Here is a 43,716-nt window from a genome sequence, read left to right as displayed (position 1 = left end):
TGCGGAGAAATACACGATGAGCCAGGACAAGAAACCTGATACAGGTCGCCGCGGCTTTCTGAAGAAACTGGGCATGGCAGGTACTGCCGCCGGTGCTGTTGCTGTAGCAGGCACAGTACAGGCAAAAGTAACCACTGCAGAGTCCGGTGAGAAACAGGAAGGTTCCGGTTACAAAGAAACCGAGCATGTGCGTAGTTACTACGACACGGCACGTAACTGATAACGGCGAGAGGTGAGGAAATGAGACTAACGAAAAAATCCGATCAGCCCGCAGCACCTTCGCAGTCATCAGGACTTGGCTTGAGCCGCCGTCGCTTCCTGAAGAACTCTGGTGTAGCAGCAGGTGGTGTTGCCACTGTTGGCATGATGGCTCCAGGCATGATGCAACAAGCTGAAGCAGCAGGCGCAACAGCCGGCGCTCCAACAGAAGTGAAACGTACTATCTGTTCTCACTGTTCTGTAGGTTGTGGTGTATATGCAGAGGTACAGAACGGTATCTGGACCGGTCAGGAACCTGCTTTTGACCACCCATTCAACGCAGGTGCGCACTGTGCTAAAGGTGCTGCTCTTCGTGAACACGGTCACGGTGACCGTCGTCTGAAATACCCAATGAAGCTTGTTGATGGCAAATGGAAAAAACTTTCCTGGGATGAAGCAATCAACGAAGTTGGCGACAAGATGCTGCAGGTTCGTAAAGAATCTGGTCCAGACTCTGTTTACTGGCTTGGCTCCGCAAAATTCAGCAACGAGCAGGCTTACCTGTTCCGTAAATACGCAGCTATGTGGGGTACGAACAACGTAGACCACCAGGCACGTATCTGTCACTCAACAACGGTAGCTGGTGTAGCAAACACTTGGGGCTACGGCGCAATGACTAACTCGTTCAACGATATTCATTTCGCTAAATCGATCATCCTGATCGGCTCTAACCCTGCTGAAGCGCACCCGGTTTCTCTGCAGCACATCTTCCGTGCTAAAGAACGTAACAAAGCGCATATCATCTGTGTTGACCCACGTTTCACTCGTACCGCAGCTCATGCCAACGAGTATATCCGTATTCGTCCAGGCTCAGACGTAGCATTTATCTGGGGTCTGTTGTGGCACATCTTCGAAAACGGTTGGGAAGATAAGCAGTTCATCCAGCAGCGTGTATACGGCATGGATGAAGTACGCGAAGAAGTTAAAAAATGGACGCCAGCAGAAGTTGAAGATGTAACTGGTGTTAAAGAATCCCAGATGCGTCGCGCAGCTAAAGAGCTGGCAGAAAACCGTCCGGGTACTGTTATCTGGTGTATGGGTGGTACTCAGCACACCACAGGTAACAACAACACTCGTGCATACTGCATCCTGATGCTGGCACTGGGTAACATGGGTACTTCTGGTGGTGGTACTAACATCTTCCGTGGACACGATAACGTACAGGGCGCAACTGACCTGGGTATTCTGTCTCACACCCTGCCAGGTTACTACGGTCTGTCTGATGGTGCCTGGAAGCACTGGTCAAAAGTTTGGGATCTGGATCACGACTGGGTTTCCAGCCGCTTTGATCAGGAGGTGTACCGCAAACTTAAGCCGATGAATAACAAAGGTATTCCGGTTTCACGCTGGATCGATGGTGTTCTTGAAGATAAAGAACAGATGGATCAGAAAGATAATCTGCGTGTAATGGTTTGCTGGGGTCACGCGGTTAACTCTCAGACCCGTGGACCTGAGATGAAGAAAGCGATCGAGAAGCTGGATACGCTAGTGATCGTTGATCCATATCCAACTCACGCTGCAGTTATGTCTGATCGTAAAGACGGTGTTTACCTGATCCCTGCGTGTACTCAGTTCGAGACATACGGTTCCGTTACAGCATCTAACCGCTCGATCCAGTGGCGTGACCAGATTATCGAACCTCTATTCGAGTCCAAGCCTGACCACGAAATTATGTACCTGTTCTCTAAAAAGCTTGGTTTCGACCAGCAGCTGTTTAAGAACATTGAGATCAAGAACGGTCAGCCTGTTGTTGAAGATATCACGCGTGAGATCAACAAAGGTATGTGGACCATCGGTTATACCGGTCAAAGCCCAGAGCGTCTGAAGCTGCACCAGAAAAACTGGCACACCTTCAATTACGATACGCTTAAAGGCGAAGGTGGACCTGCAAGCGGTGACTACTACGGCATGCCATGGCCTTGCTGGGGTACTGCGGAACAAGGTCACCCAGGTACTCCGATTCTTTACGATACAAGCAAACCAGTTGCTGAAGGGGGTCTGACCTTCCGTGCCCGTTTCGGTGTTGAACGTGACGGCGTAAATCTGCTGGCTGAAGGTTCATTCTCTAAAGGTTCTGATATCAAGAACGGCTACCCAGAATTCAGCGAGAAGCTGCTGAAGAAACTGGGTTGGTGGGATGACCTTACGGCTGAAGAGAAGAAGATGGCTGAAGGCAAAAACTGGAAAACTGACCTTTCCGGTGGTATCCAGCGTGTCGCTATCAAACACGGTTGTGCTCCATTCGGTAATGCGAAAGCACGTGCAGTGGTATGGACCTTCCCGGATAAAGTACCTCTTCACCGTGAACCTCTGTATACGAACCGTCGTGATCTGGTTAGCAAGTACCCGACTTGGAACGATTCTGAGTCTATGTACCGTCTGCCTACCATGTATAAGTCTATTCAGGACAAAGACCTGTCTAAAGAATACCCAATCATTCTCACATCTGGTCGTCTGGTTGAGTATGAAGGGGGTGGTGAAGAGACACGTTCTAACCCTTGGCTGGCAGAACTTCAGCAGGAGATGTTTGTTGAAGTTAACCCGGTTGATGCAAATAACCAGGGCTTCAAAGATGGTGATGACGTATGGGTAGAAGGTGCTGAGGGCGGTAAAGTCCTGGTTAAAGCACTGGTTACCAATCGCGTTGAAGAAGGCGTTGTCTTCATGCCATTCCACTTCGGTGGTAAGTTCCAGGGTAAAGACCTGACCGATAAGTATCCTACTGGTGCAGCACCTTATGTTGTAGGTGAAGCAGCTAACACAGCAACCACTTACGGTTATGACCCGGTCACACAGATGCAGGAATCGAAAGTGACTCTGTGTCGTATCAACAAAGCTTCAGCTTAAGGGGTAACAGACAATGGCTAGTATGAAATTTCTCTGTGACTCCAAGCGTTGCATCGAATGTAACGGCTGTGTCACGGCATGTAAGAACGAAAATGAAGTGGAATGGGGCATCAATCGTCGCCGCGTTGTAACAATCAACGATGGTGAGCCGGGTGAAACCTCTATCTCCGTAGCATGTATGCACTGTTCAGACGCACCATGTATGGCTGTATGCCCTACTGACTGTTTCTATCAAACAGACGATGGCATTGTGCTGCATAACAAAGATCTATGTATCGGTTGTGGCTATTGCCTATATGCTTGCCCATTTGGTGCACCACAGTTCCCAAGCACAGCTGCTTTCGGTGAACGCGGCAAAATGGATAAGTGTACTTTCTGTGCAGGTGGTCCAGAAGAGGACAACAGCGCAGCAGAGCGTGCTAAATACGGTGCAAACCGTATTGCTGAAGGTAAGCTGCCGTTGTGCGCAGAGATGTGTTCAACCAAAGCACTTCTGGCGGGTGATGCCAACGAAGTATCAGATATCTTCCGTGAGCGTGTGATCTACCGTGGTCACTCTGATGGCGCATGGTCTATGTCTGAAGATGATCTGGCATACGATGCAACTCAGCAGAAAGCCTGATATAGCCAATCGTTACCGGGGGCATACGCCTCCGGTAACCCGGATTTGAGGGTATTTTATGCTTCGAATTAAATTGCCATCTCACCTTCTGCTACTTTTTGCACTGATGTTCTCCGGCTTTGCCGCTGCGACACCATCTGATGCAAAAATTGCTGGCTTTGCTGGAGCAGATTACTGGGAAGTTGTGCAGAAAGGTAATCAGGGTACAACCCAATCGCAGGGCGCTGAACACGGCCAACTCATCAATATGAAGGGGGATGAGTGGCGTCATTGGCGTAACCAGTGGATTACGCCAGCCGGTGCTTACGCGATTGGTGGAACCCTGGCTCTACTATTGATTTTCTACCTCATTGTTGGGCAGAAAAAACTGGACCACCCACGTAGTGGCCAATTGATAGAGCGCTGGAAACGTCTTGACCGTGCCAACCATTGGACAGTTGCGATTCTGTTTATCATTCTCACAATTTCAGGCTTGAGCATTCTTTACGGAAAGTTCTTCCTCAAAGATGCTTTGGGCGATTCATTGTGGGCCGGATATATTTCGCTATGCAAATTAGCGCATAACTATCTGGGACCACTGTTTGTCCTCGGCCTGCTGTTCATGATTGTGCGTTGGATCAAACATAACTTTTTCAATGCCACAGATATTGTCTGGTTCCTGAAAGGGGGCGGCATCATAGGCAATGCTCATCCGAGTGCTGGCTATATGAATGGTGGTGAAAAAGTCTGGTTCTGGCTTCTGACGATTGTCGGTATTCTGGTTTCAGTTACAGGATTGATACTGGATTTTCCTAACTTCGGTCAGTTCCGCGAAGATATGCAGCTCGCCAGCCTACTTCATGCAGCAGGCTCACTGATTCTTATTGCTGGTTCTTTGGGGCACATCTATATCGGTACTATCGGTACAGAGGGAGCCCTGGAAGGCATGAAGACAGGTTATGTTGATGAAACATGGGCTAAGCAGCACCACGATCTCTGGTATGAGGAAGTAAGGAACAGAGATAAAGAGTAAACCTTGTAAGGCAAGTTCCGGGGCTCTCATCCCCCGGAGCTTATCCGCATTCGGGATCAACAGATCGGTCTCACGCTTGCTAACCAAGCTTGGATATAGAGCCTGTTCTAGGATTCCTCAGTTCTTCACCATAACGTTTGTACAGCAAACGTGCTTTTTCTGCCGGCTATTAGCCGGCTTTTTTTATTCAACTCAGAATTTCCGCCTATACTTCAAAGAGTTGTTTCAATTGTTTAGGGTAGCTAAGTGCTTCGTTGTTTTAATACTCTCTGTGCCGCAACGCTGCTAATCGCGTCTCTAGTTAGCCATGCAGATGAGCGCATTGAGCTGATCGTACCCAGTTTTAAACCTTATACCTACTTTGAAGATGGGGAGTTCAAAGGGATCGGTGTTGAAAAAATTGAGCAGGTCTTTGCCGAACTTGAAGTGGAATACACACTGACACTCGCTCCCAATTATGGCCGAGCTGTTGATGAATTAAAAAAAGGACGTGTTGATGGCTTATTTCTCGCCTCTGAGAATGAGGAAAGAAATGCTGTCGCAGAATTCTCATCACCGATCATGATAAATCGCTGGTCCTGGTTCCTGGCACAGGGCAGCGATCTCCACCCTTCACAGGAAAACTTTAAGCAAGAGGCTCAGATAGCAACACACTTAAACACCAATACCCATAAGTGGCTAAGCCGCAACGGCTATAACGTTGGTTACGCACCCAGTGACACTCTCGCTCTGCCCCGCACCTTGCACAAAAAAAGGATCAGCGCAGTTTTTCTTGCGGAATTAGTTTTTATTGAAAGCAGTAAAGAGTTAGGGCTAAGCGAAGATGACTTTATCCAGGTGGTAGAAATTGCCAAACCTTTTGGGATCTATATCAGCAAGGCTTATCTGGAACATCACCCTGGTTTTATGCAACGTCTAAACACAGCAATAGAAGTAATCCAAACAGAACAGGCAGAAGATCCCTAAGGCAAACTTAGAGCTGTTCCTCACGCTCCCAGCGCTTCTGCATCTTATCAAGTACCCTCGCTACAGCGGCAAAGCCAAAGCTTGCAGTCACACAAGTTGATGCTCCAAAGCCTCCGGCGCAATCCAGGCGGGTATTACCATCAGTAATACTCTTTTGTGCGCATACAGAGCCGTCTGGTTGCGGATACACTAACTGCTCAGTTGAATAGACACAATCCACAGCGAAACGACGACCGCTTTTACTAAAGCGGTAATGACGGCGCAGGAAGGAGCGTACTTTGGCCGCTAAAGGGTCGTGATTGGTTTTCGCCAGGTCGCAGATATCAATTTTAGTTGGGTCTGTCTGCCCCCCTGCTCCACCTACTGTAATAACAGGAATCTTCCGATAACAGCAGTGAGAAATGAGGGCTGCTTTTTCCTTAACACTATCAATGGCATCGATAACGTAATCAAACTCATCTGTGATCAACTCAGGGATATTCTCACGTGTGATAAAGTCCTCGACCTCTATCACTTCACATTCTGGGTTGATCAGTTTGACACGCTCGGCCATCGCTTCGGTTTTAGAGCGTCCAACATTGCCATCAACAGCGTGAATCTGACGATTTGTGTTGGTGATGCAGATATCATCTAAATCAATCAGGGTAATTTTACCGATGGCTGTTCTTGCTAGCGCCTCAGCTACCCAGGAGCCCACTCCACCTATACCAATGACACAGATATGCGAATTACGAAAACGATCAACTACATCACTGCCATATAAGCGACGAGTACCACCAAAGCGGTTTTCAAAATCGGCTGACAACTGCTTGCTCCAGAAAAATTAAAATTCGTCGTCGGTTAGTTCAGTCAGGATAATGCTGCCACATTTTTTGCATTTCCCTTCGATGAAGATGATCTCATTAAGCTCATACTCAACCGGCTCAACCATACCCAGATTTACTTCCTGACACTGATCACACCAGGTTTCTTCTAGGAATGCTTTTTTCTCATCTTCATCACGTGCGTTAAAGTCACGTTCAATTCTTTCGTTATCACTCATATCATTTAACTACTTTTACTTTAGGCCAGCTCATTGTTTCAGGCTGGGCAAACTTATCATTGATTAGGCGCAAACACTCTTCATCAAACTGTTCCCCCTGCTCAGGCATACTCTTAAAACGGTACTGTTCGCCGTTAATTGTAAAAGCTAAAGCATAAGCGTGCAGGTAGGTGCGATCTGATGAGCTTTCACTATAGAGGGAATCGCCTAGTATTGCCGCCCCCTCACTCTTTAGAGCCACCCGTAACTGATGGGTTTTTCCAGTTGCTGGTTTTAGCAGAAACAAACGTAACCCTGGCTTCAGGGAAGAACTAAAAAACTGTGTAATTGCCGGGTTGTTTTTACTCTGCAGAAGTTTCCAGCTACCTCGGCGGGATTTTTCCATATCACCAATAATGAGCCCCTGCTTACGGCGCGGCTTGCGATCCGAGATTGCCAGATAATATTTCTCAATGTCCCGGCTACGGAACTGCTCTGATAGTTGTGCAGCTGCTTCAGAATGGGTAGCAAAGACCATCAGACCTGAAGTCACTTTATCCAGGCGATGAACAGGAAAAATATCAGCCCCTAGCTCTTCACTCAGCAACATAGCCAAACCGGACTCATCCTGATCTTTATGCACACTGATGCCTGGTGACTTATCTATCACCACAAAATCACCAGTTTTATGTAACAGTTGAAACACGAAGAGCAGCCCGCAAAGAAAGCGGCATGATGAGGTAGAAAAGAGAAGAATTCAAGGGAGGTGGAGTTAAACCTCCCCGTAAAATTGACTTAAAATTTAGTCCTGCAGCTTCTCTTGTAGCTTCTTAACTTTTTTATAAATCTTATTCACTTTATCGCTGTAGATATGGAATACCAGACTGCGTTTGCTATCTGGCTCTTTGTTATATTTAACCTCTAAGCAGGCCACATTATCTTCAACAAATTTTGCCGCTGAAAAACGATCATCGCTAGATTTAATATTCAGGAATTTTACACCGTCAGCAACCAGCGTCAGTCTACGATCAGTCACAGCAACAAAACCCTTATGCCAATCACGCCCTAGCAACTTTCCTTTATTATTAAGGTGGGACACGGTAAAGCGGATGCCGTTTTCCTTAACGAGAATTCCTTCCTTCTCTAATTTATTCAGAAACTTTTCGGAAACGTGCTTAGACATATGCCCTCCAGAAAACAACAGACTTTGCTTTAGGAGTATTTTGCATTACGCAGCTGCAAAATATTATGACAGTTCAATGAAGTTTAGCGGATATTCGGATAACCGGTTACAAACCAGTTACTTCCTTAATGAAAGGAATCGTAACCTTACGTTTAGCGCTTAATGATGCCTGATCTAATGTATCTAAAAGTGTCGCCAGATCATTCATATCACGGCTGGCATGATGCAGAAGGTAGCGTGCCACATCATCCGAAAAGTCCATGCCTCGTGCGCTGGCACGCATCCTTATCGCTTTAAGTTTAGTCTCATCATCCAGAGACTGAACCTGAAATACGATCCCCCAACTCAGACGTGAAGCTAGATCCGGAAGTACCACACCCAGATTTCGCGGCGATTCAGAAGCGGCAATGATCAGTGTATTACCCTGTTCTCGAATGCGATTAAAGAAATGAAACAGAGCCTCTTCCCATTGTCGATCACCGACAACAGATCCGACATTATCAAGGCAGACCAGATCAAGAAACTCGATCCCTTCAAGAATACCTCCGCCCAGATGTTTCAGTTCATCCAGTGGAAGGTAAGCAGCACTACGACCGTAGGGCTCAGCAGCATGACAACTTGCCTGTAACAGATGGGTACAACCAACCCCTAGCTGCCCCCAGAGAAAAATAAACTGTTCGCCAGTACCCTGCGACGCAGAGCTAAGACTAGCGCACACAAGTTCATTACCCTGTGAGTAATAATTTTCAAATCGGGCATCATCACGCAGACTGATAGAAAGCGGGATTTGGAATGGTTGATCAGTGGTTGTCATTAACTACAGTTTCGGATTCTTCATCAAGCTTGGGGTGTTTAGATGCATAGAGAGAACTACTCTTGTACCCTTCATGCAGATGGCGCAGTAACACCATAATTACAGCAGCAACAGGTAAGGCCAGCAGAACACCTACAAAACCAAACAGCTGGCCGCCGGCCATAATAGCAAAAATTACCGCAACTGGGTGCAAACCGATGCGATCACCAACAAGTAACGGCGTCAGCAGCATCCCTTCCAGCAGCTGTCCAACAATAAATACAGCCCCCACATAACCCAAAACCATTGGATCCTGGAACTGCATAAATGCGGCAACACCAGCTACTACAATGCCAATAATGAAACCCATATAAGGTACAATGCTGGCAAGGCCCGCGATCATACCAACCAACAGCGCGAGATCAAGCCCTACGATCCACAAACCGATTGCATAAACAGTCCCCAGCGCCATCATCACCAACAACTGGCCTTTCATAAATGCACCTAAGACTTCATCGCATTCGGAAGCCCAAAGCGATACTTTTGGCTCGATATTACGTGGTAACAGGTGCTTAACCTTGTCGATCATCACATCCCAGTCTCTTAACAGGTAGAAGGTTACGACGGGAATCAACACTAAATTTGCGACCCAGGCAGCTATTGCCATGCCTGAGCGGGTAATGCCACCTAATAGCTGCGCCATAATATCGCTGGTCTTCTGAAGATCACCAACAATCAGCTTTTTTAGATGGGCAAAATCAAAGAGGGATGGATCAAGACTGAAAGTGGTGAGAATCCATGGAAAGACCTTTTCTTCAAACAGCTGAATCGCTTGAGGTATTCTTTCAACCAGCATCTGGATCTGATAACCCATTTTCGGGATAAACAGTAAAAACAGCAGTACAACCATAGCGGTCATACCGACAAATACGATAATAACTGAAGCCGTTCTGGACAGACCTGATGCTTCTAAGCGATCAGCGATAGGGTCTGCCAAATAGGCTAGCAGTGCCCCGACTAGAAATGGCGACAGTATTGGTGCCAGCAGGTATACCAGCCCGCCAACAACCAAAGCTACAATAAGGAAAAACCAGCGCTGTGATTCAGTCATAACATAGACCTTTCAGTTCCAGAGGACCTTTATTCCTGCCAGTAGTAACGCAGTACTTGTGAGCCATCTGGCTGCCGCATAATATCCATCGCCTGTAAGCGAGGCTCAAGGGCAAGAGCCTGACTCAATTGTTCATTACTTCCATCAAGCTCCAGACGAACGGTGATATCGTTGCCAATAACACGCTCCGGCTTAACTTTGCTAACAACCGGCAAAGATTTCAGATAATCCGTTGCCTGAATGTAATCTGCCATGGTTCTGATGTTGCTGATATGTACAGCTACACCTGACTGAAAAAAACTGAGGTCATGACTAACAACCGGTTGAAACAACTGGTTTGCTGTCACATTAACTAACTCTTCAGCAACCGCCCACAACTCCCCAGCCGTTGAAAAACGCTGCTGGTTATTCTCCGTAACTAATAACCAATCTACCTGATTAAAGCCAGACGGTGATTGTTGAATGCGAGCGGCTAGAACAGCATCAGGACGATAACGGGTGGAAGCTTGTTCTATGGACTCATTAAATAATCCCCATAGATCACTAACAGGAAGCGAGGTCTGATCTTCCAGATCAAATAAAGGCATCTGTAACGGCAACCCACGTTTTTCAGCCTGTTGTTGCAACTCAGTTACTGCTTCGGTATCTGTATTAAGAAACTCCTGGGTACCTGAAGAGTCGGATGCAATCCAGAACAATACCGTTGGGCGTTGTGGCCCTAAAGGTTTAATCCCAGTATGCAGAATAAGGTTATCTACTGAAGCTTGATTAAAATCTATGAGCAAACGCTGCGCTGGAGCTTTGCTCTCATCAATAGTTTCTACAGGCAGATAACTAAATTGCTGCAGGAAGCTATCTGCAGCGGGTAACTGCTGTTGAACATTTGGGTTACCTAAGATATCCGATCTGCCGGATACTTTAACAAGTACTTGCTGCAAACCACTGACCAGCTCCGCTTGAGAAGGAGTCTCCTGTTGAGCAGTGGTTGTCAGTTCAGCACGGTATAGGTTATCTACTGTGCCGGCAGTAACCAACTGAGTAAAAACAACCAACAGAGTTGCAATGAAGGTCCGCATTAAGTCCATTAAGCCGCCTTAGGGTTCCAAACCAAAAATGAGATGTAACTTTACCATCCCATATAAATATTTCATATTCGTTGACCAGATGAGTGTATTCATACGAGAGAAACGGTAGAATACGCGCATTATTTTTCTTCCTCACTTTCCTTGCACACGAAAGGTTAACTGATCCATGTCTACTGGTTCTGATAACAGCTCTCTGAGCTACAAAGACGCTGGCGTTGATATCGACGCTGGTAATGCCCTGGTTGATCGTATTAAAGGCGTTGCGAAAAGCACTTCACGCCCTGAAGTAATGGGTGGCCTGGGCGGCTTCGGCGCTCTATGCCGTATCCCTGAAGGTTACCGTAAGCCTGTACTGGTTGCCGGTACTGATGGTGTGGGCACAAAACTACGCCTGGCCATGGATCTGGGCAAACACGATACAATTGGTATCGATCTGGTTGCAATGTGTGTAAATGACCTGGTAGTTGCAGGTGCTGAACCTCTGTTCTTCCTGGACTACTACGCAACGGGCAAACTGAATGTTGATACTGCAGCTGACGTTGTCAAAGGTATCGGTAAAGGTTGTGAACTTTCAGGTGCAGCACTGGTAGGTGGTGAAACTGCCGAGATGCCAGGTATGTACGAAGGCGAAGATTATGACCTTGCTGGCTTCTGTACAGGTGTTGTTGAAGAAGACGAAATCATCGATGGCAGCAACGTAAAAGTTGGCGACACACTGATCGGTTTAGCCTCTTCCGGTCCTCACTCTAACGGCTACTCCCTGATCCGTAAGATCTTGGAAGTACGCGGCACTGAGCTGACTGAAGAACTAGACGGCAAGCCACTGGCTGACGCGCTGATGGCCCCAACCCGCATCTACGTGAAATCCCTGCTTAAACTGATCAAAGAATCTCAGGTTAACGCACTATCCCACATCACAGGTGGTGGTCTGCTTGAGAATATCCCACGCGTACTGCCAGACAGCGCTAAAGCTGTTATTGACACTCAGTCCTGGCAGATGCCAGCAGTATTCAACTGGCTGCAACAGCAAGGCAATGTTGAAGCAACTGAGATGTACCGTACATTCAACTGTGGTGTAGGTATGGTAATCGCAGTACCTGCAGAGAAGCAGGAAGAAGCGCTGAAGATCCTGTCTGATGCAGGTGAAGATGCCTGGGTTATCGGCTCAATCGCAGCTGCGACTGAAGGCGAAGAACAGGTTGAACTCGCTGGCCTGGAGGCGTAATTAGCTACATGAGTAAACGAATCGTTGTCCTGATTTCAGGAAGTGGTTCCAATCTCCAGGCGATTATGGATGCTATCGATGCTGGTCAAATAGATGGCCGCATCGAGGCAGTCCTCAGCAACAAAGCTGAGGCGTATGGTCTGGAAAGAGCACGCCTGGCTGGTATCCCTGCCCTCACACTGAAACACACTGATTTTGATAGCCGTGAAAGCTTTGATCAGGCAATGATCAAGGAGATCGATCAGTATCAACCTGATCTTATTGTTCTGGCTGGTTTCATGCGTATTCTGTCAGCGGGTTTTGTACGCCACTATCATGGGCGCATGTTCAATATCCACCCATCCCTTTTGCCAAAGTACAAAGGCCTGAATACACACCAGCGTGCTATTGATGCGGGTGATGCAGAACATGGCTGCACTGTACATTTTGTAACTGAAGAGCTGGATGGTGGCCCATTGGCTGTTCAGGGTAAAGTCAGCATCAATCCGGATGATAGTGCTGAAGACCTGCAGCAAAAAGTACATAAGGTCGAACACGTTATCTATCCACTTGCGGTAGAGTGGTTCTGTACAGATAAACTGCAGTGGACACCTGAAGGAGTTTTGCTCGATAGCAAAATGCTTCCTGTTGAAGGCTATCAACTACCGGCTAACTGACCTGAGGTAAGCTATATGCCCAGCTTCAAAAAACAGCTACAGCGACTAGTTTTGCTGACTGCGTTTACATGCTGGGCAATACCCTCTTCAGCGGATGACACTACCCACTCCCCTTCCTTAGCACCATTTTCTGCTACCTATGAGATTGATTGGGATGGTGGCCTATCCCTAAGCGGCAGCACTACACGGGAATTAAAGCAGGATGCTAAGCAGCAGAACTGGCTATTTCATTCGAAGGCTTCAGCGATGTTCGCCAGCATCGAGGAATCCAGCCGTTTCATCTGGCAGGACCAACAACTGCATCCGCTACGCTACAAATTCAAACGCAGTGTACTTGGAAAGAAACGTACAGCTGATGTGAGTTTTGACTGGGATAAAAAACAGGTCACAAACACCGTTGAAGATAAACCCTGGAAGATGGATATATCAGATGGTGTGCAGGATAAGATTAGCTATCAATTGCTCCTTCAGAGGGAAGTTGCCCAGGGCAAAACCGAATTTAATTACTCAGTCGCTGATGGTGGAAAGTTAAAACATTATAGATTCAGCGTTGACGGCAAAGAAGTGATCAAAGCACCTATCGGCGAATACGATGCAATTCGCGTCAAACGTATCCGCGAAGAGAAAAACCCTCGACAGACCTTAATCTGGTTTGCCCCGGAGCTGGATTACCAGATCATAAAACTGCAACAGATTGAGAAGAAGGACAAGTCCTATACCCTTCTCCTCAAAACGCTGAATCAGTAGTCGATTTACCTTTTATTCAATCTCTGGAATCCAGCTAGCAGGCATACCACCAAAGCCAGAGAACAGATCTTGCTCCTGCTGTTCATCTAAAAGATCTGCTAAGAGTATTCTCTTATCATCGATAAACAACACAGCTGTCTGCGCACGCTGACCACTATGGATATCCTGATAGGGCTCAGAAAAAACCATTCTGTTACGGGTATCAGATGAGCCTAACAGCTCAAAGAAATAAGGGCGCCAACTCCAGTTGTATCCTTTATGCCTCTCATCCTTAATCCAACCCTTTTCACTATTCTCATAGTTGGGAGATATCTGGTTTCCTTGGCGATCACAGATATAGAAACGCAGGAGATGGTTAGCAGCAACAAAATGCTGAAGGTCATCATCGTCGGTCGCTGCACGCAGAACCTCTCTCAACGACAGTAGTTCTGACTTGACCTTTTCAGCTCGCCAGTGATTTCTGGACGTAGCATCAATAGCACGGTCACGATAATGACTCAGTAGATCTTTGACCTTCTTGTTGGTTGATTCAGGTGGCTGAAGTTGCTCTGTGGCCTGTGAAAAGAGGAAGCCCTGTACATAAACAGCATTACAGCTCAACGCTAAATAATACTCCTCCTCTGTTTCTACTCCTTCACAAAGTACCTTACTCCCCAGCTTTGAGGCCATCTCACCCAGCATCTGAACCATAGAGGAACCTCGCTGATTCAAAGCTCCACTCCTCAACAGACTCATATCTAGTTTGATAATATCGGGCTTAAGCAGCGCTATACGGTCTAACTGAGAGAAACCGGTGCCGAAATCATCAATCGCTACTTTAAAACCCTGTTCTCTGTAACGCTCAGCCAATCGCTCTATTATCTCAAGCTCACCATCAAGTTCGGTGATCTCAATAACTATACGGGAAGGGTCGCCCGCCACCCGCTTCATCATCTCCAGAGTCGGCAGATTATCAAGTGATTCCAAATACTGCAGCCACTCGGGAGATATATTAATACTCAGATAAGTATTCTCCGGCAGTTCTGATAATTTCTGCAGTGCCTGCAGACGAACATCTCGATCAATCTCGATTCGCTCTTTCACCGGAATATTCTGATCGGCAAAAATTCGCCCCGCCGATACAATATTTCCCTGCTCATCTTCCATGCGCGCTAATGCTTCATAACCCGCTATACATCCAGTGGCAGTCTCTACTATTGGCTGGAAATAAGGGAAAATTTTCAAACTCATAATTAAAACTCAAACACCTTTCAAAATAGAAGCAGGTTAAGTCAAAACCACCTGCCCATAAAATTATTCTTATACTGTCTAATTACGCAGCTAACCTGTTTTAACAGGCTTTACTGCGTACATGCGTTTATCCGCCAACTCAATCAGCTCACCCGCACTTTCGGCATCACTTGGGTATTGTGCTTGCCCAATACTACAACTTAATTGAATTTGATGCCCTTCACACAGAAACGGTTCATCGAAAATCCGATCAAGTGAGGCACGACATTTGGCAATCTCACGCTCCTGATTTAGGCCAGTAACAATAACGACAAATTCATCTCCACCATATCGCGCAACGGTATCTGTTTCGCGCAAAGTGAGGGAAAGCCTGACACCTAATTGGCGTAAAATCTGATCGCCTGTACCGTGCCCTAGGTTATCGTTTACCGGCTTAAAGTCATTCAGATCTAGAAAGAAAATACCTAATAAACTACCCGCTCTTCTGGCATGTAAAATTTCAAGATCAAGACGATCAAACAAGGCTCGACGGTTCACTAATCCAGTTAGTGCATCATGGTTAGCCAAATACGCTAAGTGCTCCTGAGCATCAGTGTAAGGGCTAATATCATTTACCGTTAAAATAATAAATTCACTCTCGTGAATCGTAAAACGACGCTCCACAATTTCAGCCCTAAAGCTTGATCCATCGCGACTCACAGCGAAGTACTCATCCCCAGCTTTTTTAAACAAGTCTGATTCATGCAGGCGACTAAATACCTTACGCTCATAGCCGAAAAGTTCCTGACTCATACGGTTTGCCAGAATTATGTTACGTTGCGCATCCATAACAATCAGTGACGCAGCCGCGCTATCAACAAGGTTGAGGAAATTATCAACCTGCATTTCAGCCTGCTTGGAGCGTTTCTGATACATACTGATGATGATCATGAAATTGATGATCGCAAATATAAAAGCAATAGTCTGAATCCAGCGCAAAGAAGCTGTTTTCTTTTGTGACAGCTGCTCCATTCGATAGGTCAACTTATTCATCAAAGCAAGGATATTAAGGTTATTCTGTTTAGCAACAACCAAAGCCTGCTTCAGCCTATTTTCAGAAAAATTCCCTAGGATTAATTTTCTGACCGGTATAGCTATAGGATCAAAATACTGCCGAGCCTCACGTATATATTTGGTGACATAGGCATCATCAACAGCATCAAATTTATACTCTTTACTATCCCCACCCATCACTATTCCACCCCGCTCAAAAGCACTAAGAGTGGAACTGAATAAATTATATACGTGCTCCAGTTCAGTAAGGTTTACCGCTCGGTTTGCACCATCTTGCTCCAATAGCAGCAAAACCTTAGTTAGTCGCTGAGATAACATCCTCTGGCGGCCTGAGATATTTATGGCCTGAGCATCTTTCTCAACTTGTACTGTTATGTAGTAGTTAATACCCAAAATAGAGCAATCGAGCACCAGAAAGAGGCATATCGCGATGACAAGCCCCATATGGTTTTTCGACTTACTGGGAATAATGTACTTATCCATCAGCTCTGGCTCAATTTCTACACATAAGATGTTTTATAAACTTATACTTACTGCAAAAATTGAACCAATCAAAAGCAATTCTGGAAATGTAACTTGATCTATTCAGACTACAAATATGGCAGATTAGAAACGGATATATTTCTCAAGCTCAGGATCTACTGGCACTTCCCAGCGCTCTAGCAAACGTCGAGCATCTTCAAATTTTTTCTCCGCATCAGGACGCAGATGCCCTAATGACCCTGTCATACTCGCCCGAACTCGCAGCATCTGATATTTAAAGAGAGGAATAAGTTTTCGCTCAATATAGGTTCCGCAGATCTTATCCTGCTGCATCACAACAGAAGGGTCTGATGTCTCAAAGTTCTCTGCTTCAAACTTGATAAGCTCCTGGATATCCTGACAGTTTTCCAGCTGCTCCTGGGTTGAAGCAGCCGCAAGCACGTAGGTACCTGACAACGGCATGAAAGATGCCGAAGCTGTAGCGACTTTACGTTCGGCACGAGCCTCAGCATTGGCAATCGCTTTCTTACGGAAAATGGCGAACTGTTTTTCGATATCAGCCATCCTCTTAGTCACTTCTTTATTCTGTTTCTTAAGGTCAAAATTCTCCTGACTGAACTGGCGCATCTCTTTTAAGCTACCTACCGCCTTGAACTCAGCCAGTTCTGTATACATCTTGTAACCAAAGAAGCCCCCAACTCCTAATAGCAAGAGAACCACTACACCTGCCACAATACCGATAATAAGCTTCTTATTCATAACCACACCTTGATAATAGATCGTCCGTAAGCCAGAAACGCTACTGGTCTTATTCTCTGGCCCCAAAGCACTCAACTCTTTGGAAAACTTAGGTTTTTGCTGAGAACAGCTTAATCCTTCAGCTGCCTATTGTCCAAATACACAGCAATACAGTGCCGCTTTCAATATACCCAGATTAAAAACATATCACCAAATTACAGGCATTAAAAAAGGCAGCCGAAGCTGCCTTTTTTAGACTCTTAGAAATATCTGACTTATGACCAGCCAGTTACTTCTTTCAGTGCATCACCGATCTGCGCCAGGGAACGTACAGTCTTAACGCCTGCATCTTCCAGAGCCGCAAATTTCTCATCAGCAGTGCCTTTACCGCCAGAGATGATCGCACCCGCGTGACCCATACGCTTACCAGCTGGAGCTGTTACACCAGCGATGTAAGAAACAACAGGCTTAGTCACGTTAGCTTTGATGAATTCAGCAGCTTCTTCTTCTGCAGAACCACCGATCTCACCGATCATTACGATCGCTTCAGTCTGTGGATCATTCTCGAACATTTCAAGAATGTCGATGAAGTTAGAACCTGGGATCGGGTCACCACCGATACCAACACAAGTAGACTGACCGAAACCAGTATCTGTAGTCTGCTTAACAGCTTCGTAAGTCAGAGTACCAGAACGGGAAACGATACCTACTTTACCTGGCAGGTGGATGTGACCTGGCATGATACCGATCTTACATTCGCCCGGAGTGATAACACCTGGGCAGTTTGGACCGATCAGGCGAACGCCCATTTCGTCACAACGAACTTTACACTCAAGCATATCCATAACTGGAATGTGCTCAGTGATACAAACGATCAGCTTGATACCACCGTTAGCCGCTTCCAGAATAGAATCCTTACAGAAAGGAGCTGGAACGTAGATAACAGATGCTTCAGCACCCGTTTCAGCAACTGCTTCAGCAACAGTGTTGAATACAGGCAGACCCAGGTGAGTAGTACCACCTTTACCTGGAGTTACACCGCCAACCATTTTAGTTCCGTAAGCAATCGCTTGCTCAGAGTGGAAGGTACCCTGACCACCAGTGAAACCCTGGCAGATTACTTTGGTGTCTTTATTAATCAATACGGACATTATTTACCCTCCGCTGCTTTAACTGCCTGTACAGCAGCATCAGTCAGGCTAGTAGCCGCGATGATGTCCAGACCAGAATCAGACAGAAGCTGAGAACCCAGCTCTGCGTTGTTACCTTCAAGACGTACAACTACAGGTACTTCTACGCCTACCTCTTTAACTGCACCGATAATACCTTCAGCAATCAGGTCGCAACGTACGATACCACCGAAGATGTTAACCAGTACTGCTTTAACTTTGTCATCTTCAAGGATGATCTTGAACGCTTCAGTAACACGCTCTTTAGTCGCGCCGCCACCAACGTCCAGGAAGTTTGCAGGGAAACCACCGTGCAGAGATACGATATCCATCGTACCCATCGCAAGACCCGCACCGTTAACCATACAACCGATGCTGCCATCCAGAGCAACGTAGTTCAGATCCCACTCAGCTGCACGTGCTTCACGCTCGTCTTCCTGAGATGGATCTTCCATTGCCTGAAGATCTTTGTGACGGTATACAGCATTGCCGTCGATCGCTACTTTAGCGTCCAGGCAGTGCAGGTTACCTTCTTCAGTGATAACCAGTGGGTTGATCTCTAGCAGAGCCAGATCTTTTTCCTGGAACATCTGTGCCAGACCCAGGAAGATTTTAACGAACTGCTTGATCTGATCGCCTTCCAGACCCAGTTTGAACGCTAGCTCGCGACCCTGGTATGGCTGTGCGCCAGTCAGTGGGTCAACAGTAGCTTTCAGGATTTTTTCTGGAGTTTCTTCTGCTACTTTCTCGATTTCCACACCACCTTCAGTAGATGCCATGAAAACGATACGACGAGAAGAACGGTCTACAACCGCACCCAGATACAGCTCGTTAGCGATATCTGTGCAGTCTTCAACCAGAATTTTAGAAACAGGCTGACCGTTAGCGTCAGTCTGATAGGTAACAAGGTTTTTACCCAGCCAGTTAGCTGCGAACTCTTGTGCTTCTGCAGGAGAGTCAACCAGCTTTACGCCGCCTGCTTTACCACGTCCACCTGCGTGCACCTGAGTCTTAACAACCCACTTGTCACCGCCAATTTTCTCAGCAGCTTCTGCTGCTGCTTCCGGAGTATCTACAGCGTATCCTTTGGATACCGGCAGACCATATTCGGCAAACAGCTGTTTACCCTGGTACTCATGAAGGTTCATGCTCTAATCCGTTGTGTTGTCACTAATGATTTTTCTGTATCGGGAGTCTAGTGTCGCTCCCGTAACAGCCCTGTTGGATCAACAACAAGTCTTACTATACGGCAGGCTGCGGATAGCAACCTGCCGAATCTTGTTTACGCTAATAAATTAGCGCTTTTTACGGTTCGCCATGTGAATAGCGTGACCGTCAGCTGCCAGAGCAGCTTCGTGAATTGCTTCACTCACTGTTGGGTGAGCGAATACAGTCATCTGTAGGTCTTCTGCACTAGAGCAGAATTCCATTGCAATACCCGCCTGGCCGATCAATTCACCCGCCAAACCATGAACAATGTGTACACCCAATACGCGATCAGTTTCTTCGCAAGCGATAAGCTTAACGAAACCGTCAGTATCATTTGCAGCCATTGCTCGGCCGTTAGCAGCAAATGGGAATTTACCCACTTTGTATTTAACGCCTTCAGCTTTTAATTCCTGCTCAGTCTTACCTACCCACGCCAGTTCTGGGTGAGTGTAAATGATGCTTGGAATTACATCGTAGTTCATCTGTGCATGATGGCCAGCAATGATATCTGCAACCATAATGCCTTCTTCTGATGCTTTGTGTGCCAGCATTGGGCCACGAACGGAATCACCGATTGCGTAAACGCCTGGTACACCTGTCTGGCACTGTTCGTTAACAAAGATGAAACCGCGCTCATCCAGAGATACGCCAGAATCGTCTGCCAGTAGGCCTTGTGTCTGAGGCTTACGACCTACAGCAACAATCAGCTTGTCTACAACGATCTCTTTGTCACCTTCGGAATCAGTGAAGTTAACTTTAACTTCTTTGCCGTCAATGATCTCAGTACCTGTACAACGCGCACCTACTTTGATATCCAGACCCTGCTTCTTAAGTAGCTTAGCTGCTTCTTTTGCAAGATCCTTATCTGCTGCTGCAAGGAAATCATCCATTGCTTCCAGTACGGTTACTTCAGTGCCTAAGCGAGCCCAGATAGAGCCCATTTCAAGACCGATAACACCCGCACCGATAACACCAAGACGCTTAGGTGCTTCTCTAATTTCAAGCGCACCCGCATTATCAAGGATCAGACCTTCTGTTAGAGGCGCTGGCGGGATCTCAACTGGTACAGAACCAGAAGCCAGAATTACATTTTCAGCATCGTAAGTTGTGGAAGTACCATCAGCAGCAGTAACTTCAACTTTCTTACCACCGTGCAGTTTACCCATCCCCTGAAGCAGGGTTACACCGTTCGCTTTGAACAGGCCAGTGATACCGCCAGTCAAGTTGCCAACGATTTTATCCTTACGAGCAACCATGGCTTCAACATCCATAGTAACTTCGCCACCTACTTGGATGCCGTGCACGTCCGCATGCTGCGCATTGTGGAACTGGTGAGTAGATTCCAGCAGTGCTTTTGATGGGATACAGCCCACGTTCAAGCATGTACCACCTAGAACAGCAGTACCTTTGTCATCTACCCACTTTTCAACACATGCAGTTTTCAAACCCAGCTGAGCTGCACGAATTGCTGCAACATAACCGCCAGGACCTGCACCAATGACAATAACGTCAAATTTATCAGACATGTTTTATCCTATCTTCACTCTGTTGTAGTTAGGGTTTGACTTAAACTTCCAGGAGCATACGTGCAGGATCTTCCAGAAGATCTTTAATAGTCACCAGGAATTGTACAGCTTCCTTACCATCAATCATACGATGGTCGTATGACAGAGCGAGGGACATCATTGGAAGAAGCTCTACCTGACCATTCACAGCCATTGGGCGTTCCTGAATCTTATGCATACCCAGGATTGCAGTCTGTGGTGGGTTCAGAATAGGTGTAGACATCAGGGAACCGAATACACCACCGTTAGTGATAGTAAACGTACCGCCCTGCATATCTTCCATACCCAGCTTGCCTTCACGACCACGCTTGCCGAAATCAGCAATTGTAGATTCAACATCTGCCAGGCTCATTGCATCAGTATCACGCAGTACTGGTACCATCAGACCACGGTCTGTAGATACGGCAACACCGATATCCTGGTAACCGTGATAAACCATGTCGTTACCGTCGATAGATGCATTCACTGCTGGGAACTTCTTCAGCGCTTCAGTTGCTGCTTTCACGAAGAAAGACATGAAGCCCAGACGAGTGCCATTGTGAGTTTTCTCGAACAGGTCTTTATACTGCTTACGCAGTTCCATAACAGGCTTCATGTTAACTTCGTTGTAAGTAGTCAACATTGCAGCATTCTGCTGTGCTTCAACCAGACGCTTAGCGATAGTTGCACGCAGGCGTGTCATAGGTACACGCTTCTCAACGCGCTCACCTACAGCAACATTTACTGGAGCTGCTGCCGCAGCTGGAGCTGGAGCCGCTGCAGCTGGAGCTGCTGCTGGAGCCGCCGCTGGTGCACCATTCTTCATGAAGTTCTGAACGTCTTCTTTAGTGATACCACCGTTTTTGCCAGTACCAGAGATCTGAGACGCATCCAGACCGTTCTCTTCGATAAGTTTACGTGCAGCTGGACCGATCTTATCGGCATCACCTGCTGGCGCAGCCGCTTCTTCTGCAGCTGCTGGCGCAGCAGCAGAACCTGCAGCACCCGCTTCAAATTTAGCGATTACTTCGTCACTCAGAACTGTATCGCCTTCGCCTTTCAGTACTTCAGCAATCACACCATCTTCTGGTGCTACTACTTCCAGTACTACTTTGTCAGTTTCGATATCAACAATGAGTTCATCAGCTGAACAAGCTTCACCAGGTTGTTTGTGCCATGTTGCAATTGTGCCGTCTGCTACAGATTCCGGGAATGTTGGCGCTTTGATTTCGATGGACATGTTTTTTCCTTTATCGTTATCACCATCAGGCGATTATTTAATTAATGGTTAATCGCCTGATCAACCGTTGAGTGCTTCGTTAACTAGTGTTTCCTGCTGTTCAGCGTGAACGGAAATGTATCCAACCGCTGGTGCCGCAGATGCTGGACGGGCAACGCCTTCCAGATGTAATTTGCTGTCATGTTTCTGCAGAACGTGACGCATATGGTGCTGCATTGAGTACCATGCGCCCTGGTTCAGAGGCTCTTCCTGACACCAAACCACAGATTCCAGGTTAGTGTATTCAGCAATCGCTTCTGCCAGCTGTTCTTCAGGGAATGGGTACAACTGTTCGATACGAACAATCGCCACATCTTCTTTTTCCAGTTCAGCGCGACGATTGTATAGATCGTAGTAGACCTTACCGCCACACAGAACAAGGCGCTTAACCTTCTTAGGTTCTAGGTGATCCACTTCACCGATTACTGGCTGGAATGAACCTTCCGCCAGATCTTCCAGAGTAGAAATCGCCTGTTTGTGACGTAGCAAACTCTTAGGAGACATAACAACCAGAGGTTTACGCAGTGGACGTACAACCTGACGACGCAGCAGATGGAAAATCTGAGCTGGTGTTGTTGGTGTTACTACCTGAATATTGTGTTCCGCACATAGCTGCAGGTAACGCTCCAGACGAGCAGATGAGTGCTCAGGACCCTGACCTTCAAAGCCATGAGGCAATAGCATTGTCAGACCACACAGACGCTGCCATTTGTGCTCACCGGATGTGATGAACTGGTCAATTACAACCTGCGCACCGTTCGCGAAGTCACCAAACTGAGCTTCCCAGATAACAAGTGCATTAGGCATTGTTGTTGCGTAGCCATACTCGAATGCCAGAACCGCTTCCTCAGAAAGGAAGGAGTCATGTAGAGTCAGACGAGGCTGCTCGTCGGATAGGTTCTGAAGTGGCAGATACGTCTCAGCTGTTTTCTGGTCATGCAGTGCTGCATGACGATGAGAGAACGTACCACGACCAACGTCCTGACCTGTAATACGGATTGGATGACCTTCAGCAAGAATTGAAGCATATGCCAGAGATTCAGCCATACCCCAGTTCAGTTCCATCGCGCCATGAGCCATACGCTTACGGTCGTCAATGATTTTCTGAACCTGACGCTGGACAGCAAAGCCTTCAGGCACTTCACAGATCTTGTTACCCAACTCCTGAAGCAGTTTCAGGTCAACCTTAGTTTCGGGGCAATCAAATGACCATTCATGGCCCAGGTAAGGTTTCCAATCCACAAACAATTCAGAGTTTGGCTCATGAACCAGAGATTTAACCACATGCTCGCCGTTTTCCAGCAGCTTGCGGTACTCTTTTTCCATCTCTTTGCTTTCTTCAGCGGTGACAACACCTTCTGAAATCAGCTGTTGAGCATACAGATCACGCGTTGTTTTCTGCTTCTTGATCTGCGCGTACATCAGTGGCTGAGTACCGGATGGCTCATCCGCTTCGTTATGACCACGACGACGGTAACAGAACAGATCGATAACAACGTCTTTCTTAAATTCGTTTCGGTAGTCAACCGCCAGCTGAGTTACAAAACGTACTGCTTCAGGATCATCACCATTTACATGGAAGATTGGAGCCTGAATCATTTTAGCTACGTCAGTGGAGTACTCAGTAGAACGGGAGTCTTCCTGCTTAGATGTTGTGAAACCAACCTGGTTGTTCACAACGATGTGGATCGTACCACCGGTTTTGTAAGCACGGGTCTGAGACATCTGGAATGTCTCCATTACCACGCCCTGACCACAGAACGCCTGGTCACCATGGATGTTTACAGGAACAACTGTATCACCCACAGAGTCTTCACGGCGATCCTGACGTGCACGTACAGAACCTTCAACTACTGGCGCAGCGATCTCAAGGTGAGATGGGTTAAACGCCATCGCGATGTGAACTTCACCGCCTGCAGTTTCAACGTTAGATGAGAAGCCCTGGTGGTATTTAACGTCACCAGAAGTATCAACAACGCGCTTACCTTCAAACTCTTCAAACAGATCCGCTGGGTTTTTACCGAAGATGTTTACCAGCGTGTTCAAACGGCCACGGTGAGCCATGCCAATTACAACTTCTTTCGCACCCTGTTTACCCGCACGCTGAATCAACGTGTTCAGGGATACGATCATAGATTCACCACCCTCTAGACCGAAGCGCTTAGCGCCGGCATAGCGTGAACCCAGGTATTTCTCGAGACCTTCAGCTGCCGTCAGGCGCTCAAGGATCATCTTTTTCTTTTCAACTTCAGCTTCAGGATGGGCACGTACTGGCTCTAGGCGAGACTGAATCCAGCGCTTTTCCTGTGTATCTACAATGTGCATGTACTCTGCGCCCACTGTAGAACAATATGTTTTCTTAAGGTCGGCAATAATGTCTTTCAGTGGAGCTTCTTCTGGTCCGAAGAACAGAGAACCCAGCTGAAATACAGTATCGTGATCTGCTTCAGAAAGCTCATGGAAGCGTAGATCCAGATCAGGTACATCTTCACGCTGCATAAGACCAAGCGGGTCAATATTTGCAACCTGATGACCACGTACGCGATACGCGTTGATCATACGCAACACTCGCACCTGCTTTTTCTCATGCTCAGAACTTACTGAGCTGACTTCTGCAGGAGCTGCGCGTTTCTGGTTTTTGGAAAGATAGAGAAAATGGTCTCTGATAGCAGAATGTGGCACATCCTGTGTCAGGTTCTCGCCTACTTTTGGTAGACGGTCGAATTCTTCTCGCCACTCCTGAGGGATCGCATTCGGATCCATCAGATATGTTTCGTACAGTTCTTCAACGTATGAAAGGTTGCCACCGTAAAGGTGAGCGTTCTTCCACATGAGATCCATGATGCTTTCTTGCATTCTTGATCACCCTGGCTCTGGGGGTTTTTTATTACTCCAGGATTTTGTCCCTGAGCAACACCCCTCTTTGAGTTACCTTCAAATACCCGATCAAACAGCTATAACTGTCTCGGAGATGCTATCTTAAAGCTTTTAAATTAGAGCTTTATATAATTCTTTTTGGGAATATGGCCGTTTTTTTCGCAAAAAAACCTTTTTTAAAGCAAAAAAAAGCGGTGCCATTTGGCACCGCTTTGTTTTTTCTTAGGTTGCTTGCGACAGCAGCATGTTACGAATTTTGCCGATTGCCTTAGTTGGGTTAAGGCCTTTCGGACAAACATTCACACAGTTCATGATGCCGTGGCAGCGGAAGACGCTAAATGGGTCATCCAGAGCAGCCAGACGCTCACGAGTCGCAGTGTCTCGGCTATCTGCCAGGAAGCGGTACGCTTGCAGCAGACCAGATGGGCCGATGAACTTATCTGGATTCCACCAGAAAGATGGGCAAGATGTTGAACAGCATGCACAAAGAATACACTCGTACAGGCCATCCAATTCAGCGCGATCTTCTGGAGACTGCAGACGCTCGATTGCTGGCGGCGGCGTATCGTTGATCAAGAACGGCTTGATCTTCTCGTACGCTTTATAGAACTGAGTCATATCAACTACTAGGTCACGGATAACCGGCAGACCAGGCAGAGGACGCAGAACCAGCTTGTCTTCTGTAACAACAGCAGATAGAGGTGTGATACACGCCAGACCATTCAGGCCGTTCATGTTCATACCGTCAGAACCACATACACCTTCACGACAAGAACGACGATACGCCAGAGACGGATCTTTGTCCTTCAGAAGCTGCAGCAGATCCAGCACCATGATGTCCTTACCACCAGGGATATCGATGTGGATATCCTGCATGTAAGGAGCATCATCAGTTTCAGGATTGTAGCGATATACACTAACCAACATGATAGAAACTCCTTAGTAAGTACGAACTTTAGGTGGGAATGGATCCATTGTCTTAGGCGCGAAGTTTACATCACGCTTACCAATGGTCTTGTCACCTGGGAAGTAAACAGAGTGGCACAGCCAGTTCTCATCATCACGCTCAGTGAAGTCGTTACGTGCGTGCGCACCACGAGATTCTTTACGAACCTCAGCTGCGATCGCAGTCGCTTCAGCAACTTCCATCAGGTTTTCAAGCTCAAGCGCTTCGATACGTGCAGTGTTGAACGCCTGGCTCTTATCTTCAAGATGCAGGTTTTCAATTTTGGCACGGATACCTTTCAGCAGCTCAAGACCTTTCTGCATGCTTTCGCCGTCACGGAATACACCGAAGTACAGCTGCATAGTGCTTTGCAGCTCTTTACGAACCTCAGCAACACTTTCACCACCTGTAGAGTTGTTCAGACGGTTCAGGCGTGCCATTGCAGCATCAATGTTAGCTTCAGTAGCATCTTTAACTTCGTAGCCATCACGCATCTGCTGTTCGATCTGCATACCAGCAGCACGACCGAATACAACCAGGTCAAGCAGCGAGTTACCACCCAGGCGGTTAGCACCGTGTACAGATACACATGCCACTTCACCACAAGCGTACAGACCATCAACGATAGTATCGTTACCATCTTTATCAGGCGCAATTGCCTGACCACCGATGTTAGTTGCAACACCACCCATCTGATAGTGACAAGTTGGTACAACTGGAATCGGCTTAACAACTGGGTCAGTTGCAGCAAATGTTTTAGATAGCTCACAGATACCTGGCAGACGAGAGTGCAGTACTTCTTCACCCAGGTGATCCATTTTCAGGTAAACGTGATCGCCATCTTCACCACAACCGCGGCCTTCAAGGATCTCCATGATCATAGAACGTGCCACAACGTCACGACCAGCAAGGTCTTTCGCGTTTGGCGCATAACGTTCCATGAAACGCTCACCATCTTTGTTGATCAGGTAGCCACCCTCACCACGACAACCTTCAGTTACAAGTACGCCTGCACCTGCAATACCGGTTGGGTGGAACTGCCACATCTCCATGTCCTGAGCAGGAACACCTGCACGCAGAGACATACCCATACCGTCACCGGTATTGATAAGAGCGTTGGTAGTAGAGGAGTAGATACGGCCAGCGCCACCTGTTGCAAGAACAGTCGCTTTAGCCTTGATGTATACAGTCTCGCCAGTTTCGATGCAGATAGCGATACAGCCAACAACTGCGCCATCGTCATTCTTAACCAGATCTACTGCATACCATTCGTTCAGGAAGGTAGTACCTGCTTTCATGTTACCCTGATACAGAGCATGCAGAAGCGCGTGACCAGTACGGTCCGCAGCAGCACATGTACGTGCAGCCTGACCACCTTCACCAAAATTCTTAGACTGACCACCGAAAGGACGCTGGTAGATACGACCTGTTTCAGTACGGGAGAATGGCAGACCCATATGGTCTAGCTCAAATACCGCCTGAGGGCCTACAGAACACATGTATTCGATAGCGTCCTGGTCACCGATATAGTCGGAACCTTTAACGGTATCGTACATGTGCCAACGCCAATCATCATTTGGATCAGCACTTGCGATAGCACAAGTGATACCACCCTGTGCGGACACAGTGTGGGAACGAGTTGGGAATACTTTTGTAACACAAGCGGTGTTCAGACCACTCTGTGCCAGCTGTAGTGCAGCACGCATGCCTGCACCACCGCCACCGACAACGATTGCGTCGAAAGTAAGCGTACGTAGTTTAGACATCTTTTAAATACCCCACAGAATCTGAATGCCCCAAACGACGTAAATAAACGTCAACAGGCCACATGCAGACTGAAACACGAAACGGATACCAGTTGGTTTGATGTAATCTGTAGAAACAGACCACATACCAATCCATACGTGTGCAGCAAAGGATAGCAGTGCCAACAGGGTAAAGATGCGCATAGCGGTTCCTTCGAACAGACCAACCCACATTTCGTAAGTCAGTTCTGCGCCAAACGCCAGATAACCAATCATAAATACGGTGTAGACAGCCAGGATAACCGCGGTTACACGCTGAATCATCCAGTCATAAAGGCCACTACGACCAAAGCTAGTAATACTAGTTACCATATCCATACTCCCGAAATGAGGACTGCAGCAGCAGCTAGACCCAAGGTCACTTTCGCTGCCATTAAGCCACTTTCTAGTTCTTCACAGTGGCCAAAATCCATTACCAGGTGTTTGATACCAGCGAAGAAGTGATACAGCAGAGCTGAAACGCTTCCCCACGCTATAAGCTTCGCAAAGAAGCCATTTTCAAACATATCAACGGCTTCATTGAAGCCAGCTTCTGATTCCAGAGATAAACCCAATGCATACAGGGCAAATACGGCACCAAAAAATAGCGCCACACCTGTCGCACGATGCAGGATGGATGTAATCGCCGGAAGCGGCTGCTTGATTGTTCGAAGATCTAAATTTACAGGTCTTTTCTTATTCACGGCTCTTGTTCACACTTTTACGGCCCCTTTGCAGGGCTCGGTTGCTCGGAAGTGTTGAAGATAAAGTACCTCGCTTCACAAGCTTGAGACTCGCAACTATCAACTCTGACACTTACGAGGGACAAACTTCGGGGCAGGAGTATAAGCACTTCACCCTAACAATTCAATGCAAACACCCGCCTGTTCACCCATGGTCTAGACTAATTAAGTAGTACCAAACAACCAACACCAAAAGTCGTACAACCAAATGATTATTCAGTCATTTCAGGAATCTTGGTAGAAAGTCATCCTGATCTTTGTTGCAATGCGGCAATTAACCCACTTAGTCTGATTGACAAACTTTTTTCAGTCTCTATATTGGGTGGGTCCAATCTATCGGGCCAAGACTCTTAGATCTGACTATAAATAAAAGTCATATAACAGAACTAAAACATAATGATAGGAGCCTTTTAATGGCTGATAAGAAAGCACGTTTAACAGTCGACGGTATGGATGAAGCTATCGAACTGCCTGTTTACTCCGGCACTTTGGGTCCAGACGTGATTGATGTGCGCCCTCTGACTGGCAAAGGCCTGTTCACCTATGATCCAGGTTTCGTATCTACCGCAGCATGTGATTCCGGCATTACTTTCATCGATGGTGGTAAAGGCGTTCTGCTACATGGCGGCTACCCAATCGACGAGCTGGCAGAAAAATCAGACTACATGGAAGTCTGCTACCTGCTGTTGAACGGTGAGCTACCGAACAAAGAGCAGAAAGAAAAGTTTGTAAACACTGTTAAAAACCACACGATGCTTCACGAGCAGCTAAACCATTTCTACAATGGTTTCCGTCGTGACGCTCACCCAATGGCCATCATGTGTGGCGTTGTCGGTGCTTTGTCCTCTTTCTACCATGATTCTCTGGACATTAACGATGAGCATCACCGTGAGGTTTGCGCATACCGCCTGATCGCGAAAATGCCAACTATCGCTGCTATGTGCTTCAAGTACTCAAACGGCCAGCCGTTTATGTACCCTCGCAATGACCTGAGCTATGCAGGCAACTTCCTGCAGATGATGTTCGGCACACCATGCGAAGAGTACCAGGTTAACCCTGTACTTGAGAAAGCAATGGATCGCATCTTCGTACTGCATGCAGACCACGAACAGAACGCTTCCACGTCTACCGTACGTCTGGCTGGTTCTTCTGGTGCTAACCCATTTGCTTGTATCGCTTCAGGTATCGCAGCACTTTGGGGACCGGCTCACGGTGGCGCAAACGAAGCTGTACTGAACATGCTGGAAGAGATTGGCGATGAGTCACGTATCGACGAATTCGTTGCTAAAGCGAAAGATCCAAACGACCCATTCCGTCTAATGGGCTTCGGTCACCGCGTATACCGCAACTTCGACCCACGCGCACGTGTAATGAAGAAATCTTGTGACGAAGTACTGGCTGAACTAGGTCTGGAAAATGATCCTCTTCTGAAAATCGCAAAACGCCTTGAGCAGATCGCGATTGAAGACGAGTACTTCGCTGAGCGTAAACTGTACCCGAACGTAGACTTCTACTCCGGTATCATCCTGAAAGCAATTGGTATCCCTACCAACATGTTTACAGTGATCTTCGCTCTGTCCCGTACAATCGGCTGGATCTCTCACTGGAGCGAGTTCCACAGCAGCCCTAACAAGATTGGTCGTCCTCGCCAGCTTTACACTGGCCCAACTCAGCGCAGTTACCCAGAGTAAAACACTGAGTAAGATCTCCAATACCAAAAAAGCCGCTTATATAGCGGCTTTTTTATTACCTAAAAAACGGAATATAAAATTTATCCAGAACAATTCCCCACCACAAAATAAGTTATTGCACCAATACTGCAAATGAGTATAATTCTCATTATCTTGTGTGACAAAAGCACATTTATTTAGCCAGCCACTGCTTTAATAGTTAGCCAGCCAAATCACGATTAACAAAATCTTAAATTTTAAGCACTCTCGGGGCTACCCAGAGGCTGCTTTGGCGAACTATTAGAGCTAACTCATGAGCAATATCAAACCCATTCCCGTAGCAGCAAGCCTGCTATCACTCGCAATTACCCAAGTCAACGCAGAGACAAGCGCCGCTTTGTTAGTCGGTAGCAAAATGGTTATTCAAGCCACTCGCATTGAACAGCCACTTGAAGATGTTTCTCGCTCGATTTCTGTTATTGAAAAAGAGGAAATAGATACGATTCAACCTCAGTCTGTAGCAGAAATTTTAGCATTTGAACCCAATATCCTAATCGAAGGTGGCTCACGTCCCGGTTACCAAACGATAAATATCAGAGGGTTAGGGGATGAACGCATTGTCCAAACGGTTGATGGTGTGCGACAAGACTTCGAATCCGGGCATAGAGCAAGCTACTTTTTGGATCCTATATTGCTAAAAAGTGTAGAGGTCATCAAAGGTCCTGCTAGTACCCTTTGGGGCTCAGGAGCACTAGGCGGCGTTGTATCTCAAAATACAGTTGAGCCTTCTGATATTCTGGAAGCAGATCAAGATGTTGGCGGCCTCATCAAAACTGGTTGGAATTTCAATAATGACCAAACCTCCACGACAGCCCTTATTGCTGGACAAAGAAATAACATCGACTGGTTATTCAGCGGCTATTACCGAGACTCTAATGACATAGAGACAGGAAACAACACCCTTGTAGAAGACTCTGCTTCCCGTGATCAAGGCTTCCTCGGGAAAATTAACTGGCAACTTGATGAGCAACAATCTTTAGCTCTGAACTTCCGACATGCTGATGTATCAGGCGGAGTCCCCTCTAATGGCTCTTCCAACGTGAATGGCACTAGTGTATTTCTGATTGATAAAGACCAGGTTAACAATAATATATCTGCTGATTATCGAATTAAAACCACTTCGCCTTTGGTTAATGCTCAGGTTCTTGCCTACTGGAATGGGGTTGAAGTAGATGAAAACAGAGTCAGCGATGGACGCTTTGATAGCACCGAAAAAGACACTTATGGCATTAACGCAAATAACCAATCTAAATTGGGTAACAGCACCCTAATCTATGGCATAGATGGTTACCACAGCGACTTTGAAGCAAAACGGAGTGGCACTAATCGCCCAGCTCCGCCGAAAGCTGAGATTGACGTGTGGGGGGCATTCGCACAATTAACCTTCCCATTACAAGAGTCGCTCAAAGTGGAGCTAGGAGGTCGATACGATTATTTCGGCGTTGATGCGAAAAACCTCAACGAGAGCCGCTCAGACAATCAATTCTCCCCTTCAGCGGCTGTGATTTGGCAAACCAATGATGCTCTGGAACTCACATTGAGACATGATCGAGCATTTAGAGCGCCTGAGGCAGAGGAACTGTATAGCACGGGCACGCATTTTTGCATGTTCCCCGGCTTCTGTAATACGTTTCAGTCCAATCCTGATCTAAAACCTGAAAAAGCCGCAAACACAGAACTAATTGCCACATTGAATCTAAGTAACAATTTTCAAGTGAAAGGCTCTATTTTCAAAAATAAAGTGGATGACTTCATTGAACAGACGGTAACCCCTCCTACATTCTTCCCAGTAATGGACGCAGGAAATACGTTCTGGAGCAATGTAGACGAGGCAGAGCTTAAAGGATTTGAGATTGAAACTCTTTATGAAAAAGATAACTTTAAGTTCAAGTTTGGTTACGGCCAAACGCGCGGGAAAGATCGAAAATCCGGCGACCCTTTGAATAATATACCAGCAGATACCTGGACTGCAGGAGCTAGTTACACCGTTCTAAACAAGCAACTCACAACAGGGGTAAGAGTGATCCATGCCGAGGAGCAAAACCGCTCGACTACGGCAACTTATGACAATTATACGGTCACGGATATCTACGCGAGCTGGGAACCCGCTTCAATAGAAGCACTTAAGGTTGATTTCACAATTAACAACATCACTGACGAGCATTATCGCCGTGCTTGGTCACAATTGGATGAAGCCGGAAGAGAGATCGTAATCTCAGCAGCTTATAAGTTCTAAAGATCAGATGCAGAGCTCGACTTATAGAGCTCTGCATCACTCACAGCATTTACCTTCAGTTTTTTAGAGCTAGAAAACTGCTGCAACCCTTGATCTTAATACCACGATTCTATTTATATTAGATTGACTTAAGAAAATAAATGAGTATGATTCGCATTACCTTTTAATGTTAATTGGGTGGTATATGTCTGATAACCAATGCCCTGTCCATGGACACGGCGAATCCACAAGGCGATGGATGAGCACTGATGAGCTTTTCAGAGAGACCAATGAAGTTACGATTGTGCACAACCACCAGCCTTACAAGCTACGTATTACCAAGAATGGTAAGTTAATTTTAACTAAGTAAGGTCCTTCAGGCCCTAGCCAGCCACCTACTACAGCTCATCTTTCAAGGTCAGCTTCAGGCAGCCAGCAACCGCTTGTGGAACACAAATATTCAGTTCGCTGAAGTTCCACTTGCGCGTTGCTGGCACCCTTCCAGCAGCTCTGCTTCGATCAGGGCTTTGCCTGAAACCTTCAAACCCTAGGAAATAGAATTATGAGCCAATTAGAGATACTTTTTGATCGCAGCATTACTGCAAGCCGAGTTTTTGAAGCGTTTACAAAATTAGAACAAACCGAGCCCAGCCTTCGCCGCAAAGACATTGCGGATAAACTCAAAGTACCTGAAGCAGCGCTAATCGATAATCAATGCGGTGTTAGATCGATACGTCTTAATGACCAGTTTAAAGAGATCATCGAAACACTCCCCTCCCTTGGTCACATCATGAGCCTGACTCGCAACAAAGCAGCGGTACATGAAAGGCATGGCATATACAGTAATGTCAAAATTAATGGCCCTATGGGCTTGGTGATCACGCCCGATAGAAAAATTGACCTAAGGATCATACTTACACGCTGGGCATTCGGCTTTGCCGTTGCGGAAAATACACCTCGCGGCGACCGTTATAGCCTGCAATTTTTTGACAAGGCAGGCGTTGCCATCCAAAAAATATTCTTGCAGGAAGACAGTAACAACCAGGCTTATTCTGATCTCATTTCTGAGTTCAAAAACGGTGAGCAAGATACAGCACTTACATTTGAAGCTAGTGCTGAAGCTCCAGAATACGCACCTGATACAGAAGTTGATTCAGAACAACTTCGTACAGACTGGAAAAAAATGACGGATGTTCACCAATTCTTCGGAATGCTTCGCCGTTATAAGATCAGCCGCGAACAGGCGTTTCGCCTAACCGGTGCTCCTTACGCCGAACCAATTTCCCCAAACACATTGGAAAGAGTTCTGAATACCGCTTCAGAAACACAGCTACCGATCATGTGCTTTGTCGGAAATCACGGCAATATTCAAATCCACACGGGTGAGATTAAAAATATCAAAGTGATGGGGCCTTGGCTTAATGTCTTGGACCCGGAATTTAACCTACACCTGCTACAACCAGAAATCACATCTGCATGGCTAGTCAGAAAGCCAACTGAGGACGGCACAGTCACCTCCCTGGAATTCTATGATCAAGAGGGAGAAACCGTAGCTCAGTTCTTTGGCGTACGTCAGGAAGGCTCACCAGAAAACCCACAATGGCGAGAACTTGCTGAATCAACCCAGGAAAAGGTAGTTGCTTAATGAAACTGAAAAAACTGCTCATTTCAATCTGTGCAGTTTTGTGGATGCAGCCCCTCGCTGCATCCACTGAACGCATCGTTACAGCGGACGGTTCACTGACCGAAATCGTTTACCTTTTAGGCGCTGAAAATAAACTTGCTGGCGTAGATACGACCTCTAACTTTCCAGAGGAAGCTAGCAAATTGCCCCAAATTGGTTACAAACGCGCCATCTCAGTGGAAGGAGTATTATCTCTAACGCCCGATCTTCTTCTCGTTACAGAAGATTCAGGTCCACCAAAGAGCTTAAACCAGCTAAAACAGACCGGACTTGATATCAAGACATTCAGCTCTGCTCCCAACCTCGAAGCTGTTAAAGAAAAAATTATCGGCGTTGCTGAAACGCTTGGGAAACAAGAGGAAGGGGAAGCGCTCTGGCAAAAAGTTAAGAGAAAAGTAGAAGCATCCAAGGCAAAATCCAAAACCATAACCCAACCAGTCAAAGTCATGTTTGTTTTGAGCATGAGTGAAAAAAGCCCAATCGTTGCAGGCCACAACACTCACGCCGAAAGCATCATTAAAATGGCCGGCGGAATCAATGCGGTTGAAGGCTTACAAGGCTATAAACCTATCTCACCTGAAGCCGTTGCCCTCGCAAATCCAGATGTCATTTTGATGATGGCCAGGCGTGAACATAGTACCCCTGCCGAAGAGTTGTTTAGCAAACCCGGCTTTATGCTGACTAATGCAGCTGCAAACCAACACTTAATCAGCATGGATGGGATGTATCTACTTGGCTTTGGTCCTCGAATTGGGGACGCAATTGAAGAACTATCCCAGCGACTATATCCGCAACAGATAACAGCTCAAAAATGAATGAAGTCTTAGATAAAAAACACAGGACAATTAAATTCAGTCTTGCCCTCCTAGCATTGGCCCTGTGTTTTGCTTTACCTATTTCTATTGCTGTTGGGCCGATGAACATCACCATGATAGACGCCCTGTCTTCTCTTAGTAGCTTTGTAGGCTATCAAAGCAGTACAGCTCCTCAACATGTCTCAACCATTATTGAACAAATCAGACTACCTCGCGCAATACTCAGCATCCTTGTTGGTGCAGCGCTTGCGGTGAGTGGTGCAGCTATTCAAGGGTTGTTCCGCAATCCTCTCGCCGACCCTGGACTTATTGGGGTTTCAGGTGGTGCTGCTTTTGCAGCAGTCGGTATGATTGTTCTGGGTAATGGTCCTTTGCTTTTCTTAAAAGACTGGCTTGAACCCTATAGCCTTGTTGTAGCAGCTTTTATTGGTGGTTTTATTACTACTCTACTGGTTGCAAAAATTGCCACCAATAAATTTGGAACCTCCATAGTCACTATGCTTTTAGCGGGTCTGGCGATTAATATTATTACCGGATCTGGCATTGGAATTTTCACATATCTTGCTGATGACAATCAGCTGCGCACTCTGACATTTTGGTCAATGGGTAGCTTAGGAGGATCAACCTGGGAAGCAGTGATTGCGTCCGGCATATTAATCCTACTCGCAATCATCCTGATTCCGTTAAAAGCTAAAAGCCTGAACGCCCTACTGCTAGGCGAATCCGAAGCCCGACACCTTGGTGTAAACGTCAATAAGGTGAAACGCCAAGTTATTCTCCTTTCCGCCCTCGCTGTAGGCGCTGCCGTGGCCGTTGCTGGCATGATCGGCTTTGTAGGTTTAATCGTTCCACATCTGATTCGTATGAGCCTTGGCCCAGATCACCGCTACCTTCTGCCTGCGTCTGCCATGTTGGGAGGTTTGTTTCTTCTCTGTGCAGATATGATCTCACGAACGATGATCGCTCCCGCTGAACTACCTATAGGGTTAATCACATCCATTATTGGCGGGCCGTTTTTTATTGCACTCATTATGTTCAGAGCAAAGAGGTTCAGCATATGAGCCTAATCGCTCGTGACATCAATCTAAATATTGGTAAAAAAACACTGCTACAGAGTGTAAATCTTGCAGTACATCCAGGTGAATTCCTGGCCATTCTTGGTCCTAACGGCGCAGGAAAATCCTCATTATTCAAAGTTCTAACCCGGGAGTTTGTATTCTTTGAAGGTGAGGTGGAACTGAATGGTAAGAACTATACCGATTGGAAACCCGAGGAAATTGCCCTTCAGCTCGGAGTTCTACCTCAATCATCCATGTTGAACTTCCCTTTTTCAGCCTATGAGGTCGTTATGCTTGGCCGTCTTCCACATAGCACAGGAAGAATCAGGGATCGAGAAATAACCTGGGAAGCATTGCAAACAGTTGATGCCAGCCACTTAGCCGAAAGCTCCTACCTTTCTCTATCTGGAGGGGAAAAACAGCGAGTTCAGCTAGCGAGAATTCTAGCTCAGATCTGGGAAGCGCCTGATGTTATTTACGGAGATCGTTTTTTACTTTTAGACGAGCCAACTTCAGCTTTGGATCTATCACACCAGCACCTGATTCTAAAACTTGCAAAGGAACTGAGTCACAAGGGTGTGGGGGTTGTAGCTATTTTGCATGACCTGAACCTAGCCTCAGAGTATGCCGATAGAATCATGATGCTGAAAGAGGGCCGCGTACATGCAGAAGGTAATGTAGTCGATGTACTAACACCTAATACAATTCAGCAGCTTTTAGACATAGAAGTTGATGTGTTAGCAAACCCCAAAAGCCAGAGACCTCTGGTTATCAGCTCAGCATAACCTGTCTGATATGATTCATCATTCACGAAAAGCCGCTTAGTGGCGGCTTATATAATTTATGAACCTAAACGGCTCTTAAAGCAGAAGCCTTAAACTTATCAGCTAACAGGCGACCCTCTTCAAGCTCAGGTTTATAGCGCAACCAACTATACACTTCAGGCAGTGCTGGTAAGCCCAGCCTGTCGCCTAGCAACTCTGTACCGTCTACCACTGCACTTTGCGGCCTAGCCGTGATCGCCAAACCACTTTTCACCGCTGCCATTAACCCCTGATGACTGCTTGTTGTGTACATTAGCCGCCAAGGTATACCTTTACGCTCCAAAGCTTTGACAGAGTATCGCCGGAACTGACATTTACCTGTGTACATAGCTAAAGGTAGTTCACGCGATCCTGACCACTGCCAACCCTCTGCACCAATCCAAGCCAGTGATTCTACGCCTAGCAGCTCACCTTTCCCCTCACCTCTATCCATAGACAGTGTGAGTATAAGATCATATTCACCACGCTCAAATCGGGCATTGAGGTCCAGACTAAAATCAGTTTCAACGCTAAACCTTACTGCGGGATTTGATCGACAAAAATCTGCCAAAAGCATCGGCAACAAACCCTCAGACATGCCTTGAGACACACCTAATCGCAACTCACCAGACATATCACTAACACGTAGGGATGCAATTGCATCATCTTGCAAAGCCAGCATTCGTCTCGCATAACCGAGCAGCATCTCCCCCTCATTAGTAAGGATCCGTTTTCGGCCAAGAGTAGAAAACAACCCTACCCCTATCTCCTGTTCCAGTTTTTTTACCTGCTGGCTAACGGTAGATTGAGTTTTGTTCAATAAATCTGCGGCCTTAATAAATCCATCCTGCTCAACAACAGCAATAAATGTCCTTAATAGCTCACTACTTATATTTGGAAGCGCCATAGCAATCACCAAGTCAAATCAATCGCATTACACGATCAATTTAAAACAAATTAATCATTATATTAAAACAATGATATCTCCTATTCTTCACTACAAGCAACAGGGAGGAACCAAAATGCCTTTAATCAATATTCAATTAACACATGAGATATCGCCACATCAGGCAAGCCAATTAGCTGCAGGTGCAACAAAAATAATGGAGTCCATTCTGGGAAAGAAACCGGAACTCACTGCGGTCAATATCTCGGTTCTGGAACCAAAGCACTGGTTTATTGGGAATAACAAGTTGTCTGATACAAGTGACTTTAGCGCCCAGGTGATTGCCAAGATCAGTGAGAACACCAATACAGAAGAGCAAAAAGCCCAGGCTATTGATGCCTTTCATGAACTGTTAGATGAGCATTACGGCCCAATAAATGAAGTCAGCTACGTACAGCTCGATGAAATTCCTACAACGGACTGGGGATACGGGGGTAAGACTCAGGAAGAGCGGCGAATCAAACGTACCTCAGATGGCTCTGTGGACACGAATTATTACCTACAGAAAGGGAAATACCTGCGATCAGGTCTGGCTTGGGAATATCTAGCAAAGCTCAAATCCGTATTCAGCAGGGCATAAAAAAACCGGGCACAAGCCCGGTTTTTTAGTTCAAGTCAGTGCTCAGTTTTCGCAAGTAGATTCGATCTTGTGAATCGACAGGTCAGCACCATTGTATTCTTCTTCCTGGCTCAGACGCAGACCAGATACGGCACGCACACCACCGTATACAATCACACCACCGATTACTGCTACAGCAATACCCGCAGCCGTACCGATGATCTGAGACATCATGCTCACACCACCAAGACCGCCAAGCGCTTCTGTACCAAAGATACCGCAAGCAATCGCACCCCAAGCACCGCAAACACCGTGCAACGGCCATACACCCAGCACGTCATCAATCTTCCATTTGTTTTGCGCTACGGTAAATAGAATAACGAAGATAGCGCCGGCCACACCACCAACAATAAGAGAGCCCATTGGGTGCATCACATCAGAGCCCGCACATACTGCTACCAGACCCGCCAGAGGACCGTTATGGATAAAGCCTGGGTCATTCTTACCAAAGATCAGTGCAGTGATGATACCGCCAACCATAGCCATCAACGTGTTAACAGCCACCAGACCAGAGATTCCGTCCATTGTCTGAGCAGACATCACGTTAAAGCCAAACCAACCAATACACAGAATCCACGCACCCAGTGCCAGGAAAGGAATATTAGAAGGCGGGAACGCAACAAGTTTACCGCCTTTATAACGGCCATTACGAATACCCAGCATAATTACCGCAACCAGTGCCAACCAGCCACCAACGCCATGTACTACAACAGAACCAGCAAAGTCATGGAAACCCGCACCAAAGCTTTCTTCCAACCAAGCCTGGAAACCGAAGTTTCCGTTCCAGATAATGCCTTCAAAGAATGGATATACAAATGCCACAATTAATGCAGATGCAATCAACATCGGCCAAAATTTAGCTCTCTCGGCAATACCACCGGAAACAATTGCAGGAATCGCTGCTGCAAAGGTCATCAGGAAGAAGAATTTAACTAACTCATATCCATTGTTCGCAGCCAACTCCGCTGCAGGGGAGAAGAAGGTCACTCCGTAAGCAACCCAGTAACCTACAAAGAAGTAGGCCATGGCTGAAAAGCCAAAGTCGGTCAGAATTTTAACTAGGGCGTTAACCTGGTTCTTGTGACGAACCGTACCAACTTCAAGAAAGGCAAATCCGGCATGCATCGCAAATACCATGATTGCGCCCATCAAAATGAATAGAGTATTTGAACTCTGAATAAGCGTCTCAACCGCGCTGTTGACGTTTTCCACTTATAATCTCCTGTTTCTTGGCGTGCGCACCACAAAGGAACGCTCTTTTTGACATTGCACTATTTTGATGCACCATTTAAGGGCATTCTTTATCTATAACCCCTTCCAAAAACTATCTAATTTCTCTTTTTATCCTTTATTTTCAAAAGGCTAGAGATTTTTTACCGATAATATTCTCAGGAAACGGTCAATTTATGTGCTATTTTAATGCATAGTTTATGCCAAAAAAGAGCATTCGCACCAAGTTAGATCATCAGGATTTATGAGTGATACGGAAACAGCAATGAATCCGGTCATTCCGCTTGAAGTCCGGATCTAGTGTTGAATGTGTAATCTCCTTGATTTCATAATCTGCCAACGCATCGTGATCGATTTTGAAGCGACGATAGTTGTTGGAGAAATACAACACGCCATCTTTACGCAGAAGACGCATCGCGCCATCAATCAGATCCGCATGATCCCGCTGTACATCAAGCACCCCTTCCATTCTCTTTGAATTAGAAAAAGTCGGTGGATCCATAAAGATAAGATCATAATCGGCACCACGCTGCATTCGCAGCCATTTCAGACAGTCTGCCTGAACTTGGGTATTAGACGCATTATCCAGACCATTAAGATCCATGTTTCGCTTAGCCCAGTTAAGATAAGTCGCTGACATATCCACACTGGTTGTAGAACGAGCACCACCTACAGCTGCGTGCACCGAAGCAGTGCCTGTGTAGCAGAACAGGTTAAGCATATCTTTGCCCGCAGATTCCTGCTGGATACGCTTACGCATTGGCCTGTGATCCAAAAAGAGGCCTGTATCCAGATAATCATGAAGATTTACCAGAAGACGACAACCATGCTCATTCACTTCTTTAAAACGGTGAGTTTCACCCTGTTTCTCATACTGATTACTTCCCTGTTGCTTCTTCCGCTGCTTGAGGATAATTTTCTCCGCAGGCATATCCAGTACAACAGGTAGTGCATTCATCACATCTTGTAGGCGAGCAAAGGTTTTTACAGGATCAATTTTCTTCGGTGCTGCATATTCCTGTACATGGATCTCGTCACCATATTTATCTACAGCGACTGAGTATTCTGGAATATCAGCATCATAGAGCCGATAACACTCAATTTGCTCACGTTTAACCCATTTCGCCATCTGTTTTCTATTCTTCTGGAGGCGGTTAGCAAACATCTGAGCCCCTTCACTTAAAGGTGCTTTTTCAGATGTTTCAGTCTGAGCAGCTTCAGTTTTACGCTCAGAAATAGGGTAAATGAATAGACGACTTTCCAATGCACCATTAAACAGTTTGTACTGTTTGTCAGCTCGCAAGCCTGTCACTTTGCAAAGATCAGGATTCGAAGTAAAAATTGCCGCAGTCCATCCAGCAAATTGCGCCTTTAACTTATCGCCAAGGTGGCGATAGAGGAACATAAGTTGCTGTGTTTCACCGAGGCGCTCGCCGTAAGGAGGGTTGGTAATCAACAAACCTTCACCTTCTACTGGTAATTCAGCGCGATCAAGATCTTCAAGGCGACAGGTAGCAAAATCGATAAATTCTGCAACACCAGCTCGTTCTGCATTCTGGCGCGCGGAACGAAGAACTTGTTTATCCTGATCACGGCCAAACAGATTCAAATCCAGCGATAATAAACCTTTTGCTTTTCTTGCCTGTGCTTCAGCCACCAACTGATCCCAGACATCACGTTGATGACCTGTCCAGCGCGAGAAGCCAAAACGCTTACGTTGTAAACCCGGAGCAATATCCGCCGCCATCATCGCGGCTTCAATCAACAACGTTCCCGAGCCACACATCGGGTCCAAGACTAATCCCGACTCTTCAGCCCTTTTCGGCCAGCCACTTCTTGTCAAAAGTGCAGCCGCGAGGTTCTCTTTCAACGGGGCCTCACCCGCCTTCAAACGATAAGCACGACGATGCAGACTATCGCCCGAGAGATCCAAAGCAATGGTAATCTTCCCACGGTGCATTCGAACATTAACTCTTAAATCAGGCGCTACCTTATCAATACTTGGGCGAGCACCCGTTTTATCTCGAATCTGATCGACGACCGCATCCTTCACTTTTAATGCACCGAAATGAGTGTTGTTGATACCGCGGGTCTGGCCACTAAAATCTATCAGCAATGTTCCTTCACTGCGCATATGTTCTAGCCAATCAATCTGTTGTACCGCTTTATAAAGATCATCAGCCGTTTCAGCTTCACCTTCAAACAGAGGCATCAAAACACGGTTAGCTAATCTCGACCAGAGACAGATCCGGTATGCATCTTCTAACTCTCCCTGACACTGCACGCCAGCAACTGTCTGCTTAGTATCAGTAACACCAAGCTGCTTCAGCTCCTCTTCAAGCAGCTGCTCAAGGCCTTTAGGGCAAGTCAGAAACAGTTTCATAATCTTTATTACTCAATATACTTTTCATTAATAATGAGAAGGTGATGAAAATAATTCACCTTCCGACACGTAGATTCATTCAATAACTAACTCAATGAATGTACTGGTTTTTTTGCAGGCACACACTAACTGTATTTATTACAGATAGGTAACATGATAGCTACATTCAATCGCGCCAAGACTCTTTTTCAGATATTTATAGAAGTCTGCCCTGCCATTTTTAACAAACCGGTTCGGCAGATTTTAAGCGGATACCACGTCTCAAGGAACCGCTGCTCTCAAAAACTAAAAATCGAAGAGAGGCTTTACATATATGAAGAGACAGAAACGTGATCGTACTAGCACACTTTTCAATCGTGGCTTTCAAGCCGGTTTAAGTGGAAAGTCCCGGGACAATTGTCCAGTTAACACCTCAGATCTAAGAAGCCACTGGATGAGTGGATGGCGTCAAGGCCGCGAAGCTCACTGGAACGGTATGGATGGAGTTTCAGCGATCCAGTCAGACCCTGCATTACATTGACAACCTTACTCAAAATAAAAGGCTCCCATTCGGGAGCCTTTTATTTTTATTCCCAAAAGAATATCACTTCTCCAACTGCTGAATAGCTTTAACAGAATCTGCTACCAGCTGCGGACCTTTATAAATAAAACCGCTATAGATCTGCACCAGGCTTGCACCCGCTTCAATCTTTTCTGCCGCATCAATACCTTCAGTGATACCACCTACGCCAATAATTGGCAGAGCGCCATCGAGCTCCTCAGCCAGCGTACGAATCACTTTAGTTGATTTATTTCTTACCGGCGCACCGGAAAGGCCGCCATCTTCATTGGCATGCTCAAGTCCCTCAACCCCCTCACGAGATAGCGTAGTATTGGTCGCAATAACACCATCCATCTCATAGGCTTTAAGAGAAGATGCAACCAATGCCACTTCCTCATCAGTCATATCCGGGGCAATTTTTACAGCAATCGGCACATAGCGATCATGAAACTTAGCCAACTTAGCCTGTTCAGATTTCAGCGCATCCAGCAGGCTGTTCAATGACTCACCATACTGAAGCGTTCGCAGGCCTGGTGTATTCGGGGAAGAGACATTCACTGTGATATAGGAAGCACGCGCGTAGACTTTGCGCAGGCACAGTAGATAGTCCTCGTTAGCCTTTTCATTAGGGGTATCTTTATTTTTGCCGATGTTGATGCCCAACACCCCTTTATAGCGGCTCTTATCCAGATTAGTCAGCAGAGTATCAACACCATCGTTGTTAAAACCCATACGATTAATAATCGCCTGCTGTTCTGGAAGACGGAATATACGAGGTTTAGGATTACCCGGCTGAGGACGTGGAGTAACTGTACCCACCTCAATAAAACCAAACCCCATCGCCGACATACCATCGACTGCGATACCATTTTTATCGAGACCTGCCGCAAGACCAACACGGTTTGGGAAGTTAATACCCATCACCTGAACAGGATCAGACAGATTTTCAGCGCCTAATAACTTATTAACTCCTAACGACGCAGCAAGGTTCATAGAGTGCAGCGATACGTTATGAGACAGTTCAGGATCAAGCTGAAACATCAGTGATCGTGTCAGTGAATACAACATAGTGGTTCCCGATGGAGAAAATTTGCACGATTATAGGCGAGGC

At 46.5% G+C, this 43,716-nt stretch carries 40 protein-coding genes; 17 read left to right on the top strand and 23 right to left on the bottom strand.

Translation table 11 applies throughout. The features are described from left to right. The 5 genes from GY843_RS00240 to GY843_RS00220 form a co-directional block, all read left to right on the top strand. Positions 1–220: twin-arginine translocation signal domain-containing protein (locus GY843_RS00240; RefSeq protein ID WP_297305719.1), on the top strand; the 220-nt coding region annotated here is incomplete at its 5' end. Between the two features lie 20 nt (positions 221–240). Further along, positions 241–3,105, top strand: a complete 2,865-nt coding sequence (locus GY843_RS00235; protein WP_297305718.1) for a molybdopterin-dependent oxidoreductase — start codon at positions 241–243, stop codon at positions 3,103–3,105. A gap of 13 nt (positions 3,106–3,118) precedes the next feature. Further along, positions 3,119–3,727 (top strand): formate dehydrogenase FDH3 subunit beta, encoded by a 609-nt coding sequence (gene fdh3B, locus GY843_RS00230; RefSeq protein WP_297305717.1) that lies wholly within the window; start codon positions 3,119–3,121, stop codon positions 3,725–3,727. A 58-nt stretch (positions 3,728–3,785) separates the two neighbouring features. Beyond that, entirely contained in the window at positions 3,786–4,739 is a 954-nt protein-coding gene (locus GY843_RS00225; protein ID WP_297305716.1) for a formate dehydrogenase subunit gamma, read from the top strand. A 246-nt stretch (positions 4,740–4,985) separates the two neighbouring features. Continuing rightward, positions 4,986–5,705, top strand: a complete 720-nt coding sequence (locus GY843_RS00220; protein WP_297305715.1) for an ABC transporter substrate-binding protein — start codon at positions 4,986–4,988, stop codon at positions 5,703–5,705. Between the two features lie 7 nt (positions 5,706–5,712). On the opposite strand, the gene tcdA is transcribed toward GY843_RS00220, so the two are convergent. The 7 genes from tcdA to GY843_RS00185 form a co-directional block, all read right to left on the bottom strand. Then, complete coding sequence (gene tcdA, locus GY843_RS00215) at positions 5,713–6,510, bottom strand: tRNA cyclic N6-threonylcarbamoyladenosine(37) synthase TcdA (protein ID WP_297305714.1); 798 nt, start codon at positions 6,508–6,510, stop codon at positions 5,713–5,715. A gap of 18 nt (positions 6,511–6,528) precedes the next feature. After that, entirely contained in the window at positions 6,529–6,747 is a 219-nt protein-coding gene (locus GY843_RS00210) for a hypothetical protein (RefSeq protein WP_297305713.1), read from the bottom strand. A 1-nt stretch (position 6,748) separates the two neighbouring features. Beyond that, positions 6,749–7,432: a TIGR01621 family pseudouridine synthase gene (locus GY843_RS00205; RefSeq protein WP_297305712.1), complete on the bottom strand. Its 684-nt coding sequence runs from the start codon at positions 7,430–7,432 to the stop codon at positions 6,749–6,751. 96 nt (positions 7,433–7,528) lie between these two features. Then, positions 7,529–7,909 (bottom strand): hypothetical protein, encoded by a 381-nt coding sequence (locus GY843_RS00200; protein WP_297305711.1) that lies wholly within the window; start codon positions 7,907–7,909, stop codon positions 7,529–7,531. 106 nt (positions 7,910–8,015) lie between these two features. Next, complete coding sequence (gene hda, locus GY843_RS00195; RefSeq protein WP_297305710.1) at positions 8,016–8,723, bottom strand: DnaA regulatory inactivator Hda; 708 nt, start codon at positions 8,721–8,723, stop codon at positions 8,016–8,018. Next, on the bottom strand, positions 8,710–9,813 hold the full coding sequence (locus tag GY843_RS00190) for an AI-2E family transporter (protein WP_297305709.1): 1,104 nt from the start codon (positions 9,811–9,813) through the stop codon (positions 8,710–8,712). The genes hda and GY843_RS00190 overlap by 14 nt, the downstream gene beginning before the upstream one ends. Positions 9,814–9,842: 29 nt before the next feature. After that, positions 9,843–10,898 (bottom strand): DUF2066 domain-containing protein, encoded by a 1,056-nt coding sequence (locus tag GY843_RS00185; protein ID WP_297305708.1) that lies wholly within the window; start codon positions 10,896–10,898, stop codon positions 9,843–9,845. Between the two features lie 166 nt (positions 10,899–11,064). On the opposite strand from GY843_RS00185, the gene purM reads away from it, so the two are divergent. The 3 genes from purM to GY843_RS00170 are packed head-to-tail and all read left to right on the top strand — an operon-like array spanning position 11,065 to position 13,526. Continuing rightward, positions 11,065–12,123 carry a phosphoribosylformylglycinamidine cyclo-ligase gene (gene purM / locus GY843_RS00180; RefSeq protein WP_297305707.1) on the top strand — a complete coding sequence of 353 codons (1,059 nt, stop codon included), beginning with the start codon at positions 11,065–11,067 and terminating at the stop codon, positions 12,121–12,123. An 8-nt stretch (positions 12,124–12,131) separates the two neighbouring features. Further along, positions 12,132–12,779, top strand: coding sequence for a phosphoribosylglycinamide formyltransferase (gene purN, locus GY843_RS00175; protein WP_297305706.1), 648 nt, complete (start codon positions 12,132–12,134; stop codon positions 12,777–12,779). A gap of 15 nt (positions 12,780–12,794) precedes the next feature. After that, on the top strand, positions 12,795–13,526 hold the full coding sequence (locus tag GY843_RS00170; protein WP_297305705.1) for a DUF3108 domain-containing protein: 732 nt from the start codon (positions 12,795–12,797) through the stop codon (positions 13,524–13,526). 12 nt (positions 13,527–13,538) lie between these two features. Here the strand turns inward: GY843_RS00170 and GY843_RS00165 are convergent, their stop codons facing one another. The 12 genes from GY843_RS00165 to sdhC all read right to left on the bottom strand — a co-directional run bounded on the left by GY843_RS00165 (position 13,539) and on the right by sdhC (position 28,542). Further along, positions 13,539–14,756 (bottom strand): EAL domain-containing protein, encoded by a 1,218-nt coding sequence (locus tag GY843_RS00165; RefSeq protein ID WP_297305704.1) that lies wholly within the window; start codon positions 14,754–14,756, stop codon positions 13,539–13,541. A gap of 90 nt (positions 14,757–14,846) precedes the next feature. Continuing rightward, entirely contained in the window at positions 14,847–16,292 is a 1,446-nt protein-coding gene (locus tag GY843_RS00160; protein WP_297305703.1) for a diguanylate cyclase, read from the bottom strand. Between the two features lie 123 nt (positions 16,293–16,415). After that, entirely contained in the window at positions 16,416–17,051 is a 636-nt protein-coding gene (locus tag GY843_RS00155; RefSeq protein ID WP_297305702.1) for a hypothetical protein, read from the bottom strand. Positions 17,052–17,305: 254 nt separating this feature from the next. Then, a complete protein-coding gene (sucD, locus tag GY843_RS00150; protein ID WP_297305701.1) occupies positions 17,306–18,181 on the bottom strand; it encodes a succinate--CoA ligase subunit alpha in 876 nt (291 codons plus the stop codon). Further along, a complete protein-coding gene (sucC, locus tag GY843_RS00145) occupies positions 18,181–19,347 on the bottom strand; it encodes an ADP-forming succinate--CoA ligase subunit beta (protein WP_297305700.1) in 1,167 nt (388 codons plus the stop codon). The genes sucD and sucC overlap by 1 nt, the downstream gene beginning before the upstream one ends. 147 nt (positions 19,348–19,494) lie before the next feature. Continuing rightward, a complete protein-coding gene (lpdA, locus tag GY843_RS00140) occupies positions 19,495–20,934 on the bottom strand; it encodes a dihydrolipoyl dehydrogenase (RefSeq protein WP_297305699.1) in 1,440 nt (479 codons plus the stop codon). 40 nt (positions 20,935–20,974) lie between these two features. After that, the gene (gene odhB, locus GY843_RS00135) at positions 20,975–22,192 is read right to left on the bottom strand and encodes a 2-oxoglutarate dehydrogenase complex dihydrolipoyllysine-residue succinyltransferase (protein ID WP_297305698.1); all 1,218 of its coding nucleotides are present in this window, start codon (positions 22,190–22,192) and stop codon (positions 20,975–20,977) included. Between the two features lie 60 nt (positions 22,193–22,252). Then, entirely contained in the window at positions 22,253–25,087 is a 2,835-nt protein-coding gene (locus GY843_RS00130; RefSeq protein WP_297305697.1) for a 2-oxoglutarate dehydrogenase E1 component, read from the bottom strand. A gap of 243 nt (positions 25,088–25,330) precedes the next feature. Beyond that, a complete protein-coding gene (locus tag GY843_RS00125; RefSeq protein ID WP_297305696.1) occupies positions 25,331–26,035 on the bottom strand; it encodes a succinate dehydrogenase iron-sulfur subunit in 705 nt (234 codons plus the stop codon). Between the two features lie 12 nt (positions 26,036–26,047). Further along, positions 26,048–27,820 (bottom strand): succinate dehydrogenase flavoprotein subunit, encoded by a 1,773-nt coding sequence (gene sdhA / locus GY843_RS00120; protein WP_297305695.1) that lies wholly within the window; start codon positions 27,818–27,820, stop codon positions 26,048–26,050. A gap of 3 nt (positions 27,821–27,823) precedes the next feature. Beyond that, on the bottom strand, positions 27,824–28,171 hold the full coding sequence (gene sdhD, locus GY843_RS00115) for a succinate dehydrogenase, hydrophobic membrane anchor protein (RefSeq protein ID WP_297305694.1): 348 nt from the start codon (positions 28,169–28,171) through the stop codon (positions 27,824–27,826). After that, positions 28,165–28,542, bottom strand: coding sequence for a succinate dehydrogenase, cytochrome b556 subunit (gene sdhC / locus GY843_RS00110; RefSeq protein WP_297305693.1), 378 nt, complete (start codon positions 28,540–28,542; stop codon positions 28,165–28,167). Before sdhC ends, sdhD begins: the two co-directional genes overlap by 7 nt. Before the next feature lie 452 nt (positions 28,543–28,994). On the opposite strand from sdhC, the gene gltA reads away from it, so the two are divergent. From gltA to GY843_RS00075, 7 genes are all read left to right on the top strand, one after another. Beyond that, complete coding sequence (gene gltA, locus GY843_RS00105) at positions 28,995–30,272, top strand: citrate synthase (protein WP_297305692.1); 1,278 nt, start codon at positions 28,995–28,997, stop codon at positions 30,270–30,272. A 292-nt stretch (positions 30,273–30,564) separates the two neighbouring features. Further along, positions 30,565–32,547 carry a TonB-dependent hemoglobin/transferrin/lactoferrin family receptor gene (locus tag GY843_RS00100; RefSeq protein ID WP_297305691.1) on the top strand — a complete coding sequence of 661 codons (1,983 nt, stop codon included), beginning with the start codon at positions 30,565–30,567 and terminating at the stop codon, positions 32,545–32,547. A 166-nt stretch (positions 32,548–32,713) separates the two neighbouring features. Further along, complete coding sequence (gene hemP / locus GY843_RS20965; RefSeq protein ID WP_367183775.1) at positions 32,714–32,896, top strand: hemin uptake protein HemP; 183 nt, start codon at positions 32,714–32,716, stop codon at positions 32,894–32,896. A 192-nt stretch (positions 32,897–33,088) separates the two neighbouring features. Next, positions 33,089–34,171, top strand: coding sequence for a ChuX/HutX family heme-like substrate-binding protein (locus tag GY843_RS00090; RefSeq protein WP_297305690.1), 1,083 nt, complete (start codon positions 33,089–33,091; stop codon positions 34,169–34,171). Further along, complete coding sequence (locus tag GY843_RS00085) at positions 34,171–35,025, top strand: hemin ABC transporter substrate-binding protein (RefSeq protein WP_297305689.1); 855 nt, start codon at positions 34,171–34,173, stop codon at positions 35,023–35,025. Before GY843_RS00090 ends, GY843_RS00085 begins: the two co-directional genes overlap by 1 nt. Further along, on the top strand, positions 35,022–36,086 hold the full coding sequence (locus GY843_RS00080; RefSeq protein ID WP_297305688.1) for an iron ABC transporter permease: 1,065 nt from the start codon (positions 35,022–35,024) through the stop codon (positions 36,084–36,086). Before GY843_RS00085 ends, GY843_RS00080 begins: the two co-directional genes overlap by 4 nt. Next, a complete protein-coding gene (locus GY843_RS00075) occupies positions 36,083–36,868 on the top strand; it encodes a heme ABC transporter ATP-binding protein (RefSeq protein WP_297305687.1) in 786 nt (261 codons plus the stop codon). The genes GY843_RS00080 and GY843_RS00075 overlap by 4 nt, the downstream gene beginning before the upstream one ends. Before the next feature lie 64 nt (positions 36,869–36,932). Here GY843_RS00075 and GY843_RS00070 read toward each other — a convergent pair whose 3' ends face one another. Continuing rightward, entirely contained in the window at positions 36,933–37,793 is an 861-nt protein-coding gene (locus GY843_RS00070; RefSeq protein ID WP_297305686.1) for a LysR substrate-binding domain-containing protein, read from the bottom strand. A gap of 115 nt (positions 37,794–37,908) precedes the next feature. Here GY843_RS00070 and GY843_RS00065 point away from each other — a divergent pair, with 115 nt between their 5' ends. Then, entirely contained in the window at positions 37,909–38,412 is a 504-nt protein-coding gene (locus GY843_RS00065) for a tautomerase family protein (protein ID WP_297305685.1), read from the top strand. A gap of 42 nt (positions 38,413–38,454) precedes the next feature. Here GY843_RS00065 and GY843_RS00060 read toward each other — a convergent pair whose 3' ends face one another. After that, positions 38,455–39,663 (bottom strand): ammonium transporter, encoded by a 1,209-nt coding sequence (locus GY843_RS00060; RefSeq protein ID WP_297305684.1) that lies wholly within the window; start codon positions 39,661–39,663, stop codon positions 38,455–38,457. Positions 39,664–39,916: 253 nt separating this feature from the next. Further along, positions 39,917–42,064, bottom strand: coding sequence for a bifunctional 23S rRNA (guanine(2069)-N(7))-methyltransferase RlmK/23S rRNA (guanine(2445)-N(2))-methyltransferase RlmL (rlmKL, locus tag GY843_RS00055; RefSeq protein ID WP_297305683.1), 2,148 nt, complete (start codon positions 42,062–42,064; stop codon positions 39,917–39,919). Positions 42,065–42,377: 313 nt separating this feature from the next. Between rlmKL and GY843_RS00050 the strand changes: the two genes are divergently transcribed. Beyond that, a complete protein-coding gene (locus GY843_RS00050) occupies positions 42,378–42,584 on the top strand; it encodes a ribosome modulation factor (protein ID WP_286238196.1) in 207 nt (68 codons plus the stop codon). A 63-nt stretch (positions 42,585–42,647) separates the two neighbouring features. Here GY843_RS00050 and GY843_RS00045 read toward each other — a convergent pair whose 3' ends face one another. Continuing rightward, positions 42,648–43,673: a quinone-dependent dihydroorotate dehydrogenase gene (locus GY843_RS00045; protein WP_297305682.1), complete on the bottom strand. Its 1,026-nt coding sequence runs from the start codon at positions 43,671–43,673 to the stop codon at positions 42,648–42,650. Positions 43,674–43,716: the final 43 nt, after the last annotated feature.

This window comes from Neptuniibacter sp. (assembly GCF_024231755.1).
Lineage (GTDB): Bacteria > Pseudomonadota > Gammaproteobacteria > Pseudomonadales > Balneatricaceae > Neptuniibacter.
The sequence above is the reverse complement of the archived record's forward strand: the minus strand, read 5'-3'. Positions and strand labels throughout refer to the sequence as shown.

Coding starts and splice junctions, on each gene's coding strand:
- GY843_RS00235 (WP_297305718.1), top strand. CDS start 241: ATGAGACTAACGAAAAAATCCGATCAGCCCGCAGCACCTTCGCAGTCA.
- fdh3B (WP_297305717.1), top strand. CDS start 3,119: ATGGCTAGTATGAAATTTCTCTGTGACTCCAAGCGTTGCATCGAATGT.
- GY843_RS00225 (WP_297305716.1), top strand. CDS start 3,786: ATGCTTCGAATTAAATTGCCATCTCACCTTCTGCTACTTTTTGCACTG.
- GY843_RS00210 (WP_297305713.1), bottom strand. CDS start 6,747: ATGAGTGATAACGAAAGAATTGAACGTGACTTTAACGCACGTGATGAA.
- GY843_RS00200 (WP_297305711.1), bottom strand. CDS start 7,909: ATGTCTAAGCACGTTTCCGAAAAGTTTCTGAATAAATTAGAGAAGGAA.
- hda (WP_297305710.1), bottom strand. CDS start 8,723: ATGACAACCACTGATCAACCATTCCAAATCCCGCTTTCTATCAGTCTG.
- GY843_RS00190 (WP_297305709.1), bottom strand. CDS start 9,813: ATGACTGAATCACAGCGCTGGTTTTTCCTTATTGTAGCTTTGGTTGTT.
- GY843_RS00185 (WP_297305708.1), bottom strand. CDS start 10,898: ATGGACTTAATGCGGACCTTCATTGCAACTCTGTTGGTTGTTTTTACT.
- purM (WP_297305707.1), top strand. CDS start 11,065: ATGTCTACTGGTTCTGATAACAGCTCTCTGAGCTACAAAGACGCTGGC.
- purN (WP_297305706.1), top strand. CDS start 12,132: ATGAGTAAACGAATCGTTGTCCTGATTTCAGGAAGTGGTTCCAATCTC.
- GY843_RS00170 (WP_297305705.1), top strand. CDS start 12,795: ATGCCCAGCTTCAAAAAACAGCTACAGCGACTAGTTTTGCTGACTGCG.
- GY843_RS00165 (WP_297305704.1), bottom strand. CDS start 14,756: ATGAGTTTGAAAATTTTCCCTTATTTCCAGCCAATAGTAGAGACTGCC.
- GY843_RS00160 (WP_297305703.1), bottom strand. CDS start 16,292: ATGGATAAGTACATTATTCCCAGTAAGTCGAAAAACCATATGGGGCTT.
- GY843_RS00155 (WP_297305702.1), bottom strand. CDS start 17,051: ATGAATAAGAAGCTTATTATCGGTATTGTGGCAGGTGTAGTGGTTCTC.
- sucD (WP_297305701.1), bottom strand. CDS start 18,181: ATGTCCGTATTGATTAATAAAGACACCAAAGTAATCTGCCAGGGTTTC.
- sucC (WP_297305700.1), bottom strand. CDS start 19,347: ATGAACCTTCATGAGTACCAGGGTAAACAGCTGTTTGCCGAATATGGT.
- lpdA (WP_297305699.1), bottom strand. CDS start 20,934: ATGTCTGATAAATTTGACGTTATTGTCATTGGTGCAGGTCCTGGCGGT.
- odhB (WP_297305698.1), bottom strand. CDS start 22,192: ATGTCCATCGAAATCAAAGCGCCAACATTCCCGGAATCTGTAGCAGAC.
- GY843_RS00130 (WP_297305697.1), bottom strand. CDS start 25,087: ATGCAAGAAAGCATCATGGATCTCATGTGGAAGAACGCTCACCTTTAC.
- GY843_RS00125 (WP_297305696.1), bottom strand. CDS start 26,035: ATGTTGGTTAGTGTATATCGCTACAATCCTGAAACTGATGATGCTCCT.
- sdhA (WP_297305695.1), bottom strand. CDS start 27,820: ATGTCTAAACTACGTACGCTTACTTTCGACGCAATCGTTGTCGGTGGC.
- sdhD (WP_297305694.1), bottom strand. CDS start 28,171: ATGGTAACTAGTATTACTAGCTTTGGTCGTAGTGGCCTTTATGACTGG.
- gltA (WP_297305692.1), top strand. CDS start 28,995: ATGGCTGATAAGAAAGCACGTTTAACAGTCGACGGTATGGATGAAGCT.
- GY843_RS00100 (WP_297305691.1), top strand. CDS start 30,565: ATGAGCAATATCAAACCCATTCCCGTAGCAGCAAGCCTGCTATCACTC.
- hemP (WP_367183775.1), top strand. CDS start 32,714: ATGTTAATTGGGTGGTATATGTCTGATAACCAATGCCCTGTCCATGGA.
- GY843_RS00090 (WP_297305690.1), top strand. CDS start 33,089: ATGAGCCAATTAGAGATACTTTTTGATCGCAGCATTACTGCAAGCCGA.
- GY843_RS00085 (WP_297305689.1), top strand. CDS start 34,171: ATGAAACTGAAAAAACTGCTCATTTCAATCTGTGCAGTTTTGTGGATG.
- GY843_RS00080 (WP_297305688.1), top strand. CDS start 35,022: ATGAATGAAGTCTTAGATAAAAAACACAGGACAATTAAATTCAGTCTT.
- GY843_RS00075 (WP_297305687.1), top strand. CDS start 36,083: ATGAGCCTAATCGCTCGTGACATCAATCTAAATATTGGTAAAAAAACA.
- GY843_RS00070 (WP_297305686.1), bottom strand. CDS start 37,793: ATGGCGCTTCCAAATATAAGTAGTGAGCTATTAAGGACATTTATTGCT.
- GY843_RS00065 (WP_297305685.1), top strand. CDS start 37,909: ATGCCTTTAATCAATATTCAATTAACACATGAGATATCGCCACATCAG.
- rlmKL (WP_297305683.1), bottom strand. CDS start 42,064: ATGAAACTGTTTCTGACTTGCCCTAAAGGCCTTGAGCAGCTGCTTGAA.
- GY843_RS00050 (WP_286238196.1), top strand. CDS start 42,378: ATGAAGAGACAGAAACGTGATCGTACTAGCACACTTTTCAATCGTGGC.
- GY843_RS00045 (WP_297305682.1), bottom strand. CDS start 43,673: ATGTTGTATTCACTGACACGATCACTGATGTTTCAGCTTGATCCTGAA.